Raw genomic sequence first — 55,668 nt, 5'->3', positions numbered from 1 at the left:
CGCCGGGGAGCGCCCCGGGCAGCACGACGTTCACCAGCACGTGACGGCGCCGGCCGCCGAGCGTCCTGACCGCGTCCTCCCACAGGGTGGGCAGCGCCCGCACGGCGTGGCGGGTGCTCACCATGACCGGGAAGAAGGCGGCGGTGAACGTGATGAACACGATGCCCTGCTCGTCGGCCGGGAACAGCAGGATCGCCATGGGGACCAGCGCGATGGCCGGCACCGGCCGGACGGCTTCGAGCAGCGGGCCGAGCACGTCGCCCGTCCTGGGCGACCTGGCCACCAGCACGCCGACGGCGACCCCGGCGACGGCGGCCAGGCCGAAGCCGGTGAGGATCCTGATCAGGCTCTGGAGGAGGTCCAGGTAGTAGGTGCGGGTGGCGAGCTGGCGGGCGGCCTGGGCGGCGATCTCGTCCAGGCTGGGCAGCCGGTCGAAGCGCAGCCACAGGCGGGCGTCGGTGACGGTGAGCACCTGCCACGTCGCCGCGGCCACCGCCACCGAGGCGGCCCTGACCGCCCACCGCGCCCCTCTCCCGCCCCACGGGCCGGGCTCCTTCCGGGGAACGGCGGCGCCCGGGGAGGCGCGCCCTTCGGCAGGCACGCCCACGACGGCCGACGCGCCGGAACCGGCGGGCGAGGCGGCGGGCGGAGTGGCGGGTGGGGTTTCGGTGCTGGTCATCGGGGGTCGCCGGCCTTTCCGGCGGCCTTCAGGGCGGCCTCGTAGGTGACGGGCCGGGTCCTGGGATGGGCCTTGCGGTAGGCGTCGGCGCCGTCCTGGGTGGTGAACGGGAGCAGGCGGGCGGTGGGGGCGGCGGCCGGGTCCGCCAGCCACACCGACCGGTCGGCGAACCACCGGGTGCCGGTCGCCGCGTCCGGGACGTACGCCGCGCGCACCTTCCCTCCGGCCCCGGCGACCTGCCGGAGCAGGCACGTGGGCGTGGCCGCGGGACGGGTGTCCGGCTCGCCGGTCAGCCAGAGCTCGGAGGCCGTCCGCGGATCGCCGGCCGGGATGCCGCAGGCGGCGTCGTGCCCGGTGACGGCGGCCGGGTTGGCGGTCGAGGCCCGGTCGGCGTCGTAGGCTGGCCCGTACGCCTTGCGCAGGTAGCTGTCGTCGACGAAGGAGGCGACGTCCACGCCGGAGAAGTCGGGGCTGATCCGCTTGAGGTAGGTCACGTCGTGCTCGTGCGCCGCCTGGAGCCGCTGCTTCAGCGTGACGTCGAAGATGGCGATGCCGCCCCGCCCGTTGTAGAGGTAGACCACCTCGGGCGGGAGCCCGGTCGCGGCGGCCACCGACTCGGCCGCCGCCAGCGGGTGTTCGTGCAGGTAGCGGGTGGCGTCGATCTGAGCCTTGAGGAAGGCGTCCACGACCTGCGGATGCTGCTCGGCGTACGCCTGCCGCACCACCACGCCGTGGAAGGTCGGCACGTCCAGCGCGGAGCCGTCGTACAGCAGGCGGCCCTTGCCCTGGAAGGCGAGCAGGCCGGGCCAGGCCACGAACTGGGCGTACCCCTGGACGCCGCCCGACTCCAGTTGCGCGGCCCCGACCGCGGGCGTGTGGTTGACCGTCTCCACGTCCGTGACGCCCGCCCGCTCCAGGGCCTGGACCAGCGTCCCGTGCCCGGCGGAGCCGACGCTGGCCGAGATCTTGGCCCCGGCCAGGTCGGCCAGCGTCCTGGCCTTGGACGCGGGCGGCACGAGCACCATGTTCAGCCCGCCGCGCAGGTTGTAGCCGGTGATGGAGACCAGCTCGGTACGCGCCTCCGGGACGGCCTGCGTGCGGGCGGCGTTGATCAGCAGCGGGTAGTCGCCCATCGAGCCGATGTCGATCTTCCCGGCGACCATCTTGGCGGTGATGGGCGCCCCGGTGTCGTAGTCCTGCCATTCGACCGCGTACCCCGGGCCGAGCCGCTTCTCCAGGTAGCCGAGCGAGCGCAGCAGCGTGCCCGCGGTCACGGTGTTGATGGTCTTGGACTGGTAGCCGACGACGATCCTGATCCGGTCCTCGCCGCCGGTCGCGCCGGAGACCGAGCAGCCGGCCGCCGTCAGCGCGACGGCCGTCAGCGCGGCCGCCGTCAGAGCCTTACGCAGCATCGCGCTTCCTTCACCGCAGCAGGTAGGGGATGTTGATGGTGACCGCGTCCACCGGGCACCTGGCCGCGCACGGCCCGCAGTACCAGCACTCGTCCACGTGCATGTACGCCTTGCCGGTCGCCTCGCTGATCGCCAGGGAGTCCAGCGGGCACGCCTCGACGCACAGGGTGCAGCCGTCGATGCACAGGGCCTCGTCGATCGTCACGGGGACCTCGACGCGCTGGTTGACCAGGGTCATGACCGTTCCTCCTCCGGGGTTCTGCGCAGGTGCCCGCGCATCGTGAGCCGGTCGCCGCGGAAGCGCACGAACTCCAGGTCCACGGGCCTGCCGTCGGCCAGGTGCGTGAGCCGTTCGACCATGAGCAGGGCGGCGCCGCGGGGCGTGCCGAGCGCGGCGGCGGTGTGGGGGTCGGCGTTGACGGCTTCGAGGGTGAGCTCGGCCACGCCGAGGGGCTGCCCGGCGATCCGCTCCAGCAGCACGAAGATGTCGTTGTTGACCAGGTCCGCGGTGAACAGCGGCTCGCCGGCGTCGCGGACGAGGTAGGTGAGGTCGAGCGAGAGCGGCAGGCCGTTGAGGCTGCGCAGCCGTTCGAGGTAGACGACCTGCTCGCCGGGGGCGAGGCCGAGCCGGCGGCTCACCGGGGCGGGCGGCTCGATGAGGGTCATCGTGCGGACCTGGTTGACGACCTGGCCGTGCTCGTGGAGGGTCTCGGCCAGGCCCAGCAGGCGGTGCAGGCCGTGCGGGTACTTCTCGGCCGCGACGGTCGTGCCGACGCCGGGGCAGCGCTCGACCAGCCCTTCCGCCCGGAGCAGGTCGAGCGCCTGGCGTACGGTGTTGCGCGAGGCGCCGAACTCGCGGGCGAGCGCCGCCTCCAGCGGGAGCTGGCCCTGGGGGAAGCTGCCCTGGATGATCTGTCTTCTCAGCAGGTCGGCGACCTGGCGGGCACGATCCGCCCGAGGCCGCCGATCGTCGAGCGCCACCGGTTCCATGCCTTCAACCTAGTTCGCAGGTAGGTAAAAGGGGATAACGGTGGGATTGCGCCACTCGCGCCGGGCCGGAACCCGGCGCTGACCTGCTACGCGACGGGCAGCTGGGCGGGATCCGCCACCCGGACGATCGAGCCGCTGATCTCCTGCGGGTTGCGGATCAGGTTGAGGATCGGGCACACCCGCTCGACCTCGGCGTGCAGCTCGGCCAGCTGCTCGTCGGAGGCGGGCGAGCCGATCTGCACCTCGTAGCGGAAGTTGTGCGGGTACACCGGGACGCCCTGGTCGCCCGGGAGCTGGGCCCTCGGGTCGTACTCGGCGCGGACGTCCACCTCCAGGGAGTCGATCGGCACCTCCAGCTCGGCCGCCTTGATCAGGAAGATGTGCGTCACGCAGCTCCCCAGGACGCCGGCCTGCAGCTCGGGCGAGCCGGGGCCGAGGTCGTAACCGGCGAAGTCGGGGCCGCTGTCGCTGATGATCTGGAAGTCCCTGATCCTGATGCGCCGGATCCCGCTGCGGCCCTCGGCCGTGACGTGGGCGTGCAGCGGCACCGGGCCGCCCGCCGGGGCCTCCCGGCGGGCCAGCAGGGCGGCGCGCTTGTGCGACAGGTACTCGCGAAGGGTGCTCATGGGTCTTTCTCTCTCGAACGGGGTTCAGCTCAGGGTCACGTGGCCGAGCGGGGTGTCGACGACGGCCCGCAGCGCAGGCTCCGGCCCCTCGGTGACGTCGAGCGTCACGTCCAGGGCGGCCAGGTCGCGGCGGAGCGCGCCGGGGTCGGGGTGGACGGCGGCGAAGGAGACCAGGCCGAGCTGCGGCAGGTCCGTGGCGGCCGGGTGGGTGGTCGTCCCCCAGTCGATGAGGAAGGGCACCGGCCGGACCGCGGCCGGGTCCTCGCGCCGGGTGAGCCGCCACTCCAGCAGCTCGCCGGACGGGGTGCGCCGGGACAGCGGCTGCACGTCGCCGGGGTCGTAGCCGCGCTCGCGGGCCAGCTCCACGGTCTTGTCCAGGTCCTGCGGATGCACGGCCCAGGCGGCCAGGCGCGGCTCGGTCAGCGTCGCCAGCCCGAACGCCCGCGGCCGCACCTCCGACTCGGGGTCCGGCCCGATGATCTCCAGGTACGCGGTCGGCCCGAAGCGCACCAGGTAGTTCGCGGTGCCACCGGGATGGCTGCCGCCCCGGACGGGCCGCACGCCGGTGCGCGCGGCGAAGTCCTCGACCCCCGCGAGCAGGTCGGGAACGGCATAGACGAGGTGGTCGAGGTGACGGTCGGTCATCGGTGGTCCTCCGGTTCGCCGAGTGAGAGCATGAGCCGGTTCGCCCAGTTGAAGAAGGCGGCGGCGTGGATGGTGTCGCTGATCGCCAGGTCGTCCAGCCCGGCCGCGCGCAGCGCCGCGATGTGCTCGGGCCCGAACTCCACGGGCGTGGCGGCCAGCGCGACCGAGGCGTCGACGACCGCCCGCCAGGTGCCGTCCTGCGGCGCGTCCACCCCCTCGTCGAGCAGGCGCTGCACGTCCTGGGGGCGCTTGGAGTGGTGGGCGGCGAAGCGGGCGTGCACCGACGCGCAGAACACGCAGCCGTTGCGCCGCGAGGTCGCGGTCGCGGCCAGCTCGCGCTCGGCGCGCGGCAGCCCGCCGTCGGCGTTGTAGAAGATGTCGTTGTCGGTCTTGGTGCGCGCGTGCAGGATCTCGGGGTCGCGGGCCAGCAGCAGGAAGTACGGCGACGACGCCCGCGCCCGGTCCACCAGCGCCTCGTAGTGGGCCTCGGTCAGCTCCTCCGGCGCGAGCGGCGGCAGCCAGGGCCGCCAGCCGAGCTGTTCCTGGGTGAATCCGAAGCTCACGCCGCCACCTCCGCGTTGAGCAGCCGCAACCCGCCGACCACCCGGACCTGGAAGGCGAGGAAGGCGACGAGCTGCGACAACGTCACCACGCCCGTCGGGCTCCAGCCCGCCGCGGCCAGCGCCTCCAGGGCCTGCCCGCTGGCCTCGCGGGGCCGGAACACCAGCAGGTGCGCGTGCTCGAACGCGGCGGTGAGCCGGACGCCCAGCTCGTCCGGGTTCCGGACCCGGTAGCGCAGGCCCTCGTCGCTCTCGGCGGCCAGCGGCGCGGGGTAGACGCCGTACGGGCCGGTGGTGGCGCCCGCCTCGACCTCGGCCTCGACGGTCTTCAGCAGGCCGGGGGCCAGGTCGGCGAGCCGGTCGGCGTAGAAGCCGGCGACGACGGCGTCGCGGTGCAGCCCGGTCACGAAGGCCGCGACGGCGTCGCGTTCGACGAGGGTGACCTCGCCCTCCTCGTCGGGCGTGAAGAGCGCGTCGAAGCCGCGCTGGGCGTGCTCGCGGGCGGCGGGCCGCAGGTCGCGCAGCTTGTCGAGGCGGGAGCCCGGTCTTATCCCGGCCAGGTGGTCGATGACGTCGTCGATCATGTGGAGCTCATTTCGGTGGAGGGGAGCCAGCCGAGCGCGGGTGCGACCTCGGTCGCCAGCAGCTCGGTCGAACGAAGGATCAGCGGGTGCGGCGGGTCCACCGAGTGCACCTGGAAGACCAGGTCGGTGACCCGTTCGAGAGTCGGATCGGCGCGCAGGCTGTCGATGACGTCCTGCGGGGTGCCCACGTGCACGTCGAAGGCGGCGATGCGGCTGTCGAGGTCGCCGCCGGGCAGCTCCCACGGCAGCCGCCCCCGCCCGAGCCCCCGCTCGGCCCAGCGCAGCGCCTCGGCCCGGCTGTCGGCCACGAACGCGGTCCGCGAGGCCACGATGCGCGGGACGACGCCCGCCGGCAGGTTCTCGTAGTAGGCGTCCACGATCGGCCGTTGCAGGTCGGCCAGCGTCGCCTGCGGGTCGTCGGCCGGCCGGGGCTGGGTGCGCGAGAGCATGAGCCCGTTGCCCGCGCGGCCGGCACGGGCTCCGCCGGAGGGCGAGAACGTCGCCTCCCAGATCGCGCCGGGCAGCCGGGGCGCCGGCGGGTAGAGCCGGTTGCCGCCGCCCAGGTCCTCCCCCGACCAGGCCCTGAGCAGGATCGACAGGTGCTCGGCGTACAGGGCGGCGCGGTCGCCGCTGTCGTGCCCGAACGGCCCGAACGACGACGGCGTCCCGCCGCTGCCGACCCCGATCTCCAGCCGCCCGCCGGTGAGCAGGTCGAGCACGGCGGCGTCCTCGGCCACCCGCACCGGGTGCTCCAGCGGCAGCGTGATGATGCCGGTGCCGAGCCGGATGCGGCTGGTCCGGGCGGCCACGTGGGCGAGGAACACCAGCGGCGCGGGCAGCCCGCCCTCCTCGCCGTCGAAGTGGTGCTGGGCCACCCAGGCGGTGTCGAACCCGAGCGACTCGGCGTGCGCGATCTGCTCGGCGGCCAGCCGGTAGCGCTCCGCCGCGGGCGCCTCGTCCAGGACCCGGGTGAAGAAGCCGAGCCTCATCGCACCGGCTCCGGGATGGCGGCGAGCAGCTCGCGGGTGTAGTCGTCGGCCGGGTCGGTGAAGACCCGCCGGGTGGATCCTGATTCCACGATGCGTCCTTTGTTCATGACGGAGACGGTGTGCGAGATCTGCCGCACCACCGCCAGGTCGTGCGAGATGAAGAGGTAGGTCAGGCCGAGGTCGCGCTGCAACTGGCCGAGCAGGTCGAGGATCTGCGCCTGGACCGTGACGTCGAGCGCCGAGACGGCCTCGTCCAGCACGAGCACCTCCGGGCCTGCGGCCAGCGCGCGGGCGATGGCCACCCGCTGCCGCTGCCCGCCCGACAGCTCGCGCGGCCGGCGCGACGACACGTCCGCGGGCAGCGCCACCCGGTCGAGGAGCTCGGCGACGCGGGCCCTGCGGGCGGCCCGGTCGCCGAGCCGGAAGTTGCGCAACGGCTCCTCCACGATGTCGGCGATCGACTGCCGCGGGTCCAGCGACCCGTACGGGTTCTGGTGCACGAGCTGGACGTGCCGGCGGAAGCCGCGGCCGTCGGGGGCCCCGGCGACGGTGACCGTGCCCGACGTGGGCTCGGCGAAGCGCACCACCATGCGCGCGGTGGTGGTCTTGCCGGACCCCGACTCCCCGACGAGCGCGTGCGTGGTGCCGCGCGGCACCTCGAACGAGACGCCGTCCACGGCCCGGAAGGCCCGCCGGCCCGACCGGAACTCCTTGACCAGGTCGCGCACCACGATCGCGGGCTCGGCGGCCACCGGCTCGCGGAAGGGGCGGGCCGACAGCGCGGGGGCGTCGTGCAGCAGCCGCCGGGTGTAGTCCGCGCCGGGCGCCGCCAGGATCTCCCTGGTCGGGCCCTGTTCCTCGACGCGGCCGTCCTTCATGACGACCAGCCGGTCCGAGCGGCTCGCGGCCACGCCGAGGTCGTGGGTGACCAGCAGCACGGCGGTGCCGAACTCGGCGCGCAGGTCGTCGATGAGGTCCAGGATGCGCCGCTGGACGGTGACGTCCAGCGCGCTGGTGGGCTCGTCGGCGATGATCAGCCGGGGTTCCAGCGCGACGGCGATGGCGATCAGCACGCGCTGGCGCATGCCGCCGGACAGCTCGTGCGGGTACTGGCGGGCCCGCGTCTCGGGGTCGGGCAGGCCGACGCGGGTGAGCAGCTCGACGACCCGGCGCCGCACGGCGGCCCGGTCGCCGCGCTTGTGGATGCGCAGCACCTCGGCGATCTGCGCCCCGACCGTCTTGACCGGGTCGAGCGAGTTGGACGGGTCCTGCGGGACCAGCCCGATCTGGGCCCCGCGGACGGACTCCATCCGCCGCGGCGACCAGGTCGCCAGGTCGTTCTCCCCCAGCAGGACGCTGCCGCGGTCGAGCGAGGCGTTGCGCGGCAGCAGGCCGATGATCGAGTGCGCGGTCGTGGTCTTGCCGGACCCCGACTCGCCGACGACCGCGACCACCTCGCCCGGCTCGACGGTGAAGGAGACGCCGTGGACGGCCGGGCGGCCGTCGTAGGAGACCGCGAGGTCGCGGACGTCGAGCAGGCTCACGAGGACTCCTTGGCGATGGACCGGCTGATCCGGCCGGCGGCGAGCACGACCGCGACCACCACGGCCCCGGGCAGCGTGGTCAGCCACCACGACGTGGCCAGGTAGTTGCGGCCCTCGGCGATGAGCAGCCCCCACTCGGGGGTCGGCGGCTCGGCGCCGTAGCCGAGGAAGCCGAGCGTCGAGATGGCCAGGATGGCCACGCCGAACTGCAGGGCGGCCAGCGCGACGACGGGTCCGAGCGAGTTGGGCAGCACGTGCCGCCACAACACGGCGGTGAACCGGCCGCCGCTGCCGAACGCGGCCTCGACGTAGTCGGTGCGGCGCACCCGGACGACCTCCGACCGCGACAACCGGGCGAACGCGGCGACCGAGCCGACGCCGACCGCGACGGCCACGTTCACCGTCCCCGGGCCGAGCAGGATGATCACGACCAGGGCCAGGAGCAGGCCGGGGACCGACAGCAGCACGTCCACGACCCGCATGACGGCGGCGTCGGGCACCCCGCCGAGCGAGCCGGCCAGCAGCCCGAGCAACGTGCCGAGCAGCAGGCCGACCGCGACGGCGACGAACGCCCCCGACAACGAGTGCACGGCCCCGTGCACCACCCGCGCGAACACGTCCCGCCCGACGGCGTCGGTGCCGAACAGGTGCTGCCCGCTCGGCGCCTGCAGCTTCTCGACCGGCACGCCGGCGATCGGGTCGTACCCGGTGAACAGCCCCGGGACGACCGCCCACAACAGCGCCACGGCGATCACCGTCCAGGACAGGATCAGGCCCGCCCTCACGACGCCGCCTTCAGCCGCGGGTCGAGCACCGGGAACAACACGTCCACCACCAAGTTGACCAGGACGAACACCGCCGCGGCGAGCACCACGACGGCCAGCATCACCGGCGTGTCCTGGGCGGTGACGGCCTGCTCGGTGAGCCGCCCGACGCCGTTGCGGCCGAAGACGGTCTCCGTCACGACCGAGCCCGCGATCAGCTCGCCGAACGTCAGGCCGGCCACGGTCAGCGTCGGCAGGACGGCGTTGCGCGCCACGTGCCGCCACAGGATCCACCAGCGGGTGGCGCCCTTGGCCGCGATCACCGGCACGAACGGCTGCGCGTACACCTGGTCGATGCCGCGCGCCAGCACCTGCGCGATGGGCGCCGAGATCGGCACGGCCAGCGTCACCACGGGCAGGACGAGCTGCTGCAGCTCGCCGCCCCCGATGACCGGCACCAGCCGCAGCCGGAAGGAGAAGACCTGGATCAGCAGGATGCCCAGCCAGAACGCCGGGACCGAGATGAACAGCGACGGCACCGACAGCAGCGCCCCGCGCAGCCACGACGTCCGGCTGTAGCTCGCCACGAACGCGATCACCACGGCGAGCAGCACCGCCAGGACGAACGCCGCCGAGGCCAGCCGGGCCGTCTCGGGCAACGCCTCGCCCAGGCGCTCGACCACCGGGGTGCCGGTGTCGATCGAGTAGCCGAAGCCGCCGGTCAGGAAGCCGGTCAGGGTGCGCAGGTACTCGCCGATCGGCGAGCCGCCGCTGTAGTACGCCCGGATGTCGGCGATCTGCTGCGGCGACAGGCCCAGCTCGGGGTTCTGGAACTTGATCAGGATCGAGTCGCCGGGCAGCAGTTGCAGCAGCACGTAGCTCGCGGTGAAGGCGGCCCACAACACGAGCACCGCCTGCCCGGCCCGCGTCAGGAGATACCTGGTCATTGCTGGGCCTTCCACGTCGAGTAGAACCACGGCCGGGCGACCGCCTCGAAGGCCACGCCCTTGACGTACGGCGCGCCGCCGTACACCTGGGGCTCCTCGAACAGGGGGATGGCGTAGCCCTGGTCGATCACGTACCGCTGGATCTCGCCGACCTTGGCGTTGCGCTTGGCGTTGTCGGGCTCGGCGGACTCCTCCTCCAGCAGGGTGTCGAGCTTCTTGTCCTTGGACAGGATGACGTCGCGGTTCTGGCTGTGGAAGTGGCTCTTGATCACGTCCTGGTCGGCGCGGCCGACCATGCTGTGCGCGACGGCGGTCTTCTCGGCGTCCTTGATGTCCACGGCCTGGGTGCCGGCGTCGGCGGGGCGGATCTCCAGCTGCACGCCGAGCTTGGCCCACTGCTGGCCGACGAGTTCGAGCGTCTGCTTGGACAGCGGCTGCGGGCCGGCGACGAAGACGCCCAGCCGCAGCTTGACGCCGTCCTTCTCGCGCACGCCGTCGGCTCCCCTGGTCCAGCCGGCCTTGTCGAGCAGCGCGTTGGCCTTGGCCGGGTCGTAGGCCAGGTCCTTGGACAGGTCGAGGTAGCCCTGGGCGAGGTGGCTGAGCACGGAGGTGGCCCGCGGGTAGCTCGCGGTGAACAGGGTGTCGACGACCTCCTTGACGTCGGTGCCCGCCTGCAGCGCCTTGCGCACGTCGAGGTCCTTCAGGATGCTGTTGGACGGCCGCAGGTACAGGCCGTTGTTCACGCCCCTGGTCGGCTCGGCGTAGATCTGGAAGCCGGCGTCCTTGACGGTCTTCTCGTCGTAGGCCTGGACGTAGCGCACGAAGTCGGCCTGGCCGGAGGTCAGCGCGCCGACCCGGACGTTGTCCTCGGGCGTCACGATGATCTTGATCTCGTCCAGGTACGCCCGCCCCTGGTGCTTCGACGACGGCGGCGCCCAGTTGTAGTCCTTGCGGGCGGCCAGGTCCACCTCCTTGTCGACGATCTGCTTCTTCAGCGTGAAGGGGCCCGAGCCGACGATGTTCTTCAGCTGGCACTGCTGCTCGTACGGCAGCGAGATCGTCTTCTTCGACACCAGCCCGGCCCCGATGACCGAGGTGCCCTGGAGGAAGCCGGGAGAGGGCTTCTTGAAGTGGAACCTCACGGTCAGCGGGTCGACGACCTCGCTGCGCTCGTAGTTGTTGACGAACTCGGCGACCGGCAGCTTGAGCTCGGTGTTCCCGAGGCCGTACACGTCGAAGTTGGCGGCGACGGAGGCGGCGTCGAGCGGGCTGCCGTCACTGAAGGTCACGCCCTGGCGCAGGTGGAAGGTGTACTCGGTGGCGTCGTCGTTCACCTCCCACTTGGTGGCGATCCAGGGCTCGATCTCCAGCGTCTGCGGGTTCTGCCAGGTCAGCTTGTCGGTGATCTGGTTGAGGATGCCGCCGTTGGGATAGAAGCCGGCGGCCGGCAGGTAGAGGCAGGTGGGCGGCTGGTGCTCCAGGTAGGTCAGCGTGCCGCCGTACACCGGCTGACCGCTGGACGGCGCCGCGCCGGCAGCACCCCCTTGGCCGCCACAGGCGCCGAGGAGCCCAACGACGGCGAGCATGACGGCTGCGGTGCGCAGGCTGGATGAGGACATGGGGGTACTGCCTTTCAGACAAAACATACCTAAAAAGTAGGAAAAGGCTACAGCATGCGCGCGACCGAAGCCACCAGGGGTTTCGGTCCGAACGTGACGCGGGCACGCCGGGCTCCGGAGCTCACGGGCGCGTCCGCGTCACGGGCCTTCGGGCCTACGGGCGTTGCCAGGCTTCGGCGAGCAGTTCGTAGGAGCGCACGCGGTCGGCGGGGTCGTGGGTGATGGTGGTGACCAGCAGCTCGTCTGCCTCGGTGACCCGGCGCAGCACGCGCAGCCCCTCGGCCACGGCCCGCGGCGTGCCGACGAACCGGGTGTCGATCCGGTCCTTGACCAGCTCGCGGTCGGCCTCGGTCCAGACGTGCCGGGCCGCCTCCTGCGGCGTCGGGTACGGCATCGCGCCCGCCCCCGTCCTGATGCTGCGCACCCACAACCCGTACGGCGAGGCCAGCTCACGCGCCCTGGCCTCGTCCTCGGCCACCACCGCGTCGGCCGACACGATCACGTACGGCTCGGCCAGCTCGTCCGACGGCTTGAACGCCTCGCGGTACGCCTCCACGGCCTCCAGCACACTCGACGGGCTGACGTGGTAGTTGGCCGCGAACGGCAACCCGCGCTCCCCCGCCACCCGGGCGCTCTGCCCGCCGCTGCTGCCCAGGATCCACACCTGGACGTCGGCCCCCTCGCCGGGCGTCACGTGCGCCTCGTGGGTGCCGCCGAGCAGGGCCAGCACCTCGTCGACCTGGTCGGCGAAGTCGGGCGTCACCGCTCCGGGCTGCTGGAGCAGGCTCGCCTGGAAGGCCAGGCGAGGGATCCTGGCCAGCCGCGACCAGTCGAAGGGCGGCGGGATGAGCAGCCCGTCCACCACCCTGGCCTCCTTGCTCGCGGGACGTGCGGGAGCCGGCTCGGCCCCGCGCCGCCCCGAGCGGCCGATGCCCAGATCGAGCCGGCCCGGATGCAGCGCGTCGATGATCCCGAACTCCTCGACCACGGACACCGGCGTCCGGTGGCCGAGCTGCACGGCTCCCGAGCCCACCCTGATCGTCGAGGTGGCCGCCGCCACCAGCCCGATCAGCACGGCGGGGGCCGAGCCGGCCACGCCCGGGGCGAAGTGGTGCTCGGCCAGCCAGTAACGGGCGTAGCCGAGCTCCTCCGCGCGCCGGGCGAGCTCGATCGTGTCGCGTAACGCCTGGCCCGCGGTGCCGCCCGAGCTGATGGGGGCCAGATCGAGAATGGACAGAGTCATGACGCGCTCCCCGGGAACGGACGGCTGGGGATCTCCGCGCGCAGCGCCGGCGCGATCTCGGTCTGGAACAGCTCCAGCGTCTGCCGGTGCTGCCCCGGCGTCAGGCCGTCGGCGTCGGCGGGGATGTGCATGACCTCGTGCCCGAAGCGCTTGTGGTAGCGCAGCACCTTGTCGATGATCTGCTGCGGGCTGCCGACCAGGATCGAGCCGCGTTCGATGGCGTCCTCCAGGGTGGGGAAGACCGGCTCCACGCCGGCCCGCCGGAACGTCTCCAGGCGGGCCTGGTAGATCGGCCGGTACTCGGCCAGCGCCCGTTGCGAGGTGCGGGCCGCGTAGTAGCCCGCGCTGCCCGCCCCGACCAGGGCGTCGGCGGGGTCGTGGCCGTGATGGGCCCAGCGTTCGCGGTAGTGGTCGATCAGCTCGGCGTAGGGCTCGATGGGGTTGGTGACGTTGGCCGAGAACAGCGGGTCGCCGTGGCGGGCGGCCAGCTCGACCGACTCCTTGCTGGTCGCGCTGCCGTGCCAGACCCTGATCGGCTGTTGCAGCGGGCGCGGCCAGGTCTCGGCGCCGGTCAGCGCGGGGCGGAAGCGGCCCTGCCAGGTGACCCGGTCCTCCCGCCACAGGCGGCGGAACAGCTCGTACGCCTCGCGGTTCCGCTCCCACTGGTCCGCGGCGGTGACGTGGAAGAGCCTGGCCTGCGCCGCGCCGTTGCCCTTGCCGACGATCAGTTCGAGCCGGCCGCCGGACAGGTGGTCGAGCGTGGCGTAGTCCTCGTAGGCGCGGACCGGGTCGAGCAGGCTCAGCGTGGTGACCGCGGTGAACAGCCTGATCCTGGACGTCCTGGCGGCGATGTGGCTGAGCACGACCGGGGGCGAGGAGGAGATGAAGGGCCGCTCGTGCCGCTCGCCCACGCCGAAGCCGTCGAAGCCCAGCTCCTCGAAGAGCACGGCGGTCTCGACGACCTCGCGGAACCGTTCCGTGGGTGACCGGCCGTCGCTGTGGACGATCAATGTGATGCCCAGAAATTTCATGACACCTCCGCGTACCTGCTCGCCGGGCGCGGCAGGCCGAGCAGCCCGCGTAACGTCCGGGCCTCGTACCCGCTCCTGAAGGCCCCGCGCCCGCGCAGCTCGGCCGTCAGCTCCCGGCTGATCCGCTCCAGGTCGTACGGCACCGCCCCCGGCCGCAGCCGGAAGCCCTCGATCCCGGCCCGCCGCCACTCCAGCAGCAGGCCGGCCAGCTCCCCCGCGGTCCCGGCGAAGATGGCCGCGTCGGAGGTCAGTTCGGCCCCGTCCAGCTCGTCGAGCCGCGCCTTGCGCCGGGCCGCGTCCGGGCCCAGGAAGACCAGCAGGTCGGCGAAGATCCGCAGGTCGCCGGAGAGTCCCCGGACCTCCTCGACGATCTCCCGCGCGTGCTCGGCCGAGCGCGGCGTGACGAAGACGACGTCGGCCGCGCCCGCCGCGAACTCGTACGGCAGCCGCGCGTGGGCCAGCGCGGCCACCACCGGCTGCCCCTGCGGCGACCTGGGCGTGATGGACGGCCCCCGCACCGAGAAGAACCCGCCCTCGAAGTCGATGTGGTGGAGTTTGCCGCGGTCGACGAACCGGCCGGTGGCCACGTCCCTGATCTCGGCGTCGTCCTCCCAGCTGTCCCAGAGCCGCCGGGCCACCTCCACGGCGTCGGCGGCCTCGGCGAACAGGGCGCGGACGTGCGGGTCGGCCGACAGGTCCACCCCGCCGGGCCGGTTCAGCACCACGTCGAGCGGGGCGAACCGGCGGCGGCCGAAGTGGGCCGCCTCGCTCGCCCGCGCCGAGACCTGCGGCCGCCAGCCCGCCCGGCCGCCGCTGACGTGGTCGAGCGTGGCGATGCCGATGGCCACGTGGAACGGCTCGGTGTGGGTGGTGGTGGCCGTCGGGACCAGGCCGATCCGGGTGGTCAGCGGCGCCAGCCGGGCCGCGAGCAGCACCGCGTCGAACCGGCCGCGCACCTGGTCGGTGCGGTCGTCGGGGCCGTCGGGCCGGGTGGACTGCAGGCCCAGGGCGTCCTCGAAGGTGACGAAGTCGAGCAGCCCGCGCTCGGCCTCGGCGACCAGCCCCGCCCAGTGACCGGCCGAGAAGAGCCGCGCGGCGGGGGCCGCCCGCCAGGCGGCGGGGTGCCAGCCGGCGCCGTCCAGCGCCACGGCCAGGTGCAGCGTCATGACAGCTCCAGGTGCTCGCGCAGGGTGGTCCCGGTGTACTCGGCGCGGAAGACGCCGCGTTCGCGCAGCGCCGGCACCACCCGGTCGACGAACTCGTCCAGGCCGCCGGGGGTCAGGTGCGGGACGAGGATGAAGCCGTCGGCGGCGCCGGCCTGCACGTGCTCGTCCATCTGCCGGGCCACGCCCTCCGGGGTGCCGACGAACGTCTGCCGCCCGGTGACCTCGATCACCAGCTCGCGGATGCTCAGCCCCTTCTCCGCAGCCAGCGCCCGCCATTTGGCCGCCACCGCGGCGCGGTCCTTGATCGGCACCCGTCCCTGGGAGACGCCCTGGGTCAGATCCGGCTCGACGTCGGGGAACGGTCCATCGGGGTCGAAGGCTGACATGTCGCGCCCCCACACCTGCTCCAGGAACGCGATCGCGGTCTGCGGCCCGACCTGCTGCCGCCGGATCCTGGCCGCGTTCTCGGCGGCCTCCTCGTCGGTGTCGCCCAGCGCGAACGTCACGCCGGGCATGATCTTGAGCTGGTGCGGCTTCCGGCCGTACCGGGCCAGGCGGCCCTTGACGTCGGCGTAGACGCGCCTGCCGTCCTCCAGCCTGCCGTGCGGGGTGAAGACCACGTCGGCGTGGGCGGCGGCGAACTCGCGGCCGTCGTCCGAGTCGCCGGCCTGGATGATCACCGGGTGGCCCTGCGGGGAGCGCGGCAGCGTGAACCGGCCCTCGACGGTGAAGTGCCTGCCCCGGTGGCTGACCGTGCCGATCGCGCCCTCCCGCAGGAAGCGGCCGGCGTCCTGGTCGGCGAGCACGGCGTCCGGCTGCCAGGAGTCCCACAACTCGCGCGACAGCCGGACGAACTCCTCGGCCCGCCGGTACCGGTCGGCGGGGTCGAGGAAGCCGCCGCGGCGGAAGTTCTCGCCGGTGAAGGCGTCGGAGGTGGTCACCACGTTCCAGGCGGCCCGGCCCTCGCTCAGGTGGTCGAGCGTGGACAGCCGCCTGGCCAGCTCGTACGGCTCGTTGAAGGTGGCGTTGACCGTGCCCGCGAGCCCGAGCCGCGAGGTCACCGCGGCCAGGGCGCTGAGCACGGTCAGCGCCTCGGGCCTGCCGACCACGTCCAGGTCGTGGATGCGGCCCTTGAGCTCGCGCAGCCGCAGCCCCTCGGCCAGGAAGAAGAAGTCGAACGTGCCGCGCTCGGCCGTCCTGGCGAGGTGGACGAACGAGGCGAAGTCGATCTGACTGCCCGACTGGGGGTCGGCCCACACGGTGGTGTTGTTCACGCCGGGGAAGTGCGCGGCGAGGTGCACCTGCCTCTTGCGCGTCACCGGCCCCGCCCGTGCGGCGTGTCCCAGGCGGCGGGCAGGCCCTCGATGGTCTCGCCGAACGCCGGGCGCTGGTAGAGGTCGCGGGCGTAGCCCCAGAGGTGTTCGAAGTCGGGCAGCTCGCGCTCGCTGATGAGGTGCTCGCGGTTGTGCAGCGCGTCGAACCTGGCCAGCGTCACCCACAGCCGCACGTCCGACTCGGTGATCGTGTCGCCGGTCAGGAAGCGCTGCTCGGCCAGGCGTTCGTCCAGGCGTTCCAGGGCCGCGACGACGCGGTGGCGCTCCTCCTCGCGGGCGGCCTCGGTGCCGGCGGGGGCCACCCGGGTGACGCCGGTGTTGACGTCGTGGTAGATCCACGCGTTCAGCTTGTCGATCTCGGCGCGCAGGTGCTCGGGGTAGAGGTCGACCGAGGTGTCGGCCCACTTCTCGAACTGGGTGGCCAGGTCGATCGTGATGTCGGGGAAGTTGTTGCTGACGATCCTGCGCCGCGCCCTGTCCCAGAGCACGGGCACCGAGATGTGGCCCGGGTAGCCCTTCTCGGTGGCGTCGTAGGCCTGCTCCAGGAAGGCGAACCCGTTGACCGGGTCCGGGCCCCTGCGCTCCCTGAAGGCCCAGCCCCGGCCGTCGCGCTCGTCGTCCACGTACGACAGCGAGACGACGTCCTCCAGGCGCTTGAGCTTGCGGACGATCGCGACGCGCTGGGCGTAGGGGCAGGTCCAGGCGGCATAGACGTGGTAGCGGCCGGGCTCGGCGCGGTAGCCGCTGGTGCCGTCGGCGGTGACGCGGTCCTGGAAGGGGTAGACCGGGCGGTCCCAGCCGGCCGACAGGTGCAGGCGGCCGGGGCCGTAACGGCCGTAGGCGACGCGGTCGAGCGGGCCGGCGTAGACCGGCGTGCCGGTGGTGGCGGTCACAGGTTCTCCTGGTGAGGTAGGAAGCGGCCGAACCGGCCCTGGTGGTAGAGCAGCGGGCGGCCGGCGCTGTGCGTGGCCGCCTCGGCCACCAGGCCGACGACCAGCACGTGGTCGCCGACCTCGACGGTCTCGTACGGCAGGCAGATCAGGTGGGCGGAGACGTCCTGGAGCAGCGGCGCGCCCAGCGGCCCCGCCCGCCACCGCGTGGGCGCGGCGAACCTGTCCACCCCCTTGCGCGCGAACCGCGCCGCCAGCTCGGCCTGGTCGCTGGCCAGGATGTTGACCGCGAAGTGGTCGGCCCCCTGCAGCCACGGCCAGGTGGTGGAGGACTGGTCCACGTAGAACGAGACGAGCGGCGGGTCGAGGCTGACCGAGGAGAACGAGGTGGCGGTGAGCCCCACGGGGATGCCGTCGCTCTGCGCGGTGATCACCACCACTCCGCTGGCGTGCACGGCGAGCGCCTGACGGAACACGTCGGCGCCGACGGCCTGCTGGTCGGGCAGGGTGTCGGTCATGCGCCGGCCTCCGCTCGTGCGTACCGGCGGAGGGGTCTGATTGCGATCACGGAAAGGCTCCTCACGGGAGAGAGGGCGTGCTCACGCCGCTCCCGGCGGCCGGGCCGGGAGCGCCGGGAAGGGGGCACGCAAGGGGTTCGTCAGCGGAGGCGTGGACGGCGTCGGCCACGCTGGAGCGCTCAAGGGAAGGCGGGCGGCTGCTGGTCCGTGATCAACGACACTGGGCGCTGGCGACGTGGCCGAAGTCCACGTGCGGGCGCCTGGTCAGGAGAGTGCCCTGGCTCATGCCAACGACGCTAGGCCGCCGCGAGCCTCAAGTCAATATTCCCTACTGGTTTTAAAGGGAATACCTTATTGGGATGAATCGCGAAGTTTGGCGGGCGGCACCGGGATCGCCGGGAAAGGGTTGTCCGGCAGCAGGATGACCCGGCGCGCCTGCCGGGGCTGCATGGCGGCGTCGAGGTGGAGCAGGGCGGCCCCGATGCCGGCCGCGCCGACCATGTACCCGGTGTCCGCGCTCACCTCGCCCGGCCGCAGCCGCCGGTACGCCTGGTACCAGCGGAACCCCTGGCCGTCGTGGTTGTCGCCGCGCCCGATGAGGTGCCCGGCGAGCACCTGGGCCTGCGCGAGGCGGGTTTCGTCGCCGGTGGCCGCCCACAGGCCGACGAACAGTTCGAGCAGCCCGGCCGCGCCGCAACACTGGCAGGCCACGTTCCAGAAGCCGTCGGTCTGCCGGAGGGGGGCGCCGCTCTCGACGACGCCGTGCGCGAGCCGTTCGACCCAGTCGAGGTGGCCGGGGTCGCCGGTGACCCGGTGCAGCTCGTAGAACATCCGGGCCACGCCCGCCGAGCCCGAGCAGAAGCCCAGGTAGTGCAGCTCGCGCCCCTGCGGCACGTGGTGCGGGACGACGGCGCACCGGCCCGCCACCGCGCTCACCTCGCGCACGAAGCCCGCGCCACGGGCGGCCGCCTCCAGGAAACGCCGCTCGCCCGTGACGCCGTAGAGCCTGGCCAGCAGGAAGGCGGTGCCCGCCGTGCCGGACAGGAAGCCCGGGGTGACGGCGTCGAGGGGCAGGTCGGCGCAGTCGCCGAAACGATGGCCGGGCACGGCGAGCCCGGCGATGCGCTCGCCCGCCGCCACTGCCGTCTCCTCGTAGCCGCGCACGCCGAGCGCGGCGGCGGCCTGGAGCAGCCCCAGGACGATGCCGCCGTCGCCGCGCTGGGCGGGCTCGCGCGTCCAGCCGGGGCCGCCGTCCAGCGGGCGCGCGGCGCGCACGATCGCGTCGGCCACCGCGACGGCCTCCTCCTCGAAGACGCCGTCGCCGAAGGCCCAGCCGGCCTCGATCAGCGCGACGAGCGTGCCGGTCAGGCCGTGGTAGAGGGTCAGGTCGGGGCGTTCGCGCCAGGTGGCGGCCAGGTAGCGGGCGCCTCTGCGGGCATCGTCCAGGTACGCCTCGTGGCCGGTCGCGGCGGCCAGTTCCAGGAAGAACAGCACGATGCCGGCCGCGCCCGCGTACAGGGAAGCGGAGTCGCCGGCGGCGGCCGACCTGCCACGGGGGTCGGGGTTGGCACGCCAGTGACGGCCTCTGCCGTCGTCGACTGCGGCGGTGCGGATCCAGCGGCCCGCCATGATCGCGGCGGTCAGCGGAGTCTCGGCGCGCTCACTCGGCGAGCGGGTCCGGTCCAAGCCCATACTCCATTCTCCCACACTTCCGGTAGGAAAATCGGCCTTTCCCTCAAGGGTTCGCCTCCATCATCGCGGGTAACGGAACGGTGACGTCGAGTATCGAACGGGGAGGGCGTCGTGAAGCGTCCCATCATCTGCGCCGCGATCCTGGCCCTGGGCGTCACGGGCTGCACGAACACCGGCTACGACACGGGGCAGCACCTGCCGCAGAACGAGGGCGCGAACGCCGACGCCAAGGGCGTCATGCACGTGCGCAACGCCCACCTGCGGGCCGCCGCCGGCCAGGCGGCCACCCCGGCCTCGCCCGCCGCCGAGCAGAACCTCTACGCCGTGCTGATCAACGACGGCCACAAGCCCGACCAGCTCCAGCGGATCACCGTCGACGGCGGCGGCTCGGTGCAGCTCTCCGGCGCCGCCGCCGACATCCGGCCCGGCCAGCCCGTGGGCGCGGGCGACCAGCCGCTCGGCACGGTCACCGGCGTACGCGGCACCACCGTGCCGATGACCTTCACCTTCCGCGACGCCGGGGCCGTGCGGGTGCTCGTGCCCGTGAAGCAGAACGCGACCCAGTCCCCCGCCCATTCGATCGGCCCCGCGGCCACTCCGGCGGCGCCGGGCCACGCGCCGCCGCACGCCCCCCGTCACCGGACCGGCCACTCAACCGGCCACTGAGGGCCGCAGGGCCGACAGCAGCCGGTCCAGCTCGGCGGCGATCAGCGGCAGGTCGGCGTCCGGGTCGGCGGAGCGGGCCAGCAGCATGCCGCCCTCGCAGACCGCGCCGAACACGAGCTGCGCGCGGGCGGGCACGTTCCCGCCCTCGATCCGCCCGCCGTCGGCGGCCCGGCGCAGGCCGCCGACCAGCACGCGCAGCAGGTGGTCGTACTCGATCGCGCGGGCGGTCTCCCAGCCCAGCACCGAGGGCGCGTCGAGCAGCACGATCTGCCGGAAGCCCGGGTCGAGGCAGTGCTCCAGGAAGGTGCGCAGGCCCCGGCGCAGCGCCGCCAGCGGGTCGTCCTCCTGGGCTCCGGCGTGCTCCAGGGCCGCCGCGACCTCGGCCAGCTCGCCGGTGAACGCCGCCCGGAACAGCGCCGGCTTGCCGCCGAAGTGGTGGTACGCGGCCCCCTTGGTCACCCCCGCGCGGGCGGCGACGGCGTCGATCGAGGTGTCGGCGTAGCCGTTCTCGCCGAACAGCCGGCGCGCGGCGCCCACCAGGCGCGCCGTCGTCTCGTCCGTGCGTTCTGCCTGGGTGCGGCGGCTCATTGACTTCCATACTCCTAGTACGTATGTTCGAATCGCGTACCAGAAGTATGGAACACGGAGGCCCATCATGTCCGCAGAACCCATCGCCGTCTACGGAGCAAGTGGTCATACCGGACGCCTGGTGGCGGCGGAATTACGCGCCCGCGGCCTGGAGGTGATCCTGGCCGGCCGCGACGCCGCCCGGCTCAAGGCCGTCTCCGACGAGCTCGGCGGAGCCCGCGTGCACGAGGCCCCGCTCGACGACACCGACGCCCTGCGGGCCCTCACCGCCGAGGCCGGCGTGCTGGTCCACTGCGCCGGGCCCTTCACCGACACCGGCCGGCCCGTGGCCCGCGCCGCGGCGGCGTCCGGCTGCCACTACGTCGACCACGCCCTTGAGCAGCACCACACCAAATGGATGTTCGACACCATGGCCGAGCCCGCCGCGGCCGCGGGCATCACGATGATCACGGCCATGAGCTTCTACGGCGGCATGGGCGACCTGCTGGCCGCGGCCGTGTCCGCCGGGCTGACCGGCATCGACCGGGTGACCAGCGCGTACGCCGTGTCCGGCTGGCGGCTGACGACCGGCGCGCGCAAGACCGCCGAGCTGCTGTTCGCCGACACCCGCCGCATCACCTTCAGCGACGGCGCCCAGCACATCGGGTACGTCGAGCCGCGCAACGCCGTCTTCCCGTTCCCGCCGCCGCTCGGCCCGCGCACGATGATCGCGCCGATCCCGTCGTCGGAGGTCGTCACCGTGCCCAGGCACGTGCCGGCCCGCTGGGTCGAGGCGCAGCTCACCGCGCACACTTTCGAGGAGGAGGGCGCGTTCACCGGCGAGGCCGCCGACCCGGAGACCAGGGCGGCCTCGGAGTTCACCGTGGCCGTCCAGGTCGTCACCGAGGACGGCGGCGCGGCCGGCCGGATCACCGGCCGCGACCTGTGGCGGCTCAGCGCGCTGGCCTCGGTCGAGGCCGCCGTGCGGCTGGCCGCCGGGCACGGGCCGGGGGCCGGCGTCTTCGCCCCGGCCGAGGCGTTCCCCGCCGAGCCGTTCCTGCGCGACCTCGAAGCGCTCGGACTGCTCCGGCTCACCCTGCCGGGAAGGAGCGGGCGATGATCCTGGTCACGGGCGCGGCCGGCGGCCCCCAGGGCGGCACCGGCAGACAGGTCGCCGAGCAGCTTCTCCAGCGCGACCAGGCCGTGCGCGCCTTCGTGCACTCCGACGACGAGCGCGCCGGCGAGCTGCGCAAGCTCGGCGCGGACGTCGTCGTCGGCGACCTGCGCGAGATCAGGGACGTGCGGCCCGCGATGCGCGGGGTGCGGCGGGCGTACTTCACATATCCGGTGACGGCCGGGCTGCTCGACGCGACCAGCGCGTTCGCGGCGGCGGCCAGGGAGGAGGGGGTCGAGCGGGTGGTCGAGGTCTCCCAGCTCGACGCCCAGCCCGAGGCCGGCACGCCGCGCATGCGCCGCCACTGGCTGTCGGAGCAGGTCTTCGACTGGGCGGGGGTGGGCGCGGTGCACCTGCGCGCGGCGGTCTTCTTCGAGAACCTGGCCGTCGTGGCGGACGCGTACGGCGAGCTGGCCCTCCCGCTGGGCCCGCCGGACACGCTGATCCCGCTCGTCGCCGCCGCCGACGTGGCGCGGGTGGGCGCGGGCCTGCTGCTGGACCCGGCGCCGGCCGACCCGGTGTGCCTGGTGACGGGCCAGCTGGCGACGGCCGCCGAGGCCGCCGACGCCCTCGGCGTGCGCTACGCGGACCTGCCGCCCGAGGAGTGGGAGCGGCGGGCGCACGACCTGTACCGCGACCCGTACGCCGTCGAGCACCTGACGCACCTGTGGGCGATCTTCCGCTTCATCGGCTCCGGCGACCACCCGCTCTACCGGGTCACCGAGAGCATCGAGCGCGTCGGCGGGCGTCGTCCGGTGACCATCGGCGAGTTCGCCGCCGCCCGGCGCTGATCCCGTACCGGCCGGCCGCCTCCACCGGGCCGGTCAGCGCAGGCCCGCGAGCACGCCGCGGGCGACGGCCTCCCGCCCGGCCTCCTCCTCGGCCGCCGCCGCCTGCTCGGCCGCCACCCGTACGTCGTAGGCGGCGCGGGCCGTGGCGATCTCGCCCTGGTGCTCCTCGGTCCAGGTGACCAGGGCGCGGATGGTGGCGTGCAACGTGCCGCCGAGGGGCGTCAGCGCGTAGTCCACGCGGGGCGGCACGGTCGGATGGACGGTACGGCTCACCAGGCCGTCGCGCTCCAGGTGACGCAGGGTCCTGGTCAGCATGCGCTGGCTCACGCCGTCGATCATGCGGCGCAGCTCGGTGAAGCGCAGGCTGCGCCGGTCGAGCAGCGCGATCACCTGCAGCGACCACTTGTCGGCGATCCGGTCGAGGATCTGCCTGACCTCGCAGTCCTCCCGCTGGTCCCATTGCAGCACGTCGTAGTCGGTATCCCCGCAGTGACCGAGGGACATCGAAGTTCCGTCTTCCATGGCTCCTAATGGTGACCAAAAATGCTGCTGGTTACAAGAAGGAACCGACCATTGTGGAAGGAATGCACCATGTCTCCCTCATCTCCCACGAATGATCGCATGGGGGCGCGCGCGTGGAGCGCGCTGTTCGTCCTGGCGGGGGCCGTCTTCCTGGAAGGCATCGACGTGGCCATGCTCAACGTGGCGCTGCCGTCGATCCGCTCCGACCTCGGCCTGTCCACCGGCACGCTCAGCGGCGTGGTCAGCGCGTACGTGCTGGGTTACGGCGGGTTCATGCTGCTGGGCGGCCGGGCCGCCGACCTGCTCGGCCACCGCCGCATGTTCCTGACCTGGCTGACGGTGTTCCTGCTCTTCTCCGGCCTGGGCGGCCTGGCGACCGAAGGGTGGATGTTGCTGGTCGCCCGGTTCGTCACGGGGGTCGCCGCCGCGTTCATGGCGCCCGCCGGGCTGGCGCTGGTCACCGGCACCTTCCCCGAGGGCCCACAGCGCACCAAGGCGCTCGGCGTGTACGCCGGGACCGCGGCGGGCGGCTTCTCGCTCGGCCTGGTCGCCGGCGGCCTGCTGGCCTCGATCGGCTGGCGCTGGGTGTTCTTCGCCCCCGTGGTGTTGTCGGCGGTGATCCTGCTGGCCGCCGTCCCGCTGGTCAAGGACTCCGGCGAACGGGCGCGGGGCTCGTTCGACCTGGCCGGGGCGCTGACCATCACCGGCTCGATGTTGCTGCTCGTGTACGGCGTGGTCCGCCTGGAGGCGCCCGCGGACGGCTCCGGCGCCACCGTCGCGACGTTCGCCGCCGGGCTGCTGCTGCTCGCCCTGTTCGTGCTGATCGAACGCCGCTCGGCCAACCCGCTGGTCCGGCTGGACATCCTGCGCTCGGGCTCGCTCGTCCGGGCCAACCTGGGCGCGCTGCTGTTCCTGGCCTCGTTCGCCGGGTTCCAGTTCCTGGCCACGCTCTACCTGCAGGAGGTGCGCGGCTGGAGCACCCTGCAGACCGGCCTGGCCATGCTGGTGATCGGCATCGACACGGTCCTGGCCCCCACGCTCACGCCGCGCCTGGTCAACAGGTTCGGCAACGCCCGCGTGCTGTTCGCCGGGATCGTGCTGTCGGCGCTGGCGTACGCGCTGTTCCTGCCGGTCGGCCCGGACTGGACGTACGCCGCCATGCTGCCCACCATGCTCCTGCTCGGCCTGGCCTTCTCGCTGACCTACGGCCCGCTGACCATGGCCGCGACCGAGGGCGTGGCGGAGGACCGGCAGGGCCTGGCCGGCGGCCTGCTCTACACGGCGATGCAGTTCGGCACCGCGCTCGGCCTGTCGGCGGTCACCGCCGTGAACGTGGCCGCGCTCGGCGGGGGCGCCGCGCCGACCCTGGACTCGCTGCGGATCGCCCTGGCCGTCCCGGTGGCCGCCGCGGTGGCGGCGGTGCTGGTGACCGCGTTCGGCCTGCGGGCCCGCGCCGCCGCCGCGCCCGTCGAGAGCCCGGTGCCCGAGGCCGTCGGCTAGGACGGGCTCGCTCCCGGCTCCTTCCGCACCCGGGAGAGCTTGTCGGGGTTCGCGACCGTGTAGATGTCGCGCACCTGCGACCCGTCGGAGGTCAGATCGACGACCATGACGGCGAACGGCGCGTTCTCCACGAACACCACCGCCGAGGGGTCCCCGTTGGTCTCCCGGTACTGGATGTCCAGCCCTTCCATCGGCTGGGCGGTGCGCGCGACGAGCAGCCGGGCCACCTTGTCGCGGCCCCGGACCGGACGCGGCCCGCCCACCGCGGACTTGCCGCCGCCGTCGGCCCACAGGGTCACCTCCGGCGCCAGCAGCTCCATCAGCGCGTCGAGGTCGCCGCCGAACGCCGCCGCCACGAACCGCTCGGTCACCTCCTGCTGGACGTGCGCGTCCACCCGGTAACGCGGGCGCCGGGCCTGGACGTGCTCCCGGGCCCGGTGCGCGAGCTGGCGTACGGCGGCGGCGCTGCGGCCGAGCATGCCGGCGATCTCGGTGTGCTGGAAGGCGAACACCTCGTGCAGGACGAACACGGCCCGCTCCAGCGGGGTCAGCGTCTCCAGCACCACCAGCAGGGCCAGCGACACCGACTCGCCCCGCACCACGTCCTCCGCCCCGTCGGCCGGCCCGTCAGCCGCGGTGACCAGCGGTTCGGGCAGCCACGGCCCGACGTAGGTCTCGCGGCGGCGGCGCAGCGCCGACTGGTGGGCGAGCGCCTGGTTGACGGCGATGCGCACCAGGTAGGCGCGCGGGTTGCCGATCTCGTCCGGGTTCCGCGACGACCAGGCCAGCCAGGTGTCCTGGAGCACGTCCTCGGTGTCGGAGACGCTGCCGAGCATGTTGTAGACGATGGAGAACAGCAGCTCCCTGTGGCCGCCGAAAACGTCCGTCATTCCAGGCATCATGTCCTTTGAGAGCCTTCGTGGCCCCCGGGTGTGACATGAGCTGCGTCACACCAGGTAACGCAGCCACAGGTACGGCGTCGCCAGCGCGACCGTCGTCGCGGTGACGATCAGACCGTACTTCGTGAACTGCCAGAAGCTGATCGGGGTGCCGTTGCGGGCGGCGATGCCGAGGATGACCACGTTCGCCGCCGCGCCCACGGCGGTGGCGTTGCCGCCCAGGTCGGCGCCGAGCGCCAGGGCCCACCACAACACCTGCGCCGGGCCCTCGCCGCCGTTGGCCTGGACGAGGTCGGCGACGATCGGGCTCATGGTGGCCACGTACGGGATGTTGTCGACGATGGCGGAAAGGCCCGCCGACGCCCACAGCAGGACCATCGTGGTCAGCCCGAGCCGGCCGTGCGTGGCCTGCGCGGCGGCCTGGGAGACCTGGGCGATGACCCCGGTCTCCACCAGCGCCCCGACCATGACGAACAGCCCCGCGAAGAACACCAGTGTGGGCCACTCGACCTCGGCGATCGCCTCCTCGGTGGTCACCTTGGTGAGCGCCACCAGCACGCCCGCGCCGAGCAGCGCCACCACCGACGGCTCGTAGTGCAGCACGGGATGCAGCACGAACGCCGCCATCACCACCGCGAGCACGGTCAGCGACTGCCACAGCAGCCTGCGGTCGGCGATGGCCTCGCGCTCGTCGAGCGTCATGATCTCGGCCGCCAGCTCGGGGTCGTAGCGGAACGACCGGCGGAACATCACCCGGCACAGCCCGATGAAGACCACGAGCAGCACCACGATCAGCGGCGCGAGGTGCGCGAGGAAGTCGTTGAAGGTCAGCCCGCCGCGGCTGGCGATGATGATGTTGGGCGGATCGCCGACCAGGGTGGCGGTGCCGCCGATGTTGGAGGCCATCGCCTCGGCGATGAGGAACGGCGCCACCGGCAGCGCCAGCCGCTCGCAGACCAGGAACGTCACCGGCGCGATCAGCAGCACGGTGGTCACGTTGTCCAGCAGCGCCGACGCGCCCGCGGTGATCAGGATCAGCAGCACCATGAGCCGGAACGGGCGCCCCCTGGCCCGTTTGGCGGCCCAGATGGCCAGGAACTCGAAGACGCCTGTCTGTTTCAGCACGCCGACGATGACCATCATGCCGAGCAGCAGGAAGATGACGTTCCAGTCGATGCCGGTGTGCTCGTCGAAGAAGGCCGCGCCGCCGTCGGTGGCGTGCAGCACCAGCATGATCCCTGCGCCGCCGAGCGCAGCGGCGACCCGGTGCACCTTCTCGGTGGCGATCAGCGTGTACGAGACGAGGAAGACGGCGACCGCCAGCCACGCGGTGACGGTCACGGCGGACCACCCGGGAAAGCCTTCAAGGAGAACTCCGAGATCGACGACAGAATCGCCGACCAGACTTCCCGGCACACCTCAGGACAACCTACCAACAGGCGCGGCCGGACGGGACCGGCGGACTGGCCGCCCGTACGGGGCCAGGCGCCGGTCGCGCCCGGTGGGTGGCTGGTCAGCCGACGGTGAACTGCCCCTTGAAGTCCGCGTGCAGCACGCTGCCGGACGAGCCCGACACGCACGTGCCCGAACCGCCGAGCAGGTAGGTGTCGAACCGGCCGGTGAACGCCTTGCCCCTGAACGGCCCGGACTGGATCGTCCCCGACACCTTGGCCGTGTCGCGCACGATCTCGACGATGCGCGCGCCGGCCTTGCTGGTCTGCCTGGTGCCGTTGACGGTCCAGTCGATGGTGACCGTGCCGGTGCCCGCGGGCGCGGCGCTCCCGGCGGCGGCGGCGCGGTCGCGGATGACGCCGTCGGACTGCCCCCAGCGCTCCCGGTCGTAGACCACGCGGTCGGCCAGGTTGCGGCCGTCGCGGTCGTGGATGACGCGGTCGGCCAGGTTGCGCTCGTCCTGGTCGTGGACGATGCGATCGGCCAGGCTGCGGCCCTCGCGGTTGTAGACGATGCGGTTGGGCAGGCTGCGGCCGTCGGCGTCGCGGTCGGTGAACACCCGGTCGAAGGCGTCGCCGTCGCCGGACAGGCGCCCCCTGGTGCTGGTCGTGGTACGTCCGCCGCAGGTCGGGGTCACGCCGTTGAAGCTGGCTCTGAGCCGGGCCGCCGTGACGCCCGTGCCGCCGTGGTCGACGCAGTTCCACGGCTCCCGGCGGCTGACGGAACGTTCCAGGCGCAGCAGCCGCTGCGCCCCGGGCAGGTACTGTGCCTGACCGGACACGGTGCAGGAGATCACGGCCGCGGCGTGCGCGGCCCCCGGGACGACGGCCGGAGCCAGGACGGTCAGCCCGGCCGCGGCCAGGGCGGGCAGTGACGTGGCGAGAGTAGGCATGAGACTGCTCCTTTTCGAGGCAGGACGGGTCGGCGCAGCGGGCCGACCTGTCACGACAGGACGGGTCGACGCGAGCCGCCGGCCGGGCCCGCCATCGCTCTCCGGTGTGAGAGGTCCCGATCTCGGACGCTACGAGGCGAACCGCAAACATCGCCCCAAATGGCCGCCCGTGGCGTCCCAGATGTACGGACTCACCCCTGCCTGTCCGCCTCGGCCCCTCCGGCAGCGCAGGCGATCACAGGAGGTCGTGCGCGCGGGCGGCGGCGGCCGCCTGGGTACGGGTGGAGACCTCCAGCTTGGCCAGGATGTTGGAGACGTGCACGCTCACCGTCTTCTGCGCGATGAACAGCCGCCCGGCGATCTCCTTGTTGGTCAGCCCCTCGGCGACCAGCCGCAACACCTCGACCTCGCGCGCGGTGAGCCCGCCCTCGGCCTGCCCGCCGCCGAACCGGGCCCGCCTGCCGAACTCCAGCAGCGCGGCCTCCAGCGGCGCGGCCCGCAGCCGGCCGGCCGCCTCCTTGGCCAGGGACCACTCCTGCTGCGCCGCCTCCCGCTCGCCCGCCGCGAGCAGCGCCTCGGCCAGCCGCCAGCGCGCCCTGGCCACCTCGTAGACGAAGCCGAAGTCGAAGGCCGCGACCACCTTGCGCCACAGCGCGACGTCGAGCCGCCCGTGGAGGCGGTGCCAGTCGGCCTCCACGCGCAGCGCCCACGCCTGCCCCTCGGGGCCGAGGTGGCCGCCGTCGCCGGTCGGCCCTCTCGTCGCGGCGAACCGGGCGCGGGCCAGCAGGTCGTCGGCCCCCTCCGTGGTGCCCAGCTCGGCCATCGCCCACAGGCTGACGGCGGCCAGCCGCAGCGTGCCGGACTCGCCCTCGTCGAGCGTGGCCATGGCCGCGTGGGCGTGGTCGAGCGCGGCGGCCGGGTCGCCGTTCCACAGGGCGTGCTCGGCGGCCATGCCCCGCGACATGTACGTGGCCAGCGGGTCGTGCCAGAACGGGCGCAGCCACCCCAGCCGCGCCTCGACCGCGGGCAGCCCCCGCCCCACCTCGATGAACAGGGCGAAGGACGACAGGATGGCCTCCGACAACGTGCCCACCCGCGCGCCGAACCCGGCGGCCACCGCCTCCGCGGCGTCCCACTCGCCGGCGACGTAGTGGATGAGCAGGCGCAGGAAGCGCAGGTCGGTGCCGTAGGTGCTCCAGTTGAGGCCGGTGTGGACGGCCAGCTTGATGCCGTCGTCGGCGACCTCGGCGGCCTGGGCCAGCAGGCCCTGCTCGTAGAGGATGCGGGCGTGGTGGAAGCGGGCCCGCAGGTCCATCGCCAGGTCGCCGGTCTCCCGGGCGGAGGCGCTCTCGACCAGCGAGTGGGCGCGGGCGACGTCGCCCCGCAGCTCGACGTAGCTGGCCAGCGTGAGCAGCGCGCCCACCTCGGCGTCGGCGGCGCCGCAGGCGCGGGCCGTCTCCAGGGCGCGCGCGGTCAGCGGCTCGACCTCGTGGTGGCGCGGCGTCCACAGCAGCGTGCGGGCCTGCGTGGCGAGGGCACGGGCGAGGCTCGGCTCGTCTTCGGCGCTCTCCACCGCGCGCTCGGCCGCCGCGATCGCGCCGGGCGGGTCGTTGGTCTCGTAAAGGTAGTACGCCAGCCGCTCCTCGACCTCGGAGGTCGAGGGCAGCGCGCGCAGCCGGTGGATCGCCCGGTGGTTGTCGCCGCTGTCGGCCGCCGCGACGGCGCTGCGGAAGGCCAGCGCGACCCGGCTCTCGCCGGCCAGCCCGGCGGCGCCCTCGACGCGGTCCCACAGGCCGAGCGCCTGGTCGTAGTGGTTGTGCGCCTCGGCGGGCGCGCCCAGCTGCTCGGCCTCGCGGCCCGCCTGCGCCGAGGCGGCGAGCGCCCCGGCCAGGTCGTGGCTGGCGAGGTGGTGGTGGGCCAGCTCGGCGGGCGAGGTGAGCAGCCGGGCGAAGTCGGCGTGGAGCCGCGTGCGCTCGCCGGGCAGCAGGTCGGTGTAGACGGCCTCCTGCAGCAGGGCGTGGCGGAAGGCGTAGCCATGGCCGTGCACCTTGAGCAGGCCGCGCGAGACGATCTCCCTGACCGCCTCCTCGAACTCGGCCAGCGGCAGCCCCGCCACCTCGCGCAGCAGGTCGTCCTCCACCCGGCGGCCGGCCACCGCGGCGGCGCGCAGCACCCGCTGCCCGGCCTCGGACAGCACCTCGACCCGCGACAGCAGCAGGCTGGCCAGCCCGTCGGGCAGGCTGTCGCCCTCGGACATGGCGGCGAACAGCTCTTCGGCGTAGAACGGGTTGCCCTCGGCGCGCGAGACGATGAGCCCGAGTTCCTGCGCGCCGACCTGCCCCAGAGTGGTGACATAGTCCGACATTTCGCCGGATTCCAGCGGGCCGAGCTCCACGTTCGTCACCGACGGCAGCCGCTTCAGCTCGGCCAGCACCGCGCGCAGCGGATGGCGGCGGTGGAGGTCGTCGGTGCGGTAGGTGCCGGCCACGCAGACGCGCTCGCTCTGGAGCATGCGGCTGAGGAAGACCAGCAGGTCGCGGGTGGAACGGTCGGCCCAGTGGAGGTCTTCGATCACGAACAGCACCGGCTGGACGTCGGCCAGCAGCCCGAGCAGCGACCCGAACAGCCGCTGCTGGGTGAGCCCGGCCGACGGCGCCCCGCTCTCCCGGCCCGGCAGGAGCTGGCCCAGCATGGGATGGGCGGCGACGGCCTCGCGCACGCCGGGCTCGGCCCCGCGCAGCGCGTCGGCCAGCGGCAGGTAGGGCAGCGCGTCGCCCAGTTCGGCGCACTGGCCGACCATGACGTGGAAGCCGCGCTCGCGGGCCTCGGCGACCAGCTCACCGGCCAGGCGGGTCTTGCCGATCCCGGCGTCGCCGCCGACGAGCGCGACCCCGGCCGTGCCCTCGGCCGCGGACTCCAGCACACGCACGAGCTTGGACAGCTCGGCCGAGCGCCCGACGAGAAGACCGTTCACGCCAGCAAGTGTGCCACGCGCCTGTGACATTCCATTGGTCCGCCCGGCCGCCCCGGAATTGGCCCTCATCGTGCTGCCGGGCCCCCTCTACGCTGCTCTTTCGTGATCTCCTTGACGACTTTCGTGCTCTTCACGACGGCCTCGCTCGCCCTGGTGCTCGTCCCCGGCCCCAACCACCTCTACATCGCCGCCAGGGGCCTGGCCCAGGGCAGGGCCGCCGGGCTGGCCAGCGCGCTCGGCGTGGAGACCGGCACGCTGGTGCACATCGCCGCCGCCGCGGCCGGGCTCTCGTACGTGATCTCGCGGTCGGCGACGCTGTTCGCGGTCGTCAAGTGGGCCGGCGTGGCCTACCTCGTCTACCTGGGCGTGCGCGCCTTCACCGCCAAGCAGGCGCGGGCCGGGACGCCGCCCGTGCAGCCGCTGTCCAAGGTGTTCCTGGAAGGGGTGCTGGTCAACGTGCTCAACCCCAAGGTGGCGCTGTTCTTCGTGGCGTTCCTGCCGCACTTCGTGGACCCCGGCGCCGGCTCGCCGGCGTTGCAGATCGTCGTGTTCGGCCTGACGCTGCTGCTCCTGGGGTTCGTATCCGACGTCGTGTACGCCCTCACCGCCGGCACCCTCGGCACCCGCCTGACCAGGGGCGCCAAGGCCCTGCGGTACGTCAGCGGCGTCGTCTACCTGGGGCTCGGCGTGGCCATGGCGTTCGCCGGGAGAAAATGACCTATGGCGCCGAGGAAGCAGCAGGAGATCTTCGACGCGACGTTGTGGATGGTCGCGGAGAAGGGCTACGACGGGCTGACCGTCGAGGGGGTCGCCGAGCGCTCGGGGGTCAACAAGACGACGATCTACCGGTGGTGGCCGTCCAAGGCGGCGTTGCTGGGGGCCGCGCTGGTCGAGTCCGGCGTGCTGGCGTTCGAGCCGCCGGACACCGGGTCGTTCCGCGGCGACCTGGTGGCGCTGGTCGAGCAGATCGGGCGGCTGCTCACCGAGCCGCCCGGCAGCGACATCGCGGTCGCGGCGCTGGCCGCCGCCGTGCGCCATCCCGAGCTCGACGCCGGCCGGTTCTTCGCCGACCGGTTCGCGCGGGAACGCGTGGTGTTCGAACGCGCCGTGCGGCGGGGTGAGCTGAGCGCGTCGGCCGACCCGTTGCTGATCATGGATCTGCTGGGCGGGGCCGTGTGGATGCGCACGGTCTTCCGCGGCCTGCCGCTGCCCGGCGGCTTCGCCGAGAAGGCCGTCTCGGCCCTGCTCGACACCTTGTGAGCGGCTGCGCCCGGGGTGAGCGGGGCCGGGCGGGTCAGCCGGCGGCGGCCAGGGCGGCCGGGATGCGGTCGAGCACCGGGTGCGGCACCAGACCGTAGGCGTAGAAGTCGACCGCCAGCGCGCCCGCCGCCTTCGCGCCCCTGGCCTTGGCCACCAGGCGGTCGGTCGAGTCGCTGTCGGGGTAGCCGGGCCGCAGCACCGCCCGCACCTCGCGGTCCTTGCCCACCGACCGCAGGTAGGCGCCCACGTCGTCGGCCACCCGCGCCGCGTCCCGCGCGTACGCCAGCACGCCGAAGGCGGGCACCAGGTCGCCCAGCGCCACCAGGTCCACGCCGAGCTGCCAGGCGTCGTGGGCGGCCAGGCCCGGCGTCGGCAGGCCGTCCCGGTAGCCCTTCACCGCTCCGGTCGAGTCGATGAAGACCAGCCTGGAGCCCTCTTCCGCGACCGCCGACGACACCTCGGAGACCAGCGTGGTGACGGTCTCCGAGCGCGCCCGCGCGTACGCCACCACCTCGGGCCCGGCGTAGGCGGTGAGCGCCGCCCTGGTCACCTCGCCCTGCGCGGCCGGGTCGCCGTCGAAGACGCCGCCCACGATCCGCGCGCACTCCTCCCGCGCCACCTCGGCGTTCACGCCCAGGTCGGTGGCCCGGCGCATGCAGTAGTCGCAGAAGCAGAGCCCGAACAGGAACGTGTCCATGGGGCCGAGCTGCACGAAGGAGCGCTGCGGCTCGACCGGCGTGAAGTGCAGCGCCTCGGCGACCACGCTCTCGACGCCCAGCCGGGCCACCGCCCTGGCCAGCGCGACGGAGTATTCGCGCACGTCGGGATGGGCCGGGCACAGGTCGACGAGCGAGCCGCGGTCGCCGAAGCAGTCGCGCACGGTCACGTCGGGGTGCTCGTTGCCGAGCGTGGCGTTGCGCAGGAAGACCGTCCAGCCGTGGAGCTTCAGGCCGCGCCCGGCGCACGCCTCGCGCAGCCCGTCGAGGGCGTGGACGTGGCCGGGCACGGGAGCGAGCCGGAGCCCGTCGAACAGCTCGGCCGGCGGGGTGAAGTGCACGCCGTCGTGCCTGACGGTCAGCCGGGACAGTCCGTGCGGGGTGACGTCGCGCGCGCCGTGGTGGACGGCGCCGACCGTGACCCCGCCCACGCCGTACGCGCTGATCCTGTCGAGCACCCGCTCGACGCCCTCACCGTGCAGGTCCTCGGCGAAGACGTATACCGAACTGTCCACGTGCAGACCTTACGCGCTCTTGTGCGCGACGAAGTCGATCTCCACCAGGATGTTCATGAGCTGCGAGCCCACCGTCGTCCGCACCGGGTACGGCTGGGTGAAGTACGACTTGTACACCTCGTTGTAGGCGGCGAAGTCCTCCTTCACGTTCTGGAGGTGGACCGTCGACTTGACGACGTCGTCGAAGCCCAGGCCGTGGGCGGCGAGGATGGCCCCGAGGTTCTTCATCACCTGGTGGGTCTGGGTGGCCACGTCGTCGCCGACGATCTCGCCGGTGTGCGGGTCGAGCGGGCCCATGCCGGAGGTGAAGACGAAGTCGCCCACCACGAGCCCCTGGGAGTACGCCCCGACCGGCGCGGCGCCCTCGGTGGTCTTGAGCTCTTTCTTCACGGAATCTCCCTAGAAATCGGTGTGAATCGTGCCGACGACACGGTAATCCCGGTCCACCAACGGCAGCACGCGCCACTTGTCGAACGCGGTGCACGGATGTGAGATCCCGAAGGCCAGCAGGTCGCCCGGCTTGAGCCCGTCGGCCCGGACGACGGTGTGCTGGTCCTGCATCTTCGTGATCGTGACGCCGCTGCGGCGCGGCACCGGCAGGCCCTCGTCGTAGGGCGCGTCGCGCTTGCCCATGCCCACGATCGCGAGGCCCGGCTCCGGCGTGGACAACACGTGCGCCCACACCTCGAGAGCCGGCCGCAGCTCGCCCGCCATCCGGTTGAACGGCGTGCGCTCCCGGTAGTAGCCGTCGTCGTGGGTGACGTACGCGCCGCTGCGCAGCAGGATCCTGGCGTGCGTGGTGACCAGCTCGCGGCCGATCACGTCGAACCACTGGCTGCCGCCGATCGTCAGGATCGGGTTGCGCACGCGGACGTGCTCGACGGCCTCCTGCAGCCCGCCCAGGTACCGCCGCACCTCGTCGGCGCTCTTCAGCGCCCCTTCGTACCCGGCGACGCCGGCCAGCTCGACGCCGGGCGTCTCCTGCGCGTACGCGGCCACCTTCAGCAGCTCGTCGAGCGTGCGGCAGCCGGCTCGTCCGCCTTCGTGCCCGAGCTCCACCAGCACCCGGAACGGCCGGGTCGAGGCGTGCCGGGCCAGGATGTCCACCCCGGCCTCGGAGTCGACGAAGCTGAGGAAGTCGAAGGCGGGGTCGCGGTCGAGCTCTCCGGCGGCCCAGGTCAGCCCGGCGGTGTCGACGACCTGGTTGGCCACCATGATCCGGTCGCCACCGTAGCCGCGGGCGATCCTGGCCTGCCGGGTCGTGGCGACCGTCAGCCCCCAGGCGCCCGCTTCGAGCTGCATCGCGGAGATCTCTGGCGACATGTGCGTCTTGACGTGCGGGGCCAGCTCCATGCCGTGGTCGCGGGCGAAGGCCGCCATCGTGGCCACGTTGTGCTCCAGCGCGTCGCGGTGCACGATCATCAGCGGAAAGCCGAGCTCGCCGTCGAGGACGGACTGCCCAAGGATCACCTGCACGACACCCCCTTTTATCCGCGTCTGACCTTATCCCAGGCGGGATCAGCGTGATCGAAGCGCCCGTCCGGGGTTGGCCCCGGTCAGCTCGCCGCCGGTCAGCACCCGTACGCCGGAGACGAGCACGTCGTCCACGCCGTGCGCGGGGGTGCGCGGATCGGCGTACGTCGACCGGTCCGACACCGTGAGCGGGTCGAACACCACCAGGTCGGCGACGTGTCCGGGGCGTACCAGCCCGCGCCGGTCGAGCCCGAACCGCCGGGCCGGGTGGGAGGCCAGGTGCACGACCGCCTGCTCCCACGTCCAGTCGCCCAGCTCGCGGACGTGCCGGCCGAGGAACCTGGCGAAGGCCCCGAACCCGCGCGGATGCGGATGACCGCCCACGTAGATGCCGTCGGAGCCGCCGGTGTGGGCGGGATGGCGCAGGATCCGGCGTACGGACTCCTCACCCGCCGGGCCCTCGTCGGGACGCGCGGAGACGCACCCGGCCTCCAGCCGCGTCGCCACCAGCAGGTGGCGACAGAACGCGGCGGGCGTCATGCCGGCCCGCTCCGCGGCGTCCGGCAGGGCGAGCCCTTCGGCCCATTCCAGGCCGGGCGCGTGGGAGACGGTCAGCCGGGGGTAGACCTCGCCGAGCCCCGCCCACCAGTCGTCCAGCTCGGGCGAGGCGATCATCTCCAGCGCCGCGTCGGTGTCGGCGCCCGGCACGGACGGCGGCAGCACCACCATGGCCAGGATCGTGCTGCCGCGCAGGTAGGGATAGGTGTCGAAGGTGAGGTCGACGCCGTCGTCGTGCGCCCTGCCGACCAGCGGCAGCAGCACGTCGGCCGGCCCGTGCAGGTGGGAGACGTGCACGGCCGCGCCGGAACGGCCGGCGATGTCCACGACCTCCGCCATGCCGACCCCGGCGTTCGCGCCGTAGGCCCGCATGTGGGTGACGTACGGCAGGCCGCCGAGCGGCGCGCACAGGGCGGCCAGCTCGGCGGCGTCGGCGTACCGGCCCGGCAGGTACTCCAGCCCGCTGGACAGCCCGACCCCGCCCTCGGACAGGCCGCGCTCCACCCGCTCGACCATCGCGGCCAGCTCCGCCCGCGAGGCCGGCTCCGGCGAGGGCCCGAGCACGTCGTAGCGGATCGTGCCGTGCGGTAGCAGGTAGGCCGTGTTCAGCGCCACCGCGCGGTCGTAGCCGTCGAGCAGCTCGGCCACGCTCAGCGGCCCCTCGTGCAGGGCGCCGTTGACGGCGGCGAAGTAGCGGGAGGCGTAGGCGACGGTCTCCGCCGACCCCGGCGCGAAGGACAGACCATCCTGCCCCAGGACGAACGTGGTCACCCCCTGCCGCAACGCCGCGAGCTGCACGGCCGGGTCGAAGACGGCGGCGTCGCCGTGGGCGTGGCAGTCGACGAAGCCCGGCGCGACGAACCGGCCGGTCGCGTCGATCACCGTACCGGCCTGCGCGCCGCCCAGCCGGCCGACCGCCGCGACCTCGTCGCCCGCGATGCCCACATCCGCCCGGTACGGCGGCGCGCCCGTGCCGTCGAGCACCCGGCCGCCGCTGATGACTACGTCGAACCTCACACCAAGATTCAATCAGAGCCGCGCGAGGACGCCGATGGGCACGTCGTCGAGCGGACGACGGGCCGCTCGGCCAGCAGGTCCCTGGCCCGCGCGCGGGCGAGGTTCCAGCCGTTCCACGGGTCGGCGCGGTCGAGCCCGTTGGCGCGGACCACGTCGGCCAGCACGCAACTGCGCTGCGGCTCGGGCAGCCGGTCGAGCGCGGGCACGGCCTCCGCGCCGAGGTCGCCCAGGTAGTCGGAGTCCATGTTGGTCACGCCGCGCACCTCGACCTGGGTCTGCGCGACCTGCAGATCGGGGTTCACCATCGCGAACGCCCCCAGGCCGAGCCCGGTGACCAGGACGATCGTGCGCGGCAGCCAGCCGGAGCCGCGGCCCGCCAGGCGTACCGCCCCGGCCAGCAGCACCAGCGCGAACAGCGCGCCCAGCCACCACACCGTCGCCTGCACCGAGATCCGCAGCCGCGACAGGCCGTAGGCGTCGGTGTAGAGGCTCATCCGGTGCAGGGCCGAGGCCAGCACCACCAGGGTCAGCCCGCACAGCACGCCCAGCATGACGGCCAGCAGCCAGCGCTCGCCGCGCTCGGTCCGCAGCAGCCCCCCGGCCACCGCGACGATGCCCAGCACGAACACGCTGACCACCACGAGCTGGAAGAACCCCTGTCTGGCGTACTCGGCGTAGGTCAGGCCCGCCGTCCGCAGCACCCAGCCGTCGCCGCCGAACAGCACCCTGATCTGGACCGCCACGAACGCCGAGAACAGCAGGTTCACCCCGACCAGCGGCACCAGCCACACGATCCTGCTCACGCCGAACTTGTGCTCAGGACCGACCGGGTCGATCACCGGCCGCAGCGCGACCAGCACCGTCGCGGCCAGCAGCACGGCGACGAACCCGAAGACGAAGATCCGCAAGGGCGCCGAGTCGGCCCAGGCTGGGGTGCTGGTCAGGCGCTCGACGTACGCGGCGAACACCGCGTCGGCCGAGGCGAACAGCAGCCCGAACACCAGCACCAGCACGACCGTGATGCCGAGCCCCGCGAGCACCGGCAGGATCCGCCGCCTGGCGGTCAGCTTCCGCAACGGCCCGGCGAGGAACCACGGCACCGGGCCGAGCGCGAGCACCACGGACATGCCGCCCCTGATCACGCCCAGCCATCCCGCCCCCGCCCCGGACACCGCCAGCGCGCCCAACCCGGCCCCCGCCATGAGCAGGACCGCGACCAGCCAGTCCGCGTCGCGCACGGCCGTCATGGAGATCAGCCAGTACGCCGTCATCCCGAACGCCAGCGTCCAGGGGGTCATCCTGCGCAGCACGGCCGGCAGCGCCGCCGCGCCGAGCACCATCGCGACGAGCACGATCCCCAGCCCGACCTGCGCGTCGGGCAGCGCCACGGCGGCGAACACGCCCGCGCCGGCGGCGGCCGGCAGCAGCCAGCGCGGCGGGGCCGGCAGCTCGGGCCTGGGGAAGAGCGGCGGCGGCACGTACACCTGCCCACCCCCGCCCCCACCCCAAGCCGCGGCCCGCCCCGCCACCGCCCCTTGGTAGGCGGCGCCCTGGTGTGCCGCGCCGCTCTGGTGCGCCGTGCCTTGGTAGGCGGCGCCCTGGGTGGGGGTAGCTTCGTGCGTGGTGGCCCGGTACGCGGCGCCCTGGTAGGCGGCCTGGTAGGCCGCCGCCCTGCGTACCGAGCTCGCGCCCAGCGCCATGCCGAGCGCGCCGCCCAGGGCGGTCACCATGACAAGGGTGACGAGCGCGAGGCCGTCGCCGACGGTCATCGAGACCAGCACGGCCGCGAACAGACCGCCCAGGAAGCCGACGATCATCCCGAGAACCCCGCCGCCGACCATCCTGGCCAGCCCCCCACCCCCCACCGCCGAAGGAACCGCACCCGCCGACGCGGGCTGCGCCGGACCGGCTCCCTGATACGCCCCGCCCCCCGCGGGCAGGCCGGACCCTGCGGAGATGCCAGGCCCTGTGGCGGTCCCAGGCCCTGTGGGGGCCCCTCTGAGGGTGCCGGACTCTGCGGGTACGCCGACCCCTCTGGAGGTGCCGGACGCCGCGGGCGGGCCTGGGTCCGTCGTTGCGGAAGCGGGCGGCGGCGTGTCCTCGGCCGAGGACGGGCGAGCCGGCGTTCCTGAGGCTGCCGTGCCCTCCCCTGCCGCGTTCTCCCCCGCCATCGCGCCCTGAGCCGCCATCGCGCCCTGATCGGCCGTGATGCCCTGCTCCACCGCCATCCCCGGGCCCTCCGTGATGCCCTGTCCCACCGTCGTGTCCGGACCCGCAGTCGTACCCTGGCCCGCCGTCGCGTCCTGGCCCGCCGGGGTGCTGAGGGGCGGGGTGGGGACGGCGTGGTCGTCGCCGGGCGCGTTGGGGGCGGTGGCTGGGGGGAGGGGGTCCCTCAGGTGGTCGGTGCGGCCTCGGTTCGCCCCCGTGTCGAACGGTGTGTCCGTCATCGTCGTCCTTCCTGGTAGATCGACGACCATGCGGCACCCCGCGCAGTCGTCGATGCGGATCGACCCCCCGTGCAGCTCCACGACCTCCTTGACGATCGCCAGCCCCAGCCCCGCGCCCCCGGAGTCGGCCGCGCGCCCCGCGTCCAGCCGGGAGAACCGTTCGAACACCCGACCCCGGGCCGCCTCCGGGATGCCCGGCCCCTGGTCGGCCACCACCAGCCGAGCCCCGTCCCGCTCCGCGCCGCACGCCACCGTCACCACGCCCCCGGGAGGGCTGTGCCGTACGGCGTTGTCCAGCAGGTTCGCCAGCACCTGCGCCAGCAGGTCAGGATCGGCCCGCACGCCCAGCCCGCCGGGCACCGACGCCTCGATCGTGACGTCCTCGCGGGCCAGCGACGCCTCCCGCACGGCCTGCTCGACCAGCGGCGCCAGCGCGACGGCCTCGGGCTCGATCAGCCGGACGCCGGAGTCGAGCCTGGACAGGTCGAGGAGCTGGGCCACCAGACGGCCGAGCCGTTCGGTCTGGGCGAGCGCGGTCCTCATGGTGACCGGGTCGGGCGCGGAGACGCCGTCCACGACGTTCTCCAGCACCGCGCGCAGGCCGGTGATGGGGGTGCGCAGCTCGTGGCTGACGTTCGCGACGAGCTCGCGCCGCTGCCGGTCCACCGCGCCGAGGTCGGCGGCCATTGCGTTGAACGCCCTGGCCAGCTCGCCCACCTCGTCCCGCGAGGTGGCGCTGACCCGCAGGCCGTAGCTGCCCTTGGCGATCGTCTGGGCGGCCCTGGCCATCTGACGCAGCGGCTTGGTCATGCCCATGGCCAGCACCTGAACCATGATCAACGCGAGGATGACCGCGACCACGATCCGGACGTCCCGGGTGAACCCGGCGTTCAGCCCGACTTCGTTCACCACGAACGCGGTGCCCACCGCCAGCACGATGACGATGCCGAGCTTGACCTTGATGCGGCCGAGGAAGTCGAGCGGCCTCATTGCCGGACCAGGGCGTAACCCACGCCGTGGACGGTGCGCACCACGTCGGAGCCGAGCTTGCGGCGCAGCGCCCGGACGTGGCTGTCCACGGTCCTGGTCGCGGCGGCCTCGGAGAAGCCCCACACGTCCGACAGCAGCCGCTCGCGCTCGAAGACCTGCCCGGGGCGCTCGGCCAGCCGCCGCAGCAGGTCGAACTCGGTCCTGGTGAGCTGGGCCTCGATCCCGCCCACGAACACCCGGCGCGCGGCCGTGTCGATCTCCACCTCGCCGACCCTGATCACCGTGTCCTCGACGGCGAGCTGGGCCGCCCGCTCGACCCGGCGCAGCAGCGCGTGGATCCTGGCCACCAGCTCGCGCATGCTGAACGGCTTGGCCAGGTAGTCGTCGGCCCCCACCCCCAGCCCGACCAGCACGTCGGTCTCCTCGCCGAGCGCGGTCAGCATGAGGACGGGCACCGGCCGCGCCGCCTGCATCCTGCGGCACACCTCAAGCCCGTCCAGACCGGGCAACAGCCGGTCGAGGATCACCAGATCGGGCTCCGCCTTCCCGTACTGGACGAGGGCGTCCTGCCCGTCGCCCGCCACCCGGACGTCGAAACCCTCGGCGGCCAGCCTGTTCCGCACGGCCAGGGCGATCGTCACATCGTCCTCGACCACGAGGACGCGCCGCTGCTCTGCCACGCACGAAAGCCTAGAAGTGCGCTGTGCAGACGGCACTCCATAATTTGTGCACATCTGGTGCAGACTTGCGGCGTGAACACCGCTGGCTACCTCAGCCGTCTGGGCCTGTCCCACCTGATAGGCGCCCCCGCGAGCGCCGAGGGCCTGCGCGCGCTGCACGTCGCGCACGTCGAGAAGGTCGCCTACGAGGCGCTGGAGATCTGGCTCGGCCGCCCCACCTCCCTCGATCCCGTCGAGTCCGCCGAGCGCATCATCAGGGGCCGCGGCGGCTACTGCTACCACCTGAACGGCGCCTTCTCCGAGCTGATCAGGAGCCTCGGTTACGACGTCACGAGGCACGTCGGCGGCGTGCAGAACCCCGGCAGCGAGCCCGGCGTCACCGGCAACCACCTCGTGCTGACCGTGCGCGGCCTGCCGAGCCACGACAACCCGGGCGGCGAGTGGCTGGCCGACCTCGGCCTCGGGGACGGCGTGCACGAGCCGCTGCCGCTGGTCGCGGGCGCGTACCGGCAGGGGCCGTTCACGTACGTCCTGCGGCCGTCGCAGGTCGCGCCCGGCGGATGGCGGTTCGACCATGACCCGAGCGGTTCGTTCGTAGGGATGGATTTCGAGCGGACCCCAACAGAGATGTCCGCCTTCGCTGATATGCACAACCATTTGTCGACGTCGCCGTCGTCGGGGTTCGTGCGCACCGCCGTCGTGCAGAGGCGCGACGCCTCGGGCGTGGACACGCTGCGCGGGCTCGTCCTGACCCGCGTCGGCGCCGGCAGCCACTCGATCACCCTGGACACGGCGCGCGACTACTACGCGGCGCTGGCCGACGTGTTCTCGCTGACCTTCGACGACCTGACCGACCAGGACGCGGAGCGGCTCTGGAGCAGGCTGCACGACGCCCACGAGGCGTGGCTGACCGGCCGGACCGCGTGATGGCCGGGCGGGCCGGGCGAGCGCTATCGTGCACTCGACATGGCTGAGACCAGGAAGCTGGCCGGGCGCTACCGGCTGCTCAACCCCCTGGGCGCGGGGTCCGTACGGCTGGCCTTCGACGAGACGGAACACCGCGACGTCGCGGTCAGGGAGCTGCGCATCCCGCCCGAGCTGCGCGAGTCCGCGCTGCACGAGGCGCGCCGGGCCGCGGGGCTGCGGCACGCCTCGATCGCCCGGGTGCTCGGCGTGCTGGTCGAGGACCGGGTGCCGTGGCTGGTCATGGAGTTCGTCTCGGGGGTGTCGCTGGAGCAGGCCGTACGCGCCCGGCAGCCGCTGCCCGTCGTCCAGGTGGCCAGGATGGGCGTCTGCGTGTTGTCGGCGCTGTCCGTGGCGCACGCGGCCGGGATCGTCCATGGGCAGGTCAGCCCCGGGAACGTGCTGCTGACCAGCACCGGGAGGGCGGTGCTCACCGGGTTCGGGGTGCCGAGCCTCAGCATGCGGCCCTCGGCCGACCTGTGGTCGCTGGCGGCCACGCTGCACTTCGCCGTCGAGGGCCGTCCGCCCGGCCAGGTGCCCGCCGAGGGCGCCGACCCGCTGCGGTCGCTGATCCGCGCCATGCTGCATCCCGCCGGGTCGCCGCCGGTGGAGGTGGTCCGCGAGACGCTGGAGCGGCTGGCTCTCGACCAGCCGCTCGACCAGGTCGTCCGCGCCCTTGGACCGCTCCCGCCCGCCGAGGTGGCCGAGATCGGGCTCGCCCTGCTCGACCAGCTCCAGGCCATGGGCGGCCGGCACGGGGCGGTGCAGCCGAGCGGCGTGCTCATCTCCGACCAGGGGCGGGCCACGCTGGTCGCGCCGCTGCGGTCGGGCACCGTCCCGGCTTACACGGCTCCGGAGGGGGTGGCGAGCCCGGCCGCCGACCTGTGGTCGCTGGGCGCCACCCTGTTCATGGCCGTGGAGGGGGTGCCGCCCGCGCCGGGGGCGTCGCTGGCGCGGGCCGGGGCGCTGGCTCCCGTCCTGGTGCGCCTCCTGTCGGGCAATCCGGCCGACCGTCCCGCCCCCGAAGTCCTCCGGCACGAGCTGCGGGCGGTCATGGGCCCGCGCCGGTGACCGGCGCGCCCGTCCTGCCGCGCCTCGCCGGCGCCCGCGCCCCCACGCGGGACGCCGGCCGGTGGTGGCCGGTCGTGCCCGCGGCCGTCGCCGCCGCGGCCGGGTTCTGGGGGTTGTCGGTGCCGTCGTTGTGGCGGGACGAGTCGGTCAGCGCGCTGGTCGCGCGCATGCCGTTCGGCGAGCTGCGCCGTTTCCTCGCCGACCTCGACGCCGTCCACGCCCTCTACTACCTGCTCCTGCGGCCCTTCGCCGCGCTTCCCTGGACGCCGGAGATCGCCGTCCGCCTGCCCTCGGTGCTCGCCTTCACGGCCGCCGCGCTCGGGGTCGCGGCCCTGGGCCGCCGCCTGGCCGGCACCCCCGCCGGCCTGTACGCCGGTCTGCTGTACGCCCTCACCCCCATCGCCGCCCGGTACGCCCAGGAGGCCCGCTCGTACGCCCTGGTGAGCGCGGTCGCCGTGCTGGCCACGTGGCTCCTGGTCAAGCTGCTCGACCGTCCCGGCGCGGGGGTTTGCGCGGCCTACGGCGCGAGCGTGGCCCTGCTCGGCTGGCTGCACCTGTACGCCCTGCTGCTCGTCCCCGCCCACCTGCTCACCGCCTGGCTGCCCGCCCTCCGCCGCCCGCTCACGAACCCGATGCCCGCCGTCGTGCGGTCGGCGGTCGCGGTCGGCGCGGCGGGGGCGGCTCTCGTGCCGCTGCTCGTCCTGGCCGCCGGTCAGCGGGACGCCCAGGTGTTCTGGCTCAGGACCCCCGGCTGGGCCGAGCTGGCCGCCTTCCCCGGCGACGTCGCGGGGGCGGGCGCGGTCGTGCTGTTCGCCGCCGCTGTGTGGGGAGCCGTACGCGCCCCGGCCGTGGCGGTGTGGGCGGTGCTGCCGGTGGCGCTGTCGTTCGCGATCTCCCAGGTCCAGCCCGTCTACCATCCGCGTTACGTGCTCTTCGCGGTGCCGCTGCTGGCGTTGCTCGCCGGGATCGGCCTGGCCGGGGTGCGGTGGCGGGCCGTGCCGGTCGCCGTCCTGGTGTTGTTCGCCGTGCTCGTGTTCCCCGCGCAGGCGGCGATGAGGCAGCCCGCCGCCCGTCCCGACGACCTGCGTACGCTGGCCGCCACGCTGGCCGCGGAGGAACGTCCGGGCGACCGGGTGTTGTTCGTGCCGCAGCGCTTCCGGCTGTTCGTGGCCGTGTACGGCGCCCCGTACGACCGCCTGACGGACCTCACCCGCGCGCCCGGCGCGCCCGGCCCGCGCACCGCCGCCGAACTGGACGCGGCCCTCAAGGGCGTGGACCGGGTCTGGCTCATCTCCCCCCGAATAGGGACGAAGTACGCCGACGACGAGCGCTACCGCACCCTCAAAGGAACGCTTGTCCCAGGACAGACCCGCACATACGGCTCGATCCACCTCACCCTCTGGTCCCGCAACAATTGAGATACATCGCGTCATGGAACCTCAGGCACGGGTCCACTCGTTGGACGGGCGACGCAGAATGTGGGAGAGGCGGGGCGCGGGCTCCGCGTTCGGAGGAAGCCAGGGATGTCGCCAGTTCAGAAGTACGTCATCGGCGCAGGCGCCGCGGTTCTGCTCTCGCTGATCTTCTTGCCGGGCTGGATCACCCTGCTGGTGGTGCTCGGCGCGGTCGCGGCGCCGGTGGTCGGCTACCTCATGCTCGACCCGTCGCAGCGCGAGCGGCTCAAGCGGGCCCGCAGGCGCGGGATCGGCGGCTGAGGCCCGCGGGCCGCGGCGGGGGTCGTCAGGCCCTCGCCGCGCTCAGCTCCGACCGCACCCGGCTGTGCACCCTGCGCTCCACGTAGAACGACAGGAACGGGACCGTGCCGCCGAGCATGACCCCGAGCATGTACGGCCAGCTCCAGCGCGCCTTCATGCCCAGATTCATGACGGTGATGAGGTAGATCATGTAGAGGCCGCCGTGGATGGGCGCGACGATCTTCGACAGCTCGGCGGCGCCGAAGCCGTAGCGCAGCACCATCGCGACGCACAGGATGAGCAGCATGACGCCGACCACGTAGGCGAGCACCCGGAAGGGCTTGAGAGCCGATTCCACCGTTAACCTTCCAGAACCATCTCGGGGGACTTGTCGCGGTCCCGATCCGCCCGTACGGCGTCGCGTACGAAGTGGAACCACATGAAGACGGCGAATCCAGCGAAGATCCACCAGTTTGCGGCATAAGCCAGGTTACGCCAGGTCAGCGTGCCGCCGACCTCCGGCGGCCGGATCTTCACCTGCGTGAGCGAGCCGGACGGCGGCTGCGCCACCATGAAGCCGGTCCGCAGCTTCTGCCCGGCCCACAGGTTGATCAGCTCGCCGGTGGACACGGTCTGCACCTGCCCCTGAGGCAGCCCCTCGGCCCGCCGCTGGACGCTGTCGGTGCCCTGCTGGCCCCGCAGCCGCCCGTGCACCGTGACCCGGCCCTGCGGCACGGCGGCGACGCCCGGATCGTCCGCGCCGGCCGCCCATCCGCGCACGACCGGCATCAGCGTGCCGTCGTCGAGCCTGATCGGGGTGAGCACCCAGTAGCCGTGGCCGCGCGAGACGTTGCCGCCGGGCGCGTCGACGTCGGGCCGCCGGTCGGCGACCAGGAGCTGCCGGGCGGCCTCGTACGTGCCCTCGGCGGCGACCCTGCGGCCGACGGCCTCGCCGTCCATCTGCCCGCCCACCTGGGCCAGCGTGGCGACCCCCACGGGAGCCGGATCGACGGCCGCGTGCGGCTTGCCGGAGTCCTGGAACACGCCGAGCTGCCAGCGGCCGAGCAGGATGAAGGCGACGAGGACCCCGATCGTCAGCAGATGCAGCCCCACGACGCGGGGTGAGAGCAGGGTCCGGAGCATGCCTCAAAGCTATCCGCCGGGTGGAGTGGTCCCCTCATCAGCCCATGCCTATAGGTAGTGGCAAAGGGGTGCAAATGGACCATGTCATGGCGCTAGGCTGCTGGCCATGTCTGACCAGCATATCGATCCCGCGGGCAACACCCAGCAGTTCCGCGCCTTCGCACAGCGCCAGGAGCAGGAGGCCGCGGCGGCCCCCAAGAAGTCGCCGCTGGTGCCGATCCTCGCGGTCGCCGTGGCCGTCGTGATCATCGGCGTCGCCGCCTTCCTGCTGCTCCGCTAACACCCAACCGCATACGGTCACCCCACCCGCCCCGACGCCGTGGCGGGTCTTTGCCGTTTCCGCACATGCTGGACATACCGGCCAGTCGGTTTGGCGGGCTCATATCTGGACACCCCCTGGACCGGCAGCCAGCGGCTGACTACATTGGACAACATGTCCAATACACCGGACATCGAGCCGGTCAGGAGGTTCAGTGGCTGAGCCAGGAGTGGTGATCATCGGCACCGGCTTCGCCGGGATCGGCATGGCGATCAAGCTCAAGGAGGCGGGCTACCACGACTTCGTGATCCTGGAGAAGGCCGCCGACCTCGGAGGCACCTGGCGGGACAACACCTACCCCGGGTGCGCGTGCGACGTGCCGTCGCACATGTACTCCTACTCGTACGAGCTCAACCCCGGCTGGACGCGGATGTTCGCCCCGCAGGCCGAGATCCGGGACTACGTACGCACGTGCGCGGACAAGTACGGAGTGACCCCCCACATCCGCTACAACAAGCACGTCACGTCCCTGGAGTACGACGACGACCGCCGGAACTGGACGGTCACCACGGACGACGGCGCAACCATGCGGACGAACGCCATCGTTTCCGGCATCGGCGCCCTCCATATCCCGAAATTTCCGGAAATTGTGGGGAGGGAATCCTTCGCCGGCCCCTCCTTCCACTCCGCCGAATGGGACCACTCGGTCGACCTCACCGGCAAGCGCGTCGCCGTCGTCGGCACCGGCGCCTCCGCCGTCCAGTTCGTCCCCCAGCTCGCCCCCCGGGTGCGCGAGCTGACCGTCTTCCAGCGCACGCCGCCGTGGATCCATCCCAAGCCCGACTTCGCCTTCTCCCCCGCCGCCCGGCGCGTCCTGGCCCTGCCGGGCATGGCGCGGGCCCTGCGCGCGGCCGTCTACTGGGCGCTGGAGAGCCGGGCGCTCGGCTTCGCGGTGCACCCGCGCCTGATGAAGGCGCACGAGGCGCTGGCGCTCAGGCATCTGGCGGCGCAGGTGCCCGATCCGGGCCTGCGCCGCAGGCTGACGCCCGACTACACGATCGGCTGCAAGCGCGTGCTGATCTCCAGCGACTACTACCCGGCCCTGACCAGGCCGGACGTCACCCTCGTCACCGACGGCATCGCCGAGATCCGGCCCCGCTCGATCGTGACCGAGACCGGCGAGGAGCACCCGGCCGACGTGATCGTCTACGGCACCGGCTTCAAGGTCGTCGAGGCCCTCCACGAGCAGCGCATCACCGGCCGGAACGGCCTGAAGATCCAGGACGCCTGGCAGAACGGCATAGAGGCCTACCACGGCATCACCACCGCGGGCTTCCCGAACCTGTTCTTCCTGCTCGGCCCGAACACCGGCCTCGGGCACAACTCGGTCGTCTTCATGATCGAGTCGCAGGTCCGCTACGTCATCGAGTGCCTGCGCCTGCTCTCCAGGACCCAGGCCAGGGCGCTGGACGTCAGGAAGGACGCCCAGGACGCCTTCAACCGCCGGCTGCGCGCGCGCCTGGACCCGCTCGTGTGGAACGCGGGCGGCTGCCGCTCCTGGTATCTGGACGAGCACGGAGTGAACCGGACGATCTGGCCGGGCTTCACCTTCGAGTACTGGGCCCGTACGCGGAAGGTGCGGCCGGAGGCGTACGAGCTCATCTACTGAGGAGTCACCTGCGGCCCAGCGCCTTGAGCTGGACGGGGGTGAGCGCGGAGACGTTCTGGTCCACCGGCGCGTCGGCGTACTGGTGGATGGTCCAGGTCTTCCAGTCGGCGGGGGCGGTCACCTGGCCGGGGCCCTTGCCGTAGCGGGCCACCCACAGCGGGTACCGCTGGAGGCCGTGGCCGTACTCGTCAGGCGGTTCCGCCCGGCGGCATGGCGCGTCGCGATGCCCGTTACAACCCCGTGACCTGGGCAAACATTCCCTCATGCCGGAGTCAAGCCGAGACTCCCGGCGAGGGCGGCGGCCCGCGGGGGGCCGCCGCCGTGCGCGCTAGCGCGGGTTCACGACCAGGGCGCTGCCGCCGCCCCGCCGTACGGGCTCGGCGACGGCCTGGACCAGGCCGTGGCCGCGCAGTTCCAGCGCCGTGGCCGCGCCGATCTCCGGGTTCAGCACGAAGCCGTGGCCCTTGGCCTCCAGCTCGGTCCGGTACTTGTCGAGGAACGCCTGCTCGGCCTGCGTCTGGGCGGTGTTGCGCTGCGTGGCCCGCGGCGCGGCGAGCGCGTCGGGCAGGCTCATGCCGAATTCGTACCGGTTGACCAGGATCTGCAGCACGGTCGTGATGATCGTCGAGCCGCCCGGCGAGCCCGCGGCCAGCACCGGCCTGCCGTGGTCGAACACCAGCGTGGGCGCCATCGACGAGCGCGGCCGCTTGCCGGGGCCGGGCAGGTTGGGGTCGCCGGGGGCGGGGCCGAAGGTGAAGTCGGTCAGCTCGTTGTTGAGCAGCACGCCGCGGCCCGGCACCACGATGCCGTTGCCGCCGGTCGACTCGATGGTGAGGTTGTAGGCGACCACGTTGCCCCAGCGGTCGGCGACGACCAGGTGCGTGGTCTCCGGCCCCTCGTCCGCGATCGGGGTCGCGGTGCCGGTCGGGGTGGCGCAGGCGCCGTACGTGCCGTCGGGGCTGCCGGGGGCGACCGGGCTGGTCAGGGCCCGGTCGCCGATCAGGCAGGCGCGCTCCTTGGCGAACCCGTCGGACAGCAGCTCGCGCAGCGGCACGCCGGGGATGTCGCCGACGTAGGCGTTGCGGTCGGCGAAGGCCAGCCTGGACGCCTCCAGGTACTCGTGCAGGCCCACCTTGGGCAGGGCTTCGAGGATGTTGAGCGCCTCGCCGACGGTCGAGCCGCCCGAGGACGGCGGGGCCATGCCGTAGACGTCCATGCCGTTGTAGGAGATCTTGGTGGGCTCGCGCAGGAGGGCGCGGTAGTCCCGCAGGTCCGACAGCTCCATCAGGCCGGGCCTGACGTTGCGGGTGCTGCCGGGGGTGACCGGCGGCTTCTTCACCGTGGCCACGATCTCCGCGCCGAGCCCGCCGCCGTACAGCCAGCCGGGGCCGCGCCGGGCCAGTTCCCGGTACGTGTTCGCCAGCTCCGGGTTCTTGAACACCGAGCCGACCGGCGGCGGGGCGCCGTTCGGCAGGTAGAGCCGGGCCGTCGAGGCGATGTCCTTGAAGCGGCCGGCGTTCGCGGCGGTCTGGTCGTGGAACGTCTGGTCCACGACGAAGCCGCGGGAGGCCACCTCGATGGCGGGCTGGAGCGCCTGGCCGAGCGAGACCGTGCCGAACCGGCGCAGGGCCAGGTCCCAGTGCGCCAGCGTGCCGGGCACGCCCGCCGACAGGCCGCTGGTGACGCCCTCGTCGAACGGGATGCCCTCGAAGCTGGACGCGGTCATCGCGCGCGGGGCGGTCTCGCGGCCGTCGATGGTGACGACCTTGCGCTGCCTGGCGTCGTACAACACCATGAAGCCGCCGCCGGTCAGGCCGGCCGAGTACGGCTCGGTCACCCCGAGCACGGCTCCGGCGGCCACGGCCGCGTCGACGGCGTTGCCCCCGCGTCTCAGCACGGAGATCGCGGCCTTGCTGGCGTCGAGGTCGACGGTGGCGACGGCGCCTCCGTACCCCTCGGCGACCGGGGCCTTCTGCTGGGGGCCCGCCGACGCGTGGGGGCCCGCCGACGCGGGCGCGGCGGGCAGGAGTGAGATGAGGACTGCTGCTGCGGAGAAGATCACACGGCGCATGGTGTCCACGATGACCCAGCTACGCCCGTCGTGGTAGGGCCCCCTCGGACAAGGGGATGATGTCGCGGGCGCCGCAGGTGGCCTAGCGTGGAGGCGTGCGCTGGAAGTCCGGTTTCGACCCTTATCTCGCCCTGATCGTGGCGGTCGCCCAATTGGTGATCGCCCAAGGTGCGACGTGGGGCCAGCAGCGCCTCCTGCGGGAGCCGCTCGACCCCTACGCGTACGCGTTGCTGCTGGTCGGGCCGCTGACCATCCTCTTTCGCAGGCGGTTCCCGCTGCTGACGGTCTCCGTCGCACTCGCCGCGATGGACCTGTTCCTCATCGGCGGCTACGCCTACGGCCCCGCCTTCCTCAGCCCGGGCGTCCTGCTGTTCCTCCTGGTCACGGGGGGAAGGCGGCTGATGGCCTGGACGATGGCGACCATGACGGTGGCCTCGCTGCTCAGCTACGCCTGGTGGGTGGGCAACCGCGACCTGTTCCACAGCGTGGCGATCCTGGCGTTCATCCTGCTGTTCATGGTCGTGGCCGAGCTGGTCAGGATCGTCAGGGAGCGCCAGGCCGAGCGCGAGCGCGTCGCGGAGGAGGAGGCCAGGCGGCAGGCCAGCGAGGAGCGCCTGACCATGGCCCAGGAGCTGCACGACGTGCTCGCGCACAACATCTCGCTCATCCACGTGCAGGCCAGCACCGCGCTGCACCTCATCGACGCCAACCCCGAACAGGCCCGCTCGGCCCTGGCCACGATCAAGACGGCGTCCAAGGAGGTGCTGGGCGAGATGCGCTCGGTGCTCAACGTGCTGCGCGAGGGCGCCCCGCGTTCCCCGACGGCCGGGCTCGACCGGCTCGACGACCTCGTCCAGCGGTCGGGGATGGAGGTCTCGCTCAGGCGGGTGGGGTCGCGGCCGCTGCCGCCGCAGGTCGAGCGGGCCGCGTACCGGATCGTGCAGGAGTCGCTCACCAACGCCGCCCGCCACGCGCCCGGCTCGCGGGTGTCGGTACGCCTGGAGTACGGCGCCGCGGAGCTGGTCATCGTGGTCGCCGACACGGGGGCGACCAAGCCCGCCGTGCTGTCGGAGGAGGGCAGCGGCAACGGCATCCCCGGCATGCGCGAGCGCGCCTCCGCCCTGGGCGGCACGCTCGTCGCCGGCCCGTCGGGCGGCGGCTTCCAGGTCGAGGCCCGCCTGCCCCTACCCGAGGAGAACCCAACGTGATCAAGGTGTTGCTCGCCGACGACCAGGCGCTGGTCCGGGCGGGCTTCAAGGCCCTGCTGGACGCCCAGCCCGACATGACCGTGGTGGCCGAGGCGGCCGACGGCGCGGAGGCGGTGCGCCTGGCCGGCGAGCACGCCCCGGACGTCGTCCTGATGGACATCCGCATGCCCGGCACCGACGGCCTGACCGCCACCCGCCGGATGCCGCCCGGGCCGCACATCATCATCCTGACCACCTTCGAGCTGGACGAGTACGTCTTCGAGGCGCTGCGCGGCGGCGCGTCCGGCTTCCTGGTCAAGGACACCGAGCCGGCCGAGCTGATCCAGGCCGTGCGGGTGGTGGCGGCGGGCGAGGCGCTGCTGTCGCCGAGCGTGACCCGGCGGCTGATCGCCGAGTACGCCTCCCGCGCCAAGGAGCCGGTCGCCACCCAGGGCCTGGACCAGCTCACCGAACGCGAGCGCGAAGTGCTCTCCCTGGTCGGCACGGGCATGACCAACGACGAGATCGCCGCCAAGCTGTTCATGTCGCCGGCCACGGCCAAGACCCACGTCAGCCGGGCCATGATGAAGCTGCACGCCCGCGACCGCGCCCAGCTCGTGGTCATCGCCTACGAGTCCGGGCTGGTCAGGCCAGGCTGGCTCTGACGGCGGCCGGTCCCGCCCCGAACCAGGCCCGCGCCGCCTCGGCCAGGCCGCCGGTCCCGGCCCAGGCCACGTACCCGTCGGGGCGGACGAGCAGCACGTCGGCGGGCGGCTCTGCGCACCGCGCCCGCACCACGTCGATCCACCCGCCCTCGGGCAGCGCGGGGGCCGGTCCGTCGCGGAGGTCGAGCAGCACCGGCCGTCCGGCCCGCAGCAGCCCGGACAGCCGCTGCTCCCCCGCCGTGCTCAGCGGCAGGTCGGGGAGGAACCGGCCGGCGAGCGGGTGCGGGTGCTCCAGCCCGCGCGCGGGCGGGTAGCGGGTGTCGGAGCCGTGCAGGAGCGCGGCGAGCCGGCGCAGCGGCTGCTCGTCGGCGAACAGCTCGGCCAGCAGCGCACGCAGGGCCTCGCCGTCCTCGCCGGGGGCCCGTTCCAGGGCCGCCTGGGCGCGGGTCTGCGCGAGTGCCCGCGCGGCCACCGGACGGCGCTCCTCCTCGTAGGTGTCGAGCAGCCCGGCGGGCACCCGTCCGAGCAGCACGGCGGCCAGTTTCCAGGCCAGGTTGGCCGCCTCCGTCAGGCCGACGTTGAGCGCCGACCCGCCGGCCGGGAACAGGTGGGCGGCGTCCCCGGCCAGGAACACCCGTCCGGCCCGGTAACGGTCGGCGAGCCGGGCCTGCGCGACCGTGCCGGACAGCCAGATCGGCTCGCCCAGCGGCAGGTCCCGCCCGATCACCCGGCGTACGGCCGCGCGGAAGTCGTCCGGCGTCACCGGGCCGCCGGGCAGCGTGCCGCGCTCGCGCACGCCCGCGATGAGCACGCCGGGCCGCAACGAGGTGAGCAGCAGGCGGCCGGCCGGGGTGCGGTTCCAGCCGGGTTCCAGGCCCTCGACGCGCGGCGCCTGGAACGGGCCCTGCTCGTCCCGGGCGAAGTGGCCGAGCCGCAGCACCTCGTCGTCGGTGGTACCGGGGAAGCCGATGCCCGCCAGGGCGCGGACGGTGCTGTGCCCGCCGTCGCAGCCGACCACGTACCGGGCACGGGCCCGGCCGGTGGACAGCTCCAGCGTGACGCCCTCCTCGTCCTGGGCCAGGCCGCGGACCTCGTGGCCGCGCCTGATCTCGGCCCCGAGCCGGGCGGCCCGCTCGGTCAGCAGCCGTTCCAGCCGGGGCTGCTGGATCAGCAGCAGCCGCAGCGGCATGTCGTCGTGCCCGGCGAAGCGCAGCGGCACCTGCCCGAACGGGAACCCCGGGGCGGGCCCGGCGAAGCCGCTGCCCTCGGCGAGGAGGCCGAGCAGGCCGCGGTGGCCGAGCAGCTCCACGATCTGCCCGGCGAGCCCGTTGGCCTTGGGCAGCTCGCTCGGCTCCGGGCGTTTGTCCAGCACGATCGGGCGTAAGCCGGCCAGCGCCAGCTCGCCCGCGAGCATGAGCCCGACCGGGCCCGCTCCCACGATCATCACGTCGTCCATGCCTGTCAGGCTAGATTGACAGAATCGGCCCTGTCAATCTAGCCTGACAGCGTGGACATGGAAGAGCTGTCTCAACGCATCAGGTCGAACGACCCCGCTCTCGGCCTGCGGGCGGTGGGCGCGCTGCACCGGCTGGCCGAGCAGGTCGAGGCGGCGTCGGTGGCCGCGGCCAGGGAGCAGGGCTGGACCTGGGAACAGATCGGCGACGCGCTCGGCATGTCGCGGCAGTCCGTGCACGCCAGATACGGAAAGTGAGGATCGCCATGTTCGGCAAGGAGAAGAGCCCCTTCGCCGCCGTCGTCAGCGCGGCGCTCGACGAGGCCAGGCAGCGCGGCGACCGGCGGCTCGGCACCGAGCACCTGCTGCTCGGCCTGCTGCACGATCCCGCCGCCGAGCCGGCGCGGGCGCTCGGCGTCGACCTGGCCGGGGCGCGCGCCGCGCTCGACGAGCTCGACCGCGAGGCGCTGCGCTCGATCGGGCTCGACCTCGGCCAGACACCGCGCGCGACGCCCCGCCGGCATCCGCCGGTGCCCGGCACCGCGCTCACGTCGAGCGCCCGCGCGGTGGTCAACGCCGCCATCGGGGCCACCCGGCGGAAGACCAGGCCGCAGGCGCCCCGCCACCTCCTGCTCGCCCTCCTGGAGCGGGACCGCCACGACCCGGTGGCCCGGCTGATCGACCAGCTCGGGATCGACCGGGCAGCCGTCCGCGCCCGGGTCGCCTGATCGGCGACACGGGAGAAATCCGGTTGAAGCCGCGGCCCGGGCGCTGACATGGTCGGAGGATGCGGCGTACATACGATGACCTGGTCGAGGAGGCCGACACGGTGTCCGTGGCCGGCTGGGACTTCTCCTGGCTGGAGGGCCGGGCCACCGAGGAGCGGCCCTCGTGGGGCTACTCCCGTCTGCTGGCCGGGCGGATGGCGGGGGCGCAGGCGGCGCTCGACGTCCAGACCGGCGGCGGCGAGATCCTGGCCGGGCTGCCCACGTTGCCGAAGGTGACGGTGGCGACCGAGTCGTGGCCGCCCAACCTGGCGCTGGCCGCCGCCCGGCTGCGCCCGCGCGGGGCGTACGTGGTGGCCGACGACGACGAGCCGCGCCTGCCGTTCCGCGACGGCGTCTTCGACCTGGTGGTCAGCCGCCATCCGGTGGCGACCTGGTGGTCGGAGATCGCCCGGGTGCTGCGTCCCGGAGGGTCGTACTTCTCGCAGCAGGTCGGCCCGCGCAGCGTGTTCGAGCTGACGGAGTTCTTCATGGGCCCGCAGGACGGCTCGGCCCGCGACCCGCGCCAGGCCGTGGCGGAGGCGGAGGCGGCCGGGCTGGAGGTGGTCGACCTGCGGGCCGAGCGGCTGCGGATGGAGTTCCGCGACATCGGCGCGGTGATCTATTTCCTGCGCAAGGTGATCTGGATCGTGCCGGGCTTCTCGGTCGGCCGCTACGGCGACAGGCTGCGCGAGCTGCACGAGCTCATCGAGGCCGAGGGCCCGTTCGTCGCCCATTCGTCCAGGTTCCTCATCGAGGCCCGGCGGCCCGAGGCGCACCCGTCCTTCGGACGATGAGACGCACCGGCGCGCTACCTCCTCGGGCGTACGCCGGGGCCGCCTGAGCACTCCCCCGGGCGCAGCGGCGGCGGCTCCCGGCGGGCGATGCGCCGCGCCGCCGGAGGGCGGACCCTGGAGGCAGGACGAAGGAGGAAGTCATGCATCCGCATCTCTGGCCGGTCTTCCCGGTCTTCTGGGGCCTGTTCTGGGTCGCGCTCATCGCGCTCGCCGTCACCGCCCGCCGCAAGGGCTGGTGGGGGCGTCGCCCGGCGGCCGTGCCCGACCGGCCCACCGCGTCGGCGGAGCGGATCCTGGCCGAGCGGTACGCCCGTGGCGAGATGGGCGACGACGAGTTCTTCGAGAAGATGTCCGTGCTCAAGGGCGCAACCACCTAAACATCACTAAGGGTACAAGAACTGTCACTGGCCGCATCCGGCCTGCCGCGTTACGTTTCCCCCGAAAGCATCGTGAGCGAGCACGGGGAGGGCTGGACGTGGAGGCGGTCACCCTGTTCGCCGGGGGCGTGGCAGCCGGGCTGGTGGCCGGCACCGCCTCGTGCACGGCCGCCCAGGGCGGGCTGCTCGTGGGCCTGGCCGGCCACCGCCCCGGCCGCGACCCGGCGCTGGTGGCCTGGTTCCTGGCCGGCCGGCTGGCCGCGTACACGCTGGTGGGGGCGCTGCTCGGGCTGCTCGGCTCGGCGGTCGGCCTGCCGCCGCGGGCGCGGGCCGTGCTCCTGGTCGCGGGCGGCTGCGCCGTGATCGTGTTCGCGATCCGGCTCATGCGCGGCGGGGGGCACGCGTGCGCCGAGCCCGTCCGGCCGTCCGGTTACCGGGCGCCGCTGCTGGGGGCGGCCACCGTCCTCGTGCCCTGCGGGGTGACGATCGGCATGGAGATGCTCGCCGTCTCCAGCGGCTCGCCGCTGGCGGGCGCGGCGGCCATGGCGGGGTTCGTGGTCGGCACGGCGCCGGCGTTCGCGCTGCTCGGCTACGTGCTGCGGCGGATCTCCCGCACCCGGCTGGCCAGGTACGCCGGGGTCGTCGCCGTCGCCGCCGGGCTCTGGACCGTCGTGGCCGGGCTCAACCTGGGCGGCTGGACGTGGGAGGCCGCACCGGCCGCCGCGGGGCCCGCCGCCCGGACCGTCACCGTCTACGCCACCCGCGAGGGCTACCGGCCCGCCGCCGTGTCCGTCCCGGCGAACGTACCGGTCGAGGTCATCTTCAAACTGGTCGATCCGGGCTGCACGGGCACTCTCACCATCGACGGGCGCGACGTGGCCCTGCCCGCCACCGTACGGCTGCCGCCCCACCGCCCCGGCTCGCTGCGTTACGTGTGCGGGATGGGGATGTATTCGGGGTTCATCAGGTTCTCCTAGGGCCGTTGTCGGCGATTACGGTTCGCGAACGTATGATCACGTGCCACTCTGTCGCCATGGCCTGGTGGCAGGGAGAGGTGGCGACGCCGGCCGTTCCGGCGCCACGGGTGGGTGACGAGCCGGAGTTGCTGGTGGCCGCGCAGCAGGGCGACGCCCAGGCGGCCCACCGGCTCGGCAAGCTCTACGCCCAGCGCGGCGACCGCGCGGCGGCCCGGCTCTGGTGGGAGCTGGCGGCCGCGGGCGGCAACGTCG

General features: G+C 73.3%; 57 protein-coding genes (2 of these 57 cut by a window edge). 20 read left to right on the top strand and 37 right to left on the bottom strand.

From position 1 onward, the window contains the following. The 20 genes from AB0J71_RS10195 to AB0J71_RS10100 all read right to left on the bottom strand — a co-directional run. Positions 1-679, bottom strand: the 5' portion of a protein-coding gene (locus AB0J71_RS10195) for an ABC transporter permease (RefSeq protein ID WP_364413666.1). Its footprint begins 245 nt before the window's first position; 679 of the gene's 924 nt are visible here — the first part of the coding sequence; its start codon is at positions 677-679; its stop codon lies off the left edge, out of view. After that, complete coding sequence (locus AB0J71_RS10190) at positions 676-2,091, bottom strand: ABC transporter substrate-binding protein (RefSeq protein ID WP_364413664.1); 1,416 nt, start codon at positions 2,089-2,091, stop codon at positions 676-678. Before AB0J71_RS10190 ends, AB0J71_RS10195 begins: the two co-directional genes overlap by 4 nt. 10 nt (positions 2,092-2,101) lie before the next feature. After that, the gene (locus AB0J71_RS10185; protein WP_352327900.1) at positions 2,102-2,329 is read right to left on the bottom strand and encodes a 4Fe-4S dicluster domain-containing protein; all 228 of its coding nucleotides are present in this window, start codon (positions 2,327-2,329) and stop codon (positions 2,102-2,104) included. After that, positions 2,326-3,081 (bottom strand): GntR family transcriptional regulator, encoded by a 756-nt coding sequence (locus AB0J71_RS10180; protein ID WP_352327899.1) that lies wholly within the window; start codon positions 3,079-3,081, stop codon positions 2,326-2,328. Before AB0J71_RS10180 ends, AB0J71_RS10185 begins: the two co-directional genes overlap by 4 nt. An 86-nt stretch (positions 3,082-3,167) precedes the next feature. Further along, the gene (locus tag AB0J71_RS10175) at positions 3,168-3,707 is read right to left on the bottom strand and encodes an OsmC family protein (protein WP_352327898.1); all 540 of its coding nucleotides are present in this window, start codon (positions 3,705-3,707) and stop codon (positions 3,168-3,170) included. A gap of 24 nt (positions 3,708-3,731) precedes the next feature. Next, the gene (locus tag AB0J71_RS10170) at positions 3,732-4,352 is read right to left on the bottom strand and encodes a VOC family protein (protein ID WP_364413662.1); all 621 of its coding nucleotides are present in this window, start codon (positions 4,350-4,352) and stop codon (positions 3,732-3,734) included. Continuing rightward, entirely contained in the window at positions 4,349-4,915 is a 567-nt protein-coding gene (locus AB0J71_RS10165) for an alkylhydroperoxidase domain protein (protein ID WP_364413660.1), read from the bottom strand. The genes AB0J71_RS10170 and AB0J71_RS10165 overlap by 4 nt, the downstream gene beginning before the upstream one ends. After that, positions 4,912-5,496: a CMD domain protein gene (locus tag AB0J71_RS10160; RefSeq protein ID WP_352327895.1), complete on the bottom strand. Its 585-nt coding sequence runs from the start codon at positions 5,494-5,496 to the stop codon at positions 4,912-4,914. The genes AB0J71_RS10165 and AB0J71_RS10160 overlap by 4 nt, the downstream gene beginning before the upstream one ends. Continuing rightward, entirely contained in the window at positions 5,493-6,485 is a 993-nt protein-coding gene (locus tag AB0J71_RS10155) for a putative FMN-dependent luciferase-like monooxygenase (RefSeq protein WP_352327894.1), read from the bottom strand. The genes AB0J71_RS10160 and AB0J71_RS10155 overlap by 4 nt, the downstream gene beginning before the upstream one ends. Further along, positions 6,482-8,029, bottom strand: coding sequence for an ABC transporter ATP-binding protein (locus AB0J71_RS10150; RefSeq protein ID WP_364389192.1), 1,548 nt, complete (start codon positions 8,027-8,029; stop codon positions 6,482-6,484). The genes AB0J71_RS10155 and AB0J71_RS10150 overlap by 4 nt, the downstream gene beginning before the upstream one ends. Next, entirely contained in the window at positions 8,026-8,814 is a 789-nt protein-coding gene (locus AB0J71_RS10145) for an ABC transporter permease (protein WP_352322612.1), read from the bottom strand. Before AB0J71_RS10145 ends, AB0J71_RS10150 begins: the two co-directional genes overlap by 4 nt. After that, entirely contained in the window at positions 8,811-9,740 is a 930-nt protein-coding gene (locus AB0J71_RS10140) for an ABC transporter permease (protein WP_352322613.1), read from the bottom strand. The genes AB0J71_RS10145 and AB0J71_RS10140 overlap by 4 nt, the downstream gene beginning before the upstream one ends. Beyond that, entirely contained in the window at positions 9,737-11,359 is a 1,623-nt protein-coding gene (locus AB0J71_RS10135) for a TIGR04028 family ABC transporter substrate-binding protein (RefSeq protein WP_364413658.1), read from the bottom strand. Before AB0J71_RS10135 ends, AB0J71_RS10140 begins: the two co-directional genes overlap by 4 nt. A gap of 154 nt (positions 11,360-11,513) precedes the next feature. After that, positions 11,514-12,602, bottom strand: coding sequence for an LLM class flavin-dependent oxidoreductase (locus AB0J71_RS10130; RefSeq protein ID WP_352322615.1), 1,089 nt, complete (start codon positions 12,600-12,602; stop codon positions 11,514-11,516). Then, positions 12,599-13,633, bottom strand: coding sequence for an LLM class flavin-dependent oxidoreductase (locus AB0J71_RS10125; protein WP_364413656.1), 1,035 nt, complete (start codon positions 13,631-13,633; stop codon positions 12,599-12,601). Before AB0J71_RS10125 ends, AB0J71_RS10130 begins: the two co-directional genes overlap by 4 nt. Further along, positions 13,630-14,799 (bottom strand): LLM class flavin-dependent oxidoreductase, encoded by a 1,170-nt coding sequence (locus AB0J71_RS10120; protein WP_352322617.1) that lies wholly within the window; start codon positions 14,797-14,799, stop codon positions 13,630-13,632. The genes AB0J71_RS10125 and AB0J71_RS10120 overlap by 4 nt, the downstream gene beginning before the upstream one ends. Next, a complete protein-coding gene (locus AB0J71_RS10115; protein ID WP_364413654.1) occupies positions 14,796-16,118 on the bottom strand; it encodes an NtaA/DmoA family FMN-dependent monooxygenase in 1,323 nt (440 codons plus the stop codon). Before AB0J71_RS10115 ends, AB0J71_RS10120 begins: the two co-directional genes overlap by 4 nt. After that, positions 16,115-17,026, bottom strand: a complete 912-nt coding sequence (locus AB0J71_RS10110) for a glutathione S-transferase C-terminal domain-containing protein (RefSeq protein ID WP_364413652.1) — start codon at positions 17,024-17,026, stop codon at positions 16,115-16,117. Before AB0J71_RS10110 ends, AB0J71_RS10115 begins: the two co-directional genes overlap by 4 nt. Next, positions 17,023-17,541 carry a flavin reductase family protein gene (locus tag AB0J71_RS10105; protein WP_352322620.1) on the bottom strand — a complete coding sequence of 173 codons (519 nt, stop codon included), beginning with the start codon at positions 17,539-17,541 and terminating at the stop codon, positions 17,023-17,025. The genes AB0J71_RS10110 and AB0J71_RS10105 overlap by 4 nt, the downstream gene beginning before the upstream one ends. Positions 17,542-17,892: 351 nt before the next feature. Continuing rightward, on the bottom strand, positions 17,893-19,233 hold the full coding sequence (locus AB0J71_RS10100; protein WP_352322621.1) for a lanthionine synthetase LanC family protein: 1,341 nt from the start codon (positions 19,231-19,233) through the stop codon (positions 17,893-17,895). Positions 19,234-19,344: 111 nt separating this feature from the next. Between AB0J71_RS10100 and AB0J71_RS10095 the strand changes: the two genes are divergently transcribed. Beyond that, entirely contained in the window at positions 19,345-19,899 is a 555-nt protein-coding gene (locus tag AB0J71_RS10095) for a hypothetical protein (RefSeq protein ID WP_364413650.1), read from the top strand. On the opposite strand, the gene AB0J71_RS10090 is transcribed toward AB0J71_RS10095, so the two are convergent. After that, positions 19,885-20,487 (bottom strand): TetR/AcrR family transcriptional regulator, encoded by a 603-nt coding sequence (locus AB0J71_RS10090; protein ID WP_352322623.1) that lies wholly within the window; start codon positions 20,485-20,487, stop codon positions 19,885-19,887. The genes AB0J71_RS10095 and AB0J71_RS10090 overlap by 15 nt on opposite strands. A gap of 67 nt (positions 20,488-20,554) precedes the next feature. On the opposite strand from AB0J71_RS10090, the gene AB0J71_RS10085 reads away from it, so the two are divergent. Next, positions 20,555-21,586 (top strand): saccharopine dehydrogenase NADP-binding domain-containing protein, encoded by a 1,032-nt coding sequence (locus tag AB0J71_RS10085; protein WP_352322624.1) that lies wholly within the window; start codon positions 20,555-20,557, stop codon positions 21,584-21,586. Further along, on the top strand, positions 21,583-22,431 hold the full coding sequence (locus AB0J71_RS10080; protein ID WP_352322625.1) for an NAD(P)H-binding protein: 849 nt from the start codon (positions 21,583-21,585) through the stop codon (positions 22,429-22,431). The genes AB0J71_RS10085 and AB0J71_RS10080 overlap by 4 nt, the downstream gene beginning before the upstream one ends. Positions 22,432-22,464: 33 nt before the next feature. Here the strand turns inward: AB0J71_RS10080 and AB0J71_RS10075 are convergent, their stop codons facing one another. Then, complete coding sequence (locus tag AB0J71_RS10075; RefSeq protein ID WP_352322626.1) at positions 22,465-22,953, bottom strand: helix-turn-helix domain-containing protein; 489 nt, start codon at positions 22,951-22,953, stop codon at positions 22,465-22,467. A gap of 99 nt (positions 22,954-23,052) precedes the next feature. On the opposite strand from AB0J71_RS10075, the gene AB0J71_RS10070 reads away from it, so the two are divergent. Then, positions 23,053-24,453: an MFS transporter gene (locus AB0J71_RS10070; protein WP_364413648.1), complete on the top strand. Its 1,401-nt coding sequence runs from the start codon at positions 23,053-23,055 to the stop codon at positions 24,451-24,453. Here the strand turns inward: AB0J71_RS10070 and sigJ are convergent. The 4 genes from sigJ to AB0J71_RS10050 form a co-directional block, all read right to left on the bottom strand. Next, complete coding sequence (gene sigJ / locus AB0J71_RS10065; protein WP_364413646.1) at positions 24,450-25,343, bottom strand: RNA polymerase sigma factor SigJ; 894 nt, start codon at positions 25,341-25,343, stop codon at positions 24,450-24,452. The genes AB0J71_RS10070 and sigJ overlap by 4 nt on opposite strands. 57 nt (positions 25,344-25,400) lie before the next feature. Continuing rightward, on the bottom strand, positions 25,401-26,693 hold the full coding sequence (locus AB0J71_RS10060) for an ArsB/NhaD family transporter (RefSeq protein ID WP_352349485.1): 1,293 nt from the start codon (positions 26,691-26,693) through the stop codon (positions 25,401-25,403). A gap of 172 nt (positions 26,694-26,865) precedes the next feature. Then, the gene (locus AB0J71_RS10055) at positions 26,866-27,696 is read right to left on the bottom strand and encodes a hypothetical protein (RefSeq protein ID WP_352322631.1); all 831 of its coding nucleotides are present in this window, start codon (positions 27,694-27,696) and stop codon (positions 26,866-26,868) included. A 235-nt stretch (positions 27,697-27,931) separates the two neighbouring features. Next, a complete protein-coding gene (locus AB0J71_RS10050) occupies positions 27,932-30,670 on the bottom strand; it encodes an AAA family ATPase (protein WP_364413643.1) in 2,739 nt (912 codons plus the stop codon). Positions 30,671-30,772: 102 nt separating this feature from the next. Between AB0J71_RS10050 and AB0J71_RS10045 the strand changes: the two genes are divergently transcribed. Next, positions 30,773-31,387: a LysE family translocator gene (locus AB0J71_RS10045; RefSeq protein ID WP_352322633.1), complete on the top strand. Its 615-nt coding sequence runs from the start codon at positions 30,773-30,775 to the stop codon at positions 31,385-31,387. Positions 31,388-31,390: 3 nt separating this feature from the next. Then, complete coding sequence (locus AB0J71_RS10040; protein WP_352322634.1) at positions 31,391-31,930, top strand: TetR/AcrR family transcriptional regulator; 540 nt, start codon at positions 31,391-31,393, stop codon at positions 31,928-31,930. 34 nt (positions 31,931-31,964) lie between these two features. Here the strand turns inward: AB0J71_RS10040 and AB0J71_RS10035 are convergent, their stop codons facing one another. From AB0J71_RS10035 to AB0J71_RS10010, 6 genes are read right to left on the bottom strand one after another with little or no spacing between them, the layout of a single operon-like run. Continuing rightward, positions 31,965-33,161 (bottom strand): hypothetical protein, encoded by a 1,197-nt coding sequence (locus AB0J71_RS10035; protein ID WP_352322635.1) that lies wholly within the window; start codon positions 33,159-33,161, stop codon positions 31,965-31,967. 9 nt (positions 33,162-33,170) lie between these two features. Next, the gene (locus tag AB0J71_RS10030; protein ID WP_352322636.1) at positions 33,171-33,551 is read right to left on the bottom strand and encodes a Rid family detoxifying hydrolase; all 381 of its coding nucleotides are present in this window, start codon (positions 33,549-33,551) and stop codon (positions 33,171-33,173) included. Positions 33,552-33,560: 9 nt separating this feature from the next. Further along, on the bottom strand, positions 33,561-34,637 hold the full coding sequence (locus tag AB0J71_RS10025; protein ID WP_364413641.1) for an alanine racemase: 1,077 nt from the start codon (positions 34,635-34,637) through the stop codon (positions 33,561-33,563). A gap of 42 nt (positions 34,638-34,679) precedes the next feature. Continuing rightward, positions 34,680-36,209 (bottom strand): amidohydrolase family protein, encoded by a 1,530-nt coding sequence (locus tag AB0J71_RS10020; protein ID WP_352322638.1) that lies wholly within the window; start codon positions 36,207-36,209, stop codon positions 34,680-34,682. Between the two features lie 8 nt (positions 36,210-36,217). Continuing rightward, the gene (locus tag AB0J71_RS10015) at positions 36,218-39,646 is read right to left on the bottom strand and encodes a DUF4153 domain-containing protein (RefSeq protein WP_364413639.1); all 3,429 of its coding nucleotides are present in this window, start codon (positions 39,644-39,646) and stop codon (positions 36,218-36,220) included. Continuing rightward, on the bottom strand, positions 39,643-40,302 hold the full coding sequence (locus tag AB0J71_RS10010; RefSeq protein WP_352322649.1) for a response regulator transcription factor: 660 nt from the start codon (positions 40,300-40,302) through the stop codon (positions 39,643-39,645). The genes AB0J71_RS10015 and AB0J71_RS10010 overlap by 4 nt, the downstream gene beginning before the upstream one ends. Before the next feature lie 96 nt (positions 40,303-40,398). Here AB0J71_RS10010 and AB0J71_RS10005 point away from each other — a divergent pair, with 96 nt between their 5' ends. The 4 genes from AB0J71_RS10005 (at position 40,399) to AB0J71_RS09990 (ending at position 44,075) form a co-directional block, all read left to right on the top strand. Beyond that, positions 40,399-41,253, top strand: a complete 855-nt coding sequence (locus tag AB0J71_RS10005; RefSeq protein ID WP_364413637.1) for an arylamine N-acetyltransferase — start codon at positions 40,399-40,401, stop codon at positions 41,251-41,253. Positions 41,254-41,292: 39 nt separating this feature from the next. Then, positions 41,293-42,360, top strand: coding sequence for a protein kinase (locus AB0J71_RS10000; protein ID WP_352322641.1), 1,068 nt, complete (start codon positions 41,293-41,295; stop codon positions 42,358-42,360). Beyond that, positions 42,357-43,778: a glycosyltransferase family 39 protein gene (locus tag AB0J71_RS09995; protein WP_364413635.1), complete on the top strand. Its 1,422-nt coding sequence runs from the start codon at positions 42,357-42,359 to the stop codon at positions 43,776-43,778. The genes AB0J71_RS10000 and AB0J71_RS09995 overlap by 4 nt, the downstream gene beginning before the upstream one ends. Positions 43,779-43,883: 105 nt before the next feature. Further along, on the top strand, positions 43,884-44,075 hold the full coding sequence (locus tag AB0J71_RS09990) for a hypothetical protein (RefSeq protein ID WP_352322643.1): 192 nt from the start codon (positions 43,884-43,886) through the stop codon (positions 44,073-44,075). A gap of 25 nt (positions 44,076-44,100) precedes the next feature. Here the strand turns inward: AB0J71_RS09990 and AB0J71_RS09985 are convergent, their stop codons facing one another. Then, positions 44,101-44,412: a DUF3817 domain-containing protein gene (locus AB0J71_RS09985; RefSeq protein ID WP_352322644.1), complete on the bottom strand. Its 312-nt coding sequence runs from the start codon at positions 44,410-44,412 to the stop codon at positions 44,101-44,103. Positions 44,413-44,414: 2 nt separating this feature from the next. After that, a complete protein-coding gene (locus AB0J71_RS09980; protein WP_364413633.1) occupies positions 44,415-45,197 on the bottom strand; it encodes an SURF1 family protein in 783 nt (260 codons plus the stop codon). A gap of 106 nt (positions 45,198-45,303) precedes the next feature. Here AB0J71_RS09980 and AB0J71_RS09975 point away from each other — a divergent pair, with 106 nt between their 5' ends. Together AB0J71_RS09975 and AB0J71_RS09970 are read left to right on the top strand one after the other, a co-directional pair. Beyond that, positions 45,304-45,477, top strand: coding sequence for a hypothetical protein (locus AB0J71_RS09975; protein WP_352322646.1), 174 nt, complete (start codon positions 45,304-45,306; stop codon positions 45,475-45,477). Positions 45,478-45,670: 193 nt separating this feature from the next. Further along, positions 45,671-47,125, top strand: a complete 1,455-nt coding sequence (locus tag AB0J71_RS09970) for an NAD(P)/FAD-dependent oxidoreductase (protein ID WP_352322647.1) — start codon at positions 45,671-45,673, stop codon at positions 47,123-47,125. Between the two features lie 4 nt (positions 47,126-47,129). Here AB0J71_RS09970 and AB0J71_RS09965 read toward each other — a convergent pair whose 3' ends face one another. Then, on the bottom strand, positions 47,130-47,276 hold the full coding sequence (locus tag AB0J71_RS09965) for a hypothetical protein (RefSeq protein WP_352322648.1): 147 nt from the start codon (positions 47,274-47,276) through the stop codon (positions 47,130-47,132). 177 nt (positions 47,277-47,453) lie between these two features. Beyond that, positions 47,454-49,196, bottom strand: a complete 1,743-nt coding sequence (locus AB0J71_RS09960) for a gamma-glutamyltransferase family protein (RefSeq protein WP_364413631.1) — start codon at positions 49,194-49,196, stop codon at positions 47,454-47,456. A 95-nt stretch (positions 49,197-49,291) separates the two neighbouring features. On the opposite strand from AB0J71_RS09960, the gene AB0J71_RS09955 reads away from it, so the two are divergent. Further along, the gene (locus AB0J71_RS09955; RefSeq protein ID WP_352326951.1) at positions 49,292-50,404 is read left to right on the top strand and encodes a sensor histidine kinase; all 1,113 of its coding nucleotides are present in this window, start codon (positions 49,292-49,294) and stop codon (positions 50,402-50,404) included. After that, entirely contained in the window at positions 50,401-51,048 is a 648-nt protein-coding gene (locus AB0J71_RS09950; protein WP_352326950.1) for a response regulator transcription factor, read from the top strand. Before AB0J71_RS09955 ends, AB0J71_RS09950 begins: the two co-directional genes overlap by 4 nt. Here the strand turns inward: AB0J71_RS09950 and AB0J71_RS09945 are convergent. Then, positions 51,029-52,504, bottom strand: a complete 1,476-nt coding sequence (locus AB0J71_RS09945) for an FAD-dependent monooxygenase (RefSeq protein WP_364413629.1) — start codon at positions 52,502-52,504, stop codon at positions 51,029-51,031. The two genes, AB0J71_RS09950 and AB0J71_RS09945, sit on opposite strands and share 20 nt — an antisense overlap. A 57-nt stretch (positions 52,505-52,561) precedes the next feature. On the opposite strand from AB0J71_RS09945, the gene AB0J71_RS09940 reads away from it, so the two are divergent. From AB0J71_RS09940 to AB0J71_RS09915, 6 genes are all read left to right on the top strand, one after another. Then, positions 52,562-52,759, top strand: a complete 198-nt coding sequence (locus AB0J71_RS09940) for a helix-turn-helix domain-containing protein (protein ID WP_352326953.1) — start codon at positions 52,562-52,564, stop codon at positions 52,757-52,759. Then, entirely contained in the window at positions 52,756-53,229 is a 474-nt protein-coding gene (locus tag AB0J71_RS09935; RefSeq protein WP_364413627.1) for a Clp protease N-terminal domain-containing protein, read from the top strand. The genes AB0J71_RS09940 and AB0J71_RS09935 overlap by 4 nt, the downstream gene beginning before the upstream one ends. A 59-nt stretch (positions 53,230-53,288) precedes the next feature. Then, positions 53,289-54,062, top strand: a complete 774-nt coding sequence (locus AB0J71_RS09930) for a class I SAM-dependent methyltransferase (protein WP_352326947.1) — start codon at positions 53,289-53,291, stop codon at positions 54,060-54,062. A gap of 140 nt (positions 54,063-54,202) precedes the next feature. Beyond that, positions 54,203-54,439, top strand: a complete 237-nt coding sequence (locus tag AB0J71_RS09925) for an SHOCT domain-containing protein (protein WP_352326946.1) — start codon at positions 54,203-54,205, stop codon at positions 54,437-54,439. Between the two features lie 98 nt (positions 54,440-54,537). Further along, on the top strand, positions 54,538-55,416 hold the full coding sequence (locus AB0J71_RS09920; RefSeq protein ID WP_352326945.1) for a sulfite exporter TauE/SafE family protein: 879 nt from the start codon (positions 54,538-54,540) through the stop codon (positions 55,414-55,416). A gap of 56 nt (positions 55,417-55,472) precedes the next feature. Further along, positions 55,473-55,668, top strand: partial view of a tetratricopeptide repeat protein gene (locus tag AB0J71_RS09915; RefSeq protein WP_364413624.1) — the 5' end (the start) only. Its footprint extends 1,193 nt past the window's final position; only the first 196 of its 1,389 coding nucleotides appear in the window; it begins with the start codon at positions 55,473-55,475; the stop codon falls past the right edge of the window.

The sequence above is a fragment of the Nonomuraea sp. NPDC049637 genome, from assembly GCF_040675235.1.
Classification (GTDB): Bacteria; Actinomycetota; Actinomycetes; order Streptosporangiales; family Streptosporangiaceae; genus Nonomuraea.
The sequence above is the reverse complement of the archived record's forward strand: the minus strand, read 5'-3'. Positions and strand labels throughout refer to the sequence as shown.

What these genes read in the sequence shown, in the direction of transcription:
- AB0J71_RS10140 (WP_352322613.1), bottom strand. Translation starts at nt 9,740, where the DNA reads ATGACCAGGTATCTCCTGACGCGGGCCGGGCAGGCGGTGCTCGTGTTG.
- AB0J71_RS10175 (WP_352327898.1), bottom strand. Translation starts at nt 3,707, where the DNA reads ATGAGCACCCTTCGCGAGTACCTGTCGCACAAGCGCGCCGCCCTGCTG.
- AB0J71_RS10085 (WP_352322624.1), top strand. Translation starts at nt 20,555, where the DNA reads ATGTCCGCAGAACCCATCGCCGTCTACGGAGCAAGTGGTCATACCGGA.
- AB0J71_RS10135 (WP_364413658.1), bottom strand. Translation starts at nt 11,359, where the DNA reads ATGTCCTCATCCAGCCTGCGCACCGCAGCCGTCATGCTCGCCGTCGTT.
- AB0J71_RS10090 (WP_352322623.1), bottom strand. Translation starts at nt 20,487, where the DNA reads ATGAGCCGCCGCACCCAGGCAGAACGCACGGACGAGACGACGGCGCGC.
- AB0J71_RS10100 (WP_352322621.1), bottom strand. Translation starts at nt 19,233, where the DNA reads ATGGGCTTGGACCGGACCCGCTCGCCGAGTGAGCGCGCCGAGACTCCG.
- AB0J71_RS09975 (WP_352322646.1), top strand. Translation starts at nt 45,304, where the DNA reads ATGTCTGACCAGCATATCGATCCCGCGGGCAACACCCAGCAGTTCCGC.
- AB0J71_RS09930 (WP_352326947.1), top strand. Translation starts at nt 53,289, where the DNA reads ATGCGGCGTACATACGATGACCTGGTCGAGGAGGCCGACACGGTGTCC.
- AB0J71_RS10125 (WP_364413656.1), bottom strand. Translation starts at nt 13,633, where the DNA reads ATGAAATTTCTGGGCATCACATTGATCGTCCACAGCGACGGCCGGTCA.
- AB0J71_RS09940 (WP_352326953.1), top strand. Translation starts at nt 52,562, where the DNA reads ATGGAAGAGCTGTCTCAACGCATCAGGTCGAACGACCCCGCTCTCGGC.
- AB0J71_RS10000 (WP_352322641.1), top strand. Translation starts at nt 41,293, where the DNA reads ATGGCTGAGACCAGGAAGCTGGCCGGGCGCTACCGGCTGCTCAACCCC.
- AB0J71_RS10015 (WP_364413639.1), bottom strand. Translation starts at nt 39,646, where the DNA reads ATGAGGCCGCTCGACTTCCTCGGCCGCATCAAGGTCAAGCTCGGCATC.
- AB0J71_RS09980 (WP_364413633.1), bottom strand. Translation starts at nt 45,197, where the DNA reads ATGCTCCGGACCCTGCTCTCACCCCGCGTCGTGGGGCTGCATCTGCTG.
- AB0J71_RS10120 (WP_352322617.1), bottom strand. Translation starts at nt 14,799, where the DNA reads ATGACGCTGCACCTGGCCGTGGCGCTGGACGGCGCCGGCTGGCACCCC.
- AB0J71_RS09960 (WP_364413631.1), bottom strand. Translation starts at nt 49,196, where the DNA reads ATGCGCCGTGTGATCTTCTCCGCAGCAGCAGTCCTCATCTCACTCCTG.
- AB0J71_RS10170 (WP_364413662.1), bottom strand. Translation starts at nt 4,352, where the DNA reads ATGACCGACCGTCACCTCGACCACCTCGTCTATGCCGTTCCCGACCTG.
- AB0J71_RS10160 (WP_352327895.1), bottom strand. Translation starts at nt 5,496, where the DNA reads ATGATCGACGACGTCATCGACCACCTGGCCGGGATAAGACCGGGCTCC.
- AB0J71_RS10075 (WP_352322626.1), bottom strand. Translation starts at nt 22,953, where the DNA reads ATGGAAGACGGAACTTCGATGTCCCTCGGTCACTGCGGGGATACCGAC.
- AB0J71_RS10190 (WP_364413664.1), bottom strand. Translation starts at nt 2,091, where the DNA reads ATGCTGCGTAAGGCTCTGACGGCGGCCGCGCTGACGGCCGTCGCGCTG.
- AB0J71_RS10080 (WP_352322625.1), top strand. Translation starts at nt 21,583, where the DNA reads ATGATCCTGGTCACGGGCGCGGCCGGCGGCCCCCAGGGCGGCACCGGC.
- AB0J71_RS10130 (WP_352322615.1), bottom strand. Translation starts at nt 12,602, where the DNA reads ATGACTCTGTCCATTCTCGATCTGGCCCCCATCAGCTCGGGCGGCACC.
- AB0J71_RS09990 (WP_352322643.1), top strand. Translation starts at nt 43,884, where the DNA reads ATGTCGCCAGTTCAGAAGTACGTCATCGGCGCAGGCGCCGCGGTTCTG.
- AB0J71_RS09945 (WP_364413629.1), bottom strand. Translation starts at nt 52,504, where the DNA reads ATGGACGACGTGATGATCGTGGGAGCGGGCCCGGTCGGGCTCATGCTC.
- AB0J71_RS10040 (WP_352322634.1), top strand. Translation starts at nt 31,391, where the DNA reads ATGGCGCCGAGGAAGCAGCAGGAGATCTTCGACGCGACGTTGTGGATG.
- AB0J71_RS10155 (WP_352327894.1), bottom strand. Translation starts at nt 6,485, where the DNA reads ATGAGGCTCGGCTTCTTCACCCGGGTCCTGGACGAGGCGCCCGCGGCG.
- AB0J71_RS09925 (WP_352326946.1), top strand. Translation starts at nt 54,203, where the DNA reads ATGCATCCGCATCTCTGGCCGGTCTTCCCGGTCTTCTGGGGCCTGTTC.
- sigJ (WP_364413646.1), bottom strand. Translation starts at nt 25,343, where the DNA reads ATGACGGACGTTTTCGGCGGCCACAGGGAGCTGCTGTTCTCCATCGTC.
- AB0J71_RS10180 (WP_352327899.1), bottom strand. Translation starts at nt 3,081, where the DNA reads ATGGAACCGGTGGCGCTCGACGATCGGCGGCCTCGGGCGGATCGTGCC.
- AB0J71_RS10105 (WP_352322620.1), bottom strand. Translation starts at nt 17,541, where the DNA reads ATGACCGACACCCTGCCCGACCAGCAGGCCGTCGGCGCCGACGTGTTC.
- AB0J71_RS10055 (WP_352322631.1), bottom strand. Translation starts at nt 27,696, where the DNA reads ATGCCTACTCTCGCCACGTCACTGCCCGCCCTGGCCGCGGCCGGGCTG.
- AB0J71_RS10185 (WP_352327900.1), bottom strand. Translation starts at nt 2,329, where the DNA reads ATGACCCTGGTCAACCAGCGCGTCGAGGTCCCCGTGACGATCGACGAG.
- AB0J71_RS10070 (WP_364413648.1), top strand. Translation starts at nt 23,053, where the DNA reads ATGGGGGCGCGCGCGTGGAGCGCGCTGTTCGTCCTGGCGGGGGCCGTC.